Annotated in this window: 57 protein-coding genes, 1 pseudogene and 1 riboswitch (1 of these 59 running past the window's edge); of the genes and pseudogenes, 22 read left to right on the top strand and 36 right to left on the bottom strand. The window is 68.2% G+C overall.

Annotation, left to right across the window (positions count from 1 at the left end; translation table 11 throughout):
- From C3E87_RS12545 to rplI, 5 genes are all read left to right on the top strand, one after another.
- On the top strand, window positions 1-368 hold the 3' end of the coding sequence (locus tag C3E87_RS12545) for an SGNH/GDSL hydrolase family protein (protein WP_076063427.1). It extends 379 nt beyond the left edge of the window; only the last 368 of its 747 coding nucleotides appear in the window; the start codon falls outside the window, past its left edge; its stop codon occupies window positions 366-368.
- Window positions 369-512: 144 nt separating this feature from the next.
- Window positions 513-800: a 30S ribosomal protein S6 gene (gene rpsF / locus C3E87_RS12540; RefSeq protein ID WP_076063424.1), complete on the top strand. Its 288-nt coding sequence runs from the start codon at window positions 513-515 to the stop codon at window positions 798-800.
- A gap of 143 nt (window positions 801-943) precedes the next feature.
- Window positions 944-1483 (top strand): single-stranded DNA-binding protein, encoded by a 540-nt coding sequence (locus tag C3E87_RS12535; protein WP_076063422.1) that lies wholly within the window; start codon window positions 944-946, stop codon window positions 1481-1483.
- An 83-nt stretch (window positions 1484-1566) separates the two neighbouring features.
- Window positions 1567-1806 carry a 30S ribosomal protein S18 gene (gene rpsR, locus C3E87_RS12530; RefSeq protein ID WP_076063420.1) on the top strand — a complete coding sequence of 80 codons (240 nt, stop codon included), beginning with the start codon at window positions 1567-1569 and terminating at the stop codon, window positions 1804-1806.
- Between the two features lie 23 nt (window positions 1807-1829).
- Window positions 1830-2276 carry a 50S ribosomal protein L9 gene (gene rplI, locus C3E87_RS12525; RefSeq protein ID WP_076063453.1) on the top strand — a complete coding sequence of 149 codons (447 nt, stop codon included), beginning with the start codon at window positions 1830-1832 and terminating at the stop codon, window positions 2274-2276.
- Window positions 2277-2340: 64 nt separating this feature from the next.
- Here rplI and C3E87_RS12520 read toward each other — a convergent pair whose 3' ends face one another.
- Complete coding sequence (locus C3E87_RS12520) at window positions 2341-3387, bottom strand: adenosine deaminase (protein ID WP_076063419.1); 1047 nt, start codon at window positions 3385-3387, stop codon at window positions 2341-2343.
- A gap of 65 nt (window positions 3388-3452) precedes the next feature.
- Here C3E87_RS12520 and C3E87_RS12515 point away from each other — a divergent pair, with 65 nt between their 5' ends.
- On the top strand, window positions 3453-3641 hold the full coding sequence (locus C3E87_RS12515; protein ID WP_076063416.1) for a hypothetical protein: 189 nt from the start codon (window positions 3453-3455) through the stop codon (window positions 3639-3641).
- A gap of 72 nt (window positions 3642-3713) precedes the next feature.
- Here the strand turns inward: C3E87_RS12515 and C3E87_RS12510 are convergent, their stop codons facing one another.
- Window positions 3714-4724: a LacI family DNA-binding transcriptional regulator gene (locus tag C3E87_RS12510; RefSeq protein ID WP_076063414.1), complete on the bottom strand. Its 1011-nt coding sequence runs from the start codon at window positions 4722-4724 to the stop codon at window positions 3714-3716.
- 125 nt (window positions 4725-4849) lie between these two features.
- Here C3E87_RS12510 and C3E87_RS12505 point away from each other — a divergent pair, with 125 nt between their 5' ends.
- Window positions 4850-5719 (top strand): hypothetical protein, encoded by an 870-nt coding sequence (locus C3E87_RS12505; RefSeq protein ID WP_076063412.1) that lies wholly within the window; start codon window positions 4850-4852, stop codon window positions 5717-5719.
- Between the two features lie 69 nt (window positions 5720-5788).
- On the opposite strand, the gene galE is transcribed toward C3E87_RS12505, so the two are convergent.
- From galE to C3E87_RS12480, 5 genes are all read right to left on the bottom strand, one after another.
- Window positions 5789-6805, bottom strand: a complete 1017-nt coding sequence (galE, locus tag C3E87_RS12500; protein ID WP_076063409.1) for a UDP-glucose 4-epimerase GalE — start codon at window positions 6803-6805, stop codon at window positions 5789-5791.
- Between the two features lie 97 nt (window positions 6806-6902).
- Complete coding sequence (locus C3E87_RS12495) at window positions 6903-8282, bottom strand: L-serine ammonia-lyase (protein ID WP_076063407.1); 1380 nt, start codon at window positions 8280-8282, stop codon at window positions 6903-6905.
- A 15-nt stretch (window positions 8283-8297) separates the two neighbouring features.
- Window positions 8298-9596 (bottom strand): MFS transporter, encoded by a 1299-nt coding sequence (locus C3E87_RS12490; RefSeq protein ID WP_076063405.1) that lies wholly within the window; start codon window positions 9594-9596, stop codon window positions 8298-8300.
- Window positions 9589-10050 (bottom strand): MarR family winged helix-turn-helix transcriptional regulator, encoded by a 462-nt coding sequence (locus C3E87_RS12485; protein WP_076063403.1) that lies wholly within the window; start codon window positions 10048-10050, stop codon window positions 9589-9591. The genes C3E87_RS12490 and C3E87_RS12485 overlap by 8 nt, the downstream gene beginning before the upstream one ends.
- A 154-nt stretch (window positions 10051-10204) precedes the next feature.
- On the bottom strand, window positions 10205-10681 hold the full coding sequence (locus tag C3E87_RS12480; RefSeq protein WP_076063400.1) for a cupin domain-containing protein: 477 nt from the start codon (window positions 10679-10681) through the stop codon (window positions 10205-10207).
- 125 nt (window positions 10682-10806) lie between these two features.
- Between C3E87_RS12480 and C3E87_RS12475 the strand changes: the two genes are divergently transcribed.
- Entirely contained in the window at window positions 10807-11700 is an 894-nt protein-coding gene (locus tag C3E87_RS12475) for an oxygenase MpaB family protein (protein WP_076063398.1), read from the top strand.
- A gap of 5 nt (window positions 11701-11705) precedes the next feature.
- Here C3E87_RS12475 and C3E87_RS12470 read toward each other — a convergent pair whose 3' ends face one another.
- From C3E87_RS12470 to C3E87_RS12460, 3 genes are all read right to left on the bottom strand, one after another.
- Window positions 11706-12362 carry a thiamine phosphate synthase gene (locus C3E87_RS12470; RefSeq protein WP_076063396.1) on the bottom strand — a complete coding sequence of 219 codons (657 nt, stop codon included), beginning with the start codon at window positions 12360-12362 and terminating at the stop codon, window positions 11706-11708.
- A complete protein-coding gene (gene thiM, locus C3E87_RS12465) occupies window positions 12359-13132 on the bottom strand; it encodes a hydroxyethylthiazole kinase (RefSeq protein WP_076063394.1) in 774 nt (257 codons plus the stop codon). The genes C3E87_RS12470 and thiM overlap by 4 nt, the downstream gene beginning before the upstream one ends.
- On the bottom strand, window positions 13129-14469 hold the full coding sequence (locus C3E87_RS12460; protein ID WP_076063391.1) for an MFS transporter: 1341 nt from the start codon (window positions 14467-14469) through the stop codon (window positions 13129-13131). Before C3E87_RS12460 ends, thiM begins: the two co-directional genes overlap by 4 nt.
- Window positions 14460-14569, bottom strand: a riboswitch (TPP riboswitch). (Overlaps the previous gene by 10 nt.)
- A gap of 90 nt (window positions 14570-14659) precedes the next feature.
- Here C3E87_RS12460 and C3E87_RS12455 point away from each other — a divergent pair.
- The gene (locus C3E87_RS12455; RefSeq protein WP_076063388.1) at window positions 14660-14989 is read left to right on the top strand and encodes a plasmid stabilization protein; all 330 of its coding nucleotides are present in this window, start codon (window positions 14660-14662) and stop codon (window positions 14987-14989) included.
- Window position 14990: 1 nt separating this feature from the next.
- Here the strand turns inward: C3E87_RS12455 and C3E87_RS12450 are convergent, their stop codons facing one another.
- The gene (locus C3E87_RS12450) at window positions 14991-15680 is read right to left on the bottom strand and encodes an SDR family NAD(P)-dependent oxidoreductase (protein WP_076063386.1); all 690 of its coding nucleotides are present in this window, start codon (window positions 15678-15680) and stop codon (window positions 14991-14993) included.
- 82 nt (window positions 15681-15762) lie between these two features.
- Here C3E87_RS12450 and C3E87_RS12445 point away from each other — a divergent pair, with 82 nt between their 5' ends.
- Window positions 15763-16128 (top strand): RNA-binding S4 domain-containing protein, encoded by a 366-nt coding sequence (locus C3E87_RS12445; protein ID WP_076063383.1) that lies wholly within the window; start codon window positions 15763-15765, stop codon window positions 16126-16128.
- 6 nt (window positions 16129-16134) lie between these two features.
- Here C3E87_RS12445 and C3E87_RS12440 read toward each other — a convergent pair whose 3' ends face one another.
- Window positions 16135-17745: an alcohol dehydrogenase catalytic domain-containing protein gene (locus tag C3E87_RS12440; RefSeq protein WP_076063381.1), complete on the bottom strand. Its 1611-nt coding sequence runs from the start codon at window positions 17743-17745 to the stop codon at window positions 16135-16137.
- An 84-nt stretch (window positions 17746-17829) separates the two neighbouring features.
- On the opposite strand from C3E87_RS12440, the gene C3E87_RS12435 reads away from it, so the two are divergent.
- Window positions 17830-18777, top strand: a complete 948-nt coding sequence (locus C3E87_RS12435; RefSeq protein ID WP_076063379.1) for a sugar-binding transcriptional regulator — start codon at window positions 17830-17832, stop codon at window positions 18775-18777.
- A 12-nt stretch (window positions 18778-18789) separates the two neighbouring features.
- Here C3E87_RS12435 and C3E87_RS12430 read toward each other — a convergent pair whose 3' ends face one another.
- Complete coding sequence (locus tag C3E87_RS12430) at window positions 18790-19350, bottom strand: protein-L-isoaspartate O-methyltransferase (protein ID WP_076063376.1); 561 nt, start codon at window positions 19348-19350, stop codon at window positions 18790-18792.
- A 92-nt stretch (window positions 19351-19442) separates the two neighbouring features.
- The gene (locus C3E87_RS12425) at window positions 19443-19883 is read right to left on the bottom strand and encodes an Hsp20/alpha crystallin family protein (RefSeq protein ID WP_076063374.1); all 441 of its coding nucleotides are present in this window, start codon (window positions 19881-19883) and stop codon (window positions 19443-19445) included.
- Window positions 19884-20062: 179 nt separating this feature from the next.
- On the opposite strand from C3E87_RS12425, the gene C3E87_RS12420 reads away from it, so the two are divergent.
- From C3E87_RS12420 to C3E87_RS12405, 3 genes are all read left to right on the top strand, one after another.
- A complete protein-coding gene (locus tag C3E87_RS12420) occupies window positions 20063-20809 on the top strand; it encodes a class F sortase (protein WP_143571038.1) in 747 nt (248 codons plus the stop codon).
- A 402-nt stretch (window positions 20810-21211) separates the two neighbouring features.
- Window positions 21212-25624 (top strand): DUF11 domain-containing protein, encoded by a 4413-nt coding sequence (locus C3E87_RS14975; RefSeq protein WP_076063370.1) that lies wholly within the window; start codon window positions 21212-21214, stop codon window positions 25622-25624.
- Between the two features lie 677 nt (window positions 25625-26301).
- Complete coding sequence (locus tag C3E87_RS12405) at window positions 26302-35340, top strand: SpaA isopeptide-forming pilin-related protein (protein WP_158069086.1); 9039 nt, start codon at window positions 26302-26304, stop codon at window positions 35338-35340.
- Window positions 35341-35478: 138 nt separating this feature from the next.
- Here C3E87_RS12405 and C3E87_RS12400 read toward each other — a convergent pair whose 3' ends face one another.
- Together C3E87_RS12400 and C3E87_RS12395 are read right to left on the bottom strand one after the other, a co-directional pair.
- Window positions 35479-35754: a hypothetical protein gene (locus C3E87_RS12400; RefSeq protein WP_076063364.1), complete on the bottom strand. Its 276-nt coding sequence runs from the start codon at window positions 35752-35754 to the stop codon at window positions 35479-35481.
- Window positions 35755-35790: 36 nt separating this feature from the next.
- Window positions 35791-36288: a hypothetical protein gene (locus C3E87_RS12395; protein ID WP_076063362.1), complete on the bottom strand. Its 498-nt coding sequence runs from the start codon at window positions 36286-36288 to the stop codon at window positions 35791-35793.
- A gap of 124 nt (window positions 36289-36412) precedes the next feature.
- Between C3E87_RS12395 and C3E87_RS12390 the strand changes: the two genes are divergently transcribed.
- Window positions 36413-37690 (top strand): MFS transporter, encoded by a 1278-nt coding sequence (locus C3E87_RS12390; RefSeq protein WP_233120806.1) that lies wholly within the window; start codon window positions 36413-36415, stop codon window positions 37688-37690.
- 39 nt (window positions 37691-37729) lie between these two features.
- Here C3E87_RS12390 and C3E87_RS12385 read toward each other — a convergent pair whose 3' ends face one another.
- Window positions 37730-39508, bottom strand: coding sequence for a bifunctional UDP-sugar hydrolase/5'-nucleotidase (locus C3E87_RS12385; protein WP_076063360.1), 1779 nt, complete (start codon window positions 39506-39508; stop codon window positions 37730-37732).
- 92 nt (window positions 39509-39600) lie between these two features.
- Window positions 39601-40302, bottom strand: a complete 702-nt coding sequence (locus tag C3E87_RS12380) for an MOSC domain-containing protein (protein WP_076063358.1) — start codon at window positions 40300-40302, stop codon at window positions 39601-39603.
- A 215-nt stretch (window positions 40303-40517) separates the two neighbouring features.
- Between C3E87_RS12380 and C3E87_RS12375 the strand changes: the two genes are divergently transcribed.
- Window positions 40518-41000: a DUF4395 domain-containing protein gene (locus tag C3E87_RS12375; RefSeq protein ID WP_076063356.1), complete on the top strand. Its 483-nt coding sequence runs from the start codon at window positions 40518-40520 to the stop codon at window positions 40998-41000.
- Here the strand turns inward: C3E87_RS12375 and C3E87_RS12370 are convergent, their stop codons facing one another.
- The 10 genes from C3E87_RS12370 to C3E87_RS12325 form a co-directional block, all read right to left on the bottom strand.
- The gene (locus C3E87_RS12370) at window positions 41001-42743 is read right to left on the bottom strand and encodes a SulP family inorganic anion transporter (protein ID WP_076063354.1); all 1743 of its coding nucleotides are present in this window, start codon (window positions 42741-42743) and stop codon (window positions 41001-41003) included.
- 9 nt (window positions 42744-42752) lie between these two features.
- Entirely contained in the window at window positions 42753-43325 is a 573-nt protein-coding gene (locus C3E87_RS12365) for a DUF664 domain-containing protein (RefSeq protein ID WP_076063352.1), read from the bottom strand.
- Between the two features lie 84 nt (window positions 43326-43409).
- Window positions 43410-43883 (bottom strand): SRPBCC domain-containing protein, encoded by a 474-nt coding sequence (locus C3E87_RS12360; protein ID WP_076063350.1) that lies wholly within the window; start codon window positions 43881-43883, stop codon window positions 43410-43412.
- Complete coding sequence (locus tag C3E87_RS12355; protein ID WP_076063348.1) at window positions 43880-44221, bottom strand: helix-turn-helix transcriptional regulator; 342 nt, start codon at window positions 44219-44221, stop codon at window positions 43880-43882. The genes C3E87_RS12360 and C3E87_RS12355 overlap by 4 nt, the downstream gene beginning before the upstream one ends.
- Before the next feature lie 25 nt (window positions 44222-44246).
- Complete coding sequence (locus tag C3E87_RS12350; protein ID WP_076063346.1) at window positions 44247-44873, bottom strand: YdcF family protein; 627 nt, start codon at window positions 44871-44873, stop codon at window positions 44247-44249.
- Window positions 44870-45028, bottom strand: coding sequence for a hypothetical protein (locus tag C3E87_RS12345; protein ID WP_158069085.1), 159 nt, complete (start codon window positions 45026-45028; stop codon window positions 44870-44872). The genes C3E87_RS12350 and C3E87_RS12345 overlap by 4 nt, the downstream gene beginning before the upstream one ends.
- A gap of 10 nt (window positions 45029-45038) precedes the next feature.
- The gene (locus tag C3E87_RS12340) at window positions 45039-45677 is read right to left on the bottom strand and encodes an NUDIX hydrolase N-terminal domain-containing protein (protein ID WP_076063344.1); all 639 of its coding nucleotides are present in this window, start codon (window positions 45675-45677) and stop codon (window positions 45039-45041) included.
- A 94-nt stretch (window positions 45678-45771) separates the two neighbouring features.
- Entirely contained in the window at window positions 45772-46041 is a 270-nt protein-coding gene (locus C3E87_RS12335) for a hypothetical protein (RefSeq protein ID WP_076063342.1), read from the bottom strand.
- Window positions 46042-46191: 150 nt separating this feature from the next.
- Window positions 46192-46677 (bottom strand): SRPBCC domain-containing protein, encoded by a 486-nt coding sequence (locus tag C3E87_RS12330; protein WP_076063340.1) that lies wholly within the window; start codon window positions 46675-46677, stop codon window positions 46192-46194.
- A gap of 20 nt (window positions 46678-46697) precedes the next feature.
- Window positions 46698-47036, bottom strand: coding sequence for a helix-turn-helix transcriptional regulator (locus C3E87_RS12325; RefSeq protein ID WP_076063338.1), 339 nt, complete (start codon window positions 47034-47036; stop codon window positions 46698-46700).
- 106 nt (window positions 47037-47142) lie between these two features.
- On the opposite strand from C3E87_RS12325, the gene C3E87_RS12320 reads away from it, so the two are divergent.
- Entirely contained in the window at window positions 47143-47550 is a 408-nt protein-coding gene (locus C3E87_RS12320; protein WP_076063335.1) for an SRPBCC family protein, read from the top strand.
- Between the two features lie 3 nt (window positions 47551-47553).
- On the opposite strand, the gene C3E87_RS12315 is transcribed toward C3E87_RS12320, so the two are convergent.
- Window positions 47554-48258, bottom strand: coding sequence for a class I SAM-dependent methyltransferase (locus tag C3E87_RS12315; RefSeq protein ID WP_233120804.1), 705 nt, complete (start codon window positions 48256-48258; stop codon window positions 47554-47556).
- Between the two features lie 184 nt (window positions 48259-48442).
- On the opposite strand from C3E87_RS12315, the gene C3E87_RS12310 reads away from it, so the two are divergent.
- The 3 genes from C3E87_RS12310 (at window position 48443) to C3E87_RS12300 (ending at window position 50528) form a co-directional block, all read left to right on the top strand.
- Complete coding sequence (locus C3E87_RS12310; RefSeq protein ID WP_083665644.1) at window positions 48443-48787, top strand: metalloregulator ArsR/SmtB family transcription factor; 345 nt, start codon at window positions 48443-48445, stop codon at window positions 48785-48787.
- Window positions 48788-48790: 3 nt separating this feature from the next.
- A complete protein-coding gene (locus C3E87_RS12305; RefSeq protein WP_076063333.1) occupies window positions 48791-49990 on the top strand; it encodes an MFS transporter in 1200 nt (399 codons plus the stop codon).
- Between the two features lie 76 nt (window positions 49991-50066).
- Window positions 50067-50528 (top strand): ATP-binding protein, encoded by a 462-nt coding sequence (locus C3E87_RS12300; RefSeq protein WP_076063330.1) that lies wholly within the window; start codon window positions 50067-50069, stop codon window positions 50526-50528.
- 10 nt (window positions 50529-50538) lie between these two features.
- On the opposite strand, the gene C3E87_RS12295 is transcribed toward C3E87_RS12300, so the two are convergent.
- From C3E87_RS12295 to C3E87_RS14970, 5 genes are all read right to left on the bottom strand, one after another.
- Entirely contained in the window at window positions 50539-51828 is a 1290-nt protein-coding gene (locus C3E87_RS12295) for an MFS transporter (RefSeq protein ID WP_233120803.1), read from the bottom strand.
- Window positions 51829-51919: 91 nt separating this feature from the next.
- Window positions 51920-52399 carry an ASCH domain-containing protein gene (locus C3E87_RS12290; RefSeq protein WP_076063326.1) on the bottom strand — a complete coding sequence of 160 codons (480 nt, stop codon included), beginning with the start codon at window positions 52397-52399 and terminating at the stop codon, window positions 51920-51922.
- 65 nt (window positions 52400-52464) lie between these two features.
- Window positions 52465-52911 carry a VOC family protein gene (locus tag C3E87_RS12285; protein WP_076063324.1) on the bottom strand — a complete coding sequence of 149 codons (447 nt, stop codon included), beginning with the start codon at window positions 52909-52911 and terminating at the stop codon, window positions 52465-52467.
- 4 nt (window positions 52912-52915) lie between these two features.
- Entirely contained in the window at window positions 52916-53224 is a 309-nt protein-coding gene (locus C3E87_RS12280) for an N-acetyltransferase (RefSeq protein ID WP_233120802.1), read from the bottom strand.
- Window positions 53182-53469, bottom strand: coding sequence for a hypothetical protein (locus C3E87_RS14970; protein WP_233120801.1), 288 nt, complete (start codon window positions 53467-53469; stop codon window positions 53182-53184). Before C3E87_RS14970 ends, C3E87_RS12280 begins: the two co-directional genes overlap by 43 nt.
- A gap of 42 nt (window positions 53470-53511) precedes the next feature.
- On the opposite strand from C3E87_RS14970, the gene C3E87_RS12270 reads away from it, so the two are divergent.
- Complete coding sequence (locus C3E87_RS12270; RefSeq protein ID WP_143571035.1) at window positions 53512-53739, top strand: hypothetical protein; 228 nt, start codon at window positions 53512-53514, stop codon at window positions 53737-53739.
- Window positions 53740-53850: 111 nt separating this feature from the next.
- Here the strand turns inward: C3E87_RS12270 and C3E87_RS14965 are convergent.
- Window positions 53851-53949, bottom strand: a pseudogene (locus tag C3E87_RS14965) (YtoQ family protein); the annotation flags it as partial.
- A 36-nt stretch (window positions 53950-53985) separates the two neighbouring features.
- Window positions 53986-54486 (bottom strand): NUDIX hydrolase, encoded by a 501-nt coding sequence (locus C3E87_RS12265; protein WP_076063322.1) that lies wholly within the window; start codon window positions 54484-54486, stop codon window positions 53986-53988.
- Window positions 54487-54652: 166 nt separating this feature from the next.
- On the opposite strand from C3E87_RS12265, the gene C3E87_RS12260 reads away from it, so the two are divergent.
- Window positions 54653-55084 (top strand): arsenate reductase ArsC, encoded by a 432-nt coding sequence (locus tag C3E87_RS12260; protein WP_076063320.1) that lies wholly within the window; start codon window positions 54653-54655, stop codon window positions 55082-55084.
- The last annotated feature ends 436 nt before the right edge of the window (window positions 55085-55520 follow it).

The following is a 55520-nucleotide window of genomic DNA, read 5'->3' as shown; positions in this document are numbered from 1 at the left end:
ACATCGGCGGCAACGACGTCGTGTTCCCCGGCCATTCGCCCGCGTCCTTCGAGGCGAACATGGACGTGGTCCTCGCGGCGCTGCCGGAGGGTTCCTTCGTCGCCGACGTGCCGTGGTTCATGGTTCCGGTGTTGGGCCGCCAGTCGCAGAAGATGGCCGCCGTCGCGTCGATCCTCATCGAGCGCCACAAGCACCACCTGGTGCCGCTGCACCGCGCCACCCGCGAGGCGGGAACCTGGCGCTACCACCGCTACACCGCGGGGGACTGGTTCCACCCCAACGACCTCGGCTACGAGGGGTGGGCCGACGCCTACTGGACCGCCATCGAGGCCAGCGGGGTCGTCGAGAAGCTGCAGTCGACGGATTGAGCGGCCCTTCCCGCCGCGTCGGGCGGTTTGGGATCGGCAGCCCGCAGCCGGTAGTCTGGCTCCTTGGCTGACCCCAGGTCAGTTTTGCCCTCCTGCCGCGGGACAGACTCGCGGCCGTTAGTCCGAAGGAGGTGGGGCTGAAGCATGCGCAAGTACGAGGTTATGGTGCTCATCGACTCAGATGTCGACGAGCGTCAGGTCCCCGCGCTGGTCGAGAAGCATCTCGAAGTCATCACCAAGGGTGGTGGCACCGTCGACAACCAGGACATCTGGGGACGTCGTCGGCTCGCATACGACATCAACAAGAAGTCCGAGGCTATTTACGCCGTCCTGCAGGTTACTGCGGATCCGGCGACCGTTGCTGAGATGGATCGCCTGATGACCATCGACGAGCGGGTTGTGCGCACCAAGGTGCTGCGCCGCGAGGACTGAGTTTTCCACAGCAAAAAAACTGAGTGGAAAATTGTCGGCGCCACCGGCCAAAGTGGTAGACAGATAGATTTTCACTCAGACCTCGACGGCAAGGCCCAGGCTGCGTCGTCACCAAGTCCGAACTTATCGGAGGCATCAGAATCATGGCAGGCGAAACCCAGATCACGGTGATCGGAAACCTCACCGCAGATCCCGAGCTCCGCTTCACGCCCAACGGCGCAGCGGTGGCCAACTTCAGGATTGCGTCGACACCCCGTGTGCTCGACCGTCAGTCCAACGAGTGGCGGGACGGCGAGGCGTTGTTCCTCAGCTGCTCCGTGTGGCGCCAGTACGCCGAGAATGTGGCCGAAACCCTTCGCAAGGGTATGCAGGTCATCATTCAGGGCCGTCTGAAGTCGCGTACGTATGACGACCGTGAGGGAGTCAAGCGCACCGTCTTCGAGATCGATGTCGACGAGGTCGGACCCACCCTCCGCTTCTCAACTGCAACCGTCACCCGCTCCGGCAGTGGTGGCGGCGGCGGTGGTGGCCAGTGGCAGGGTAACCAGGGTGGTGGCAACACCGGTGGTGGTCAGGGTAGCCCGCAGGGCGATCCGTGGGCCAGCTCCGGCAACGCCGGAGGCGGCAACCGCGGCGGGAATGACCCGTGGGCGCAGTCGCAGCCGGAAGAGCCCCCGTTCTGATCCATCGCTTATCTAGCTCCCATGGGCTAGCTGGCACATTCCGTCGCAAGACGGGCTTTCAGTAATAGAAGGAGAGCACCACAATGGCCGGTCCACAGCGCAAGTCTGTGAACAAGAAGAAGATCATGCCGGTGAAGACGACCCGCGTCGCCAACATCGACTACAAGGACATCAACACGCTCAAGAAGTTCATCTCTGAGCGTGGCAAGATCCGTGCCCGTCGCGTCACTGGCCTTTCGGTCCAGGACCAGCGCAAGATCGCCATCGCCGTGAAGAACGCGCGCGAAGTCGCTCTGCTGCCGTACGCGTCGACCGCCCGCTGATCGGAAGGGATGAAGACATTATGATGAAGCTCATTCTGACCAGCACCGTTGACAAGCTCGGCATCGCCGGCGACGTCGTCGAGGTCAAGGACGGCTACGGCCGTAACTTCCTCCTGCCTCAGGGCAGGGCCATCCGCTGGACCCGCGGAACCGAGAAGCAGATCGATGGCATCAAGCGGGCGCGCGACGCCCGTGAGGTGCGCGGCGTCGAGCACGCTCAGCAACTGCGCACGCAGCTCGAGGACCTCAAGGTCACCGTCGCTGCCCGCGCTTCGGAGGCGGGCCACCTGTTCGGTTCCGTCACCGCTGCTGACCTGGTTCAGGCCGTCAAGAAGGCCGGTGGCCCCACCGTCGACAAGCGCACCGCTTCGTTCCCGAAGCCGGTGAAGTCGGTCGGCAGCCACACCGCAGCCATCAAGCTGCACCAGGCCGTCACCGCGTACGTCCCGTTCGAGGTCGTCGCCCAGTGATCGTCTGATCGCAACCTGCAAGAGCCCCGGCTTCGGCCGGGGCTCTTGTCATTTCTTGGCTGAGTCAGTCGACGGGTGACTGGAGCCAGTCGTCAATCTCCGCCAGCCAGCGGCGCTTGTCGTCGGCCGGGGCGAAGCTGGCGTTGACCGACGAGCGCGCCAGCCCGGCCAGGGCCGCGTCGTCGAGTCCGTGGACCTCGCGCGCTGTGACGTACTGGTCCGTGAGCCTGGACAGGAACAGCAGCGGGTCGTCGGCACCCAGAGCGATATCGGCCCCGGCGTCGAGGAGCGCGCGGAGGGGCACCTCATCCGGCTCGCGGTAGACGCCCAGCTGCACGTTCGACGCCGGACACACTTCGAAGGTGATGCCCCGGTCGATCATCCGGCTCAGCAGATCGGGGTTCTCGACGGCGCGGACGCCGTGCCCGATGCGGGCGGGCTGCAGGTGCGCGACGACCTGCTCGAGGTGGTCCGCCCCCCGCAGCTCGCCGCCGTGCGGCACCCCCGGCAGGCCGGCGCGCCGGGCGATCCGGAACGCGCCCTCCCACTCGTGGGTGCGGCCCTCGCGCTCGTTGTTGTTGAGCCCGAACGCGCACACCTCCCCGGCGCCCTGGCCGGCGTGCCGCGCGGCGATCCGCGCGAGGGTGCGGGCGTCCAGCGGGTGCCGGATGCGCGAGGCGGCCACCACCACCCCGATCTGCACGCCGGAGCTGGCGGAGGCGACCCGGGCCTCGTCGCACACGATCTCCAGCGCCTCCTGCAGCCCTCCGACGGAGGAGGCGTACGACGTGGGGTCCACCTGCAACTCCAGCCGGCGCGAGCCCTCGGCGGCGTCCTCAGCTGCGGCGTTGCGGACCACCGCGCGGAGCGCCTCCTCGCCCCGGACGGCGGCGCGGGCCACGTCGTAGAGGTGTTGGAAGCGGTTCCAGCCCCGCCTGTCGTAGGGCACGTCCAGGGGTACGCCGTCGATGAGGGTGGGAGGCAGGTCCATGTCGCGGGCCTCCGCCAACTGCCGGAGGGCGGGCACACTCAGGGACCCGGTGAAGTGGAGATGCAGATGTGCCTTGGGCAGCGCGGCCAGATCCCGCGTCGGTTTCGGCTCCTGCAACATGTGCCGATGGTAGTGAATCAATCCCGTGGGGCAAAGACGCATCTCCGCCTGTAGCCTTGACGCTCATGAGCGCCCGATTCCTCACCACATGGCCGTGCCAGGACGCCTGCGGCACGATCAAGACCGACGAGCTGGTCGAAGGCGCGCCGGTCTACCGGTGCCCGGGGTGCGACACCACGTGGATCGAACTCAACGAGCGGACCGAGGTCGCCGCCCAGCCGGGGGCAGGGCTCCGTCCCGAGCAACACCGCTGACGGCGACGGACCCCAGCACGACCGGGTTGGCCTGATCAGAAGACGCCACTGACCGCCCCCGGGACGGGTAGCTTATGACCGGGTCTGGGTCGAACCCCTGACCTGGATCGTCGGCGCGGCCACTACTACCTCCCGTGGCTCTTCACCGCCGAGGAGGTCGAGCAGCAGAGTGGTGGCTTCCGCGCCCAGACCGGCCGGATCGTAGGCCAGCGAAGTGATCGGTGGGGAGGTCACCCGGCACAACGCGGAGTCCTCGAACGACACGATGGCCACGTCGTCCGGGATCCGCACGCCCATGGCATTGATCGCGCCAAGGCCGCCCAGCATCAGGCCCTCGTTGTCATAGATGATGGCCGTGGGTGGATTGTCGGCCATGAGTAACTGGTGCGTGATGGCCTGGCCGGCGTTGATGGTGCCCGGGTTGGTCTCGCTCCGCAAGGTCTCGATGCCCAGTTCCCGGCACGACTCGGCAAAGGCGGCGGACCGTTTGAGGGTGTGGATCAGGTTCGTGGGAGCCGGGATGTGCGTGACGCGCCGGTGCCCCTGAGCTGCGAGGTGGCCCACGATGAAGCGCATGGCCGCGGCGTCGTCGACACGTACGTTGGGCAGTTCGTTGCCAGGAAGCGAGCCGATCAACACGGCGGGCATCGTCAATTCTTCCAGGATGGCCGGCCGGGGGTCGTCCATCACGGGGTCTGTGAGGATCACACCGTCGACACGGCGCTCGAAGTGCCAACGGCGGTAGGTTTCGAGTTCCTCCTCGGGGGAAACGATGAACTGGAGCACCAAGGCCAACCCGTGCGCGGTCAGCACTTCCTCGATCCCGGCTATGAGGTGCATCAGGAACCGCTCGCCCGTGGACTCACCAGTGGGTCGTGGCAGCACCATGCCAACTGCCTGCGCTCGCCCCGCGGAAAGCGCGGCGGCGGCGACGCTCCGGTGCCAGCCGATCTCCTGGGCGACCTGCAGCACGCGGGCCCGCGTCGACTCGGAGACACCTGGGCGGTTGTTCAGCGCAAACGAGACCGCGGTGGGCGAGACGCCCGCGATGCGTGAGATGTCCTTGATGGTCGGGCGGGGCATGCACTCATCCTTCCATCGTTCACCCCCCGGAATGCGCACCGGCCGGTGGGAACGAAGAGACACGCAGCCGGAACGCGCATTATCGGCACCCCCGGTACGGTGAGGGTGACGAAGGGGGCTCGCCTGTGAGCGCAACCACTGGAAACCAGGACCCGGTCCAGCCGGACGGCGCGGATGCCACCGCGCCGTGGCGCTCGCTGGTCATCGGTGCCGCAGCGTTGCTGCTGGCGCTCCTGCCGCACCTGGCCATGGCGGTGAGTGAGGCCTTCCGTGGCGCCTCTGCGGGCGGGCCGTTCCGGCTGGCCTTGAACCTGTTCAGCTACTACAACTCGGTCTCGGTCGTCGTCATGGCCGCTGCCTTCACCGCGCTCGGCCTGAGGATCTGGCGCGCCAAGCGAGGGCCGGTCGCGGCTGGCCCGGCGGCGTTCGTCGCGACGGTGGGCATGGCCCTGCTCGTGGTGGTCAGCTTCGTCGACCTCTCCGGGAATGCCCTCAGCCCCAGCCCGCCAGCCATGCTCGTGATGACCATGGCCGTCGTCGCCGCCTACTCCGGCTACGCGGTGCTGGCCTACTGGCTGCTCATGCGAGGCCCCATCGCCTTGACCGTCGGATTGGGTCTGCTCTACCTCCCGACGGTCTACTGGCTCACGGGGCTGATGTACGCGGTGGTTGGCCAGACGGGTTCAGCGGCCATCCTCTACGTGCCCTATGTGGTGGCCGCCGGCCTCGGCCTCGCGCTCGGCCGCCTCGGGTGGGACACGCCACGCCGGATCCTCGCCTGGCTCGCGGTGCTACTCATCGTCACCGTGGGCGTGGCCGGTCATGTGGTCCTCGACGCGGCGCTCACCGTGGGGGGCTTCGAGCAGACGTGGGCGACGTTCTGGATTGTGCTGCAGGGCTCGCTCATTTCCGCGGGGATCGCCCTGATCGTGGGCGTCCTCGTGCGCCTCATCGACACCCGCCGCGGAGCCAGGTCCGCAGCTTCCGCCGGCTGAAGGCCACCGTCGACAAATTCGGGGGCCGGTGTGGATCATCCACACCGGCCCCCGTTCAGTTGCATTGCGTCAGACGGCAGCGAACCCGTTGGGGTTGTCGTGCTGCCAGCGGTAGGTGTCGGCGCAGGCGTCGGCCACGGTCTTCTCCGCGTGCCAGCCCAGTTCGTTGTGCGCCTTGTCGACGTTGGCGTAGCTCTCGGCGACATCGCCCGGGCGGCGGGCCACGATCTCGTACGGGATCTCCTGGCCGGCTGCGGCCTCGAACGCGTGCACGATCTCCAGGACCGAGGACGGCTGGCCGGTGCCCAGGTTCCAGACGTGGTAGCCGGTGTGGTCGCCGAGGTAGTTCAGCGCGGCGAGGTGACCGGCGGCCAGGTCGACCACGTGGATGTAGTCCCGGCGACCGGTGCCGTCCGGGGTGGCGTAGTCGTCGCCGAAGATCATCAGCTTCTCGCGGCGACCGGCGGCCACCTGCGCCACGAACGGCAGCAGGTTGTTCGGGATGCCCTTGGGGTCTTCGCCGATGCGGCCGGATTCGTGGGCACCGATGGGGTTGAAGTACCGCAGGATCGCCACCGAGAGCTCGGGGTTGGCCGCCGAGGCGTCCTCGAGGATCTGCTCGAGCATGTGCTTGGTGCGGCCGTACGGGTTGGTGGCGCCGGTGGGCGCGTCCTCGGTGAACGGGGGCTCCGACTCCTCGCCGTAGACGGTGGCGGAGCTGGAGAAGACGATGCGGTTGCAGCCGTGCTTGGCCATGGTCTCCACCAGCGTGATCGTGGAGCCGATGTTCTCGCGGTAGTACGTCAACGGGATCTGTGTGGATTCGCCCACGGCCTTCCAGCCGGCGAAGTGGATCACGGAATCGGGTCGGAAATCGGCGAAGGCCTTGTCGAGAGCCGCCGCGTCGCGCACATTGGCCTCGACGAACTGGGCTTCGCGCCCGGCGAGGTCTGCGACGCGGCGCAGCGACTCCTCGGAGCTGTTGGACAGGTCGTCGACGACCAGGACGTCGTGACCATCCTGAAGAAGGGCAAGTGTGGTGTGGGAGCCGATGTAGCCGGCGCCACCGGTGACGAGCACGCGCATGGGTGGGGTTCCTCCTCGGGTTCAGCCCCAACTCTAGACCTGTGCAGCGGACGCTGAGCGGTGCGGGTCGCTGCTTGAGCGAATCGCTCAGCGCTCGTCAGCACTCGATGAAGGCGACCGCGAGGCCGCCCTCTGAGGTCTCCTTGTACTTGCTGAGCATGTCGCGCCCGGTATCGCGCATGGTGCGGATGGCCTGGTCGAGCGTCACGCGGTGCCGCCCGTCCCCGTTGAGCGCCAGCTGCGCCGCGTTGATGGCCTTGACCGACGCCATGGCGTTGCGTTCGATGCAGGGCACCTGCACCAGCCCGCCGATGGGGTCACAGGTCAGCCCGAGGTTGTGTTCGAGCCCGATTTCCGCTGCGTTCTCCACCTGGGCAGGCGAGCCGCCCATCACCTGGGCCAGGCCGGCGGCTGCCATCGCGCAGGCGGATCCAACCTCACCCTGGCACCCCACTTCGGCGCCGGAGATGGAGGCGTTCATCTTCAGCAGCACCCCGACGGCGGTGGCCGCCAGCAGAAAATCCACCACGTCCTCGTCCCGGGCGCCGGTCTGGAACTTCATGTAGTACTGCAGCACCGCGGGGATGATGCCGGCGGCACCGTTCGTCGGTGCCGTCACGACGCAGCCGCCGGCCGCGTTCTCCTCGTTGACGGCCAGCGCGTAGAGGTTGACCCAGTCCATGGCTGAGAAGGTGCGGGTGATCAGGTTGGGGGCGTCGTCGCGGGAGACGAGGTGGCGGTACAGGTCCGGCGCCCGCCGCGGGACGCGCAGCCCGCCCGGGAGGAAGCCCTCCTGCAGCACGCCGCGCTCGATGCAGCCGCGCATGACGGACCAGATCTCCAGCAGCGCGGCCCTGGTCTCCTCCTCCGGACGCCAGGCCAGTTCGTTGCGGGCCACCAGCTCGGCGACGTTCAGGTCGTGCAGCGAGCACAACGCCAGCAGCTCCTCAGAAGTGCTGAACGGGAACTCGACGGTGACGTCCGCCACCCCGGTCTCACCGGCCTCGGCCTGCGCCTCGTCGACGACGAACCCGCCGCCGATGGAGTAGAACGTGTTGGTCATCAGTTCCGCACCGTCGACGCCGAGGGCGGTGACCGTCAGGGCGTTGGGGTGCCATGGCTTGGATTCGCGGTGGAACAGCAGATCGGTGGACCAGTCGAACGGCAGCTGGCGCTCCTTGAACATCAGTCCGTCGCCGTGCACCACGGCGTCCACGGCCGCCTTCATCTCGTCCGGATCAACCCGCTGGGGCTGGAATCCGAGCAGCCCGGCGACGACGGCGCGGTCCGTCCCGTGCCCCAGCCCCGTGGCCGCGAGTGAGCCGTAGAGGTCGACGCGGACCCTGGCCACGTCGTCGACCACGGGGCTTGCGAGGAGTTGGGTGCGGAAGAGCGCGCCGGCTCGCATGGGGCCCATCGTGTGGGACGACGAGGGACCCACCCCGATCTTGAACAGGTCAAGCGCGCTGATCGCCATGTACCGACGATACCCTCAGCGCGCGCCTCCGTAGGCGGGGCGGGACGGCAGGGTGGCGCGGATCCGGAGGGGACGACCCCGCTCGATGTGCAGCCGCAGCCCGTCGTGCACCATGAACCAGGCCAGCACCCCGATGACGGCCATGCCCGTGGCCAGGGAGGCCGCCAGCACCGACGCCCGGGGACCGAGCACCTCGCCGAGCCAGCCGATCAGCGGCGCACCCAGCGGGGTGCCGCCGGCGAAGATCGCGACGTAGACCGCCATGACGCGCCCGCGGTACTCAGGCGCGGTGGACAACTGGACCGCCGCGTTCGCCGTCGTCATCACCGTGAGGGCGAAGAAGCCCGAGGGGATCAGGAGCAGCGCGTAGACGGTGTAGTTGGGCGCGAACGTCAGGGCAAAGGTGCTCACCGCGAAGCCGGTCAGGGCCATCAGCACGGTGCGCAGCGACGGGTTCGCCCGCCGCGTGGCGCCGAGTGCCCCGGCGAGCGTGCCGATGGCCATGATCGTGCCGAGCAGGCCGAACTCGCGGGCTCCCGCGTGGAACACCTCTGTGGCCATGGTGGCGTTGAAGATCTGGAAGTTCATGCCGAACGTGCCCAGCATGAAGACCACCACCAGTAGCACGATGATGTCCGGCCGGCCGCCCAGGTACCGCAGGCCGTCCATGGCGGCGCCACGCGCCTTCACCATGGGCGCGGGGTGCAGTTCGTCTGCGCGCATCAACCCCAGCGAGGCGATGAAGGCGAAGAAGCTGAGCCCGTTGATCAGCAGCGTGGGACCCACGCCGACGGCGGCCACCAGGACGCCGGCCAGGCCGGGGCCGATGAGCCGCGCCCCGTTGAACGAGGTCGAGTTGAGCCCCACCGCATTGGGTAGCAGTGTGAGCGGCACCATCTCCGACACGAACGACTGCCGCGCGGGGTTGTCGAACGCGGTGATGGCACCGGTGATCAGCGCGAAGACGTAGACGTGCCAGAGCTGCACCGTGCCCGTCGCCACCAGGCCCCACAGGGCCAGCGCGGTGGCCGCGAGCGCCAGCTGTGAGATGACGAGCACCTTGCGCTTGTCGAAGCGGTCCACCACCGCCCCTGCGTAGGGGGCGAGCAGCGGGATGGCGAGGAACTGCAGCGCCGTGACGATGCCCAGCGCGGTGCTGGAGTTGTCCGTCAGCTCGGTGAGCACCAACCAGTCCTGGCCGATGCGCTGGATCCAGGTGCCCAGGTTGCTGACCAGGGCGCCGACGAAGAAGAAGCGGTAGTTGCGCACCGCGAACGAGGCGAACGTGCGCCAGCGTGTGGTGATCTCAGGCATGCGACACCTCCAGAAGGAGGTCGGCGGCCTTCCTCAAGAGCGCCAGCTTGTCGTCGTCGAGGGAATCGATGTGGGTGAGCATCCAGAGGTCGCGGTGCGCGATCGTCTCCTGGACCACCTCGTCACCGGCCTTCGTCGAATGGATAAGGACTTGGCGCCCGTCGTGTGGGTGCGGCCGCTTCTCCACGAGGCCGCGCTCGCAGAGGGCGTTCAGCGTGCGGGTCATCGACGGCGTGCTGACGCGGTCGTCCTCTGCCAGCTGGGTGGGGGTCTGGGGGCCGACGCGATTGACGCGTGCCAACACCGAGAAGAGGTGAGGCGGGAGCTCGCTGGTGGACTCGAACCGGACACGGCGCGCGATGCGCTGGCAGGCGAGTCGGAGGTCGTTGGCGAGGGCGGGCTTATCGAGGGGCGCGGTCGCGGTGCCGGCCGAAGTGGAGGAGGTATTCGTCACGGGTTCCTTTCGTGGACCGGAAGTTACCCTAGCTCATTACCTCAGCTAATCAAAATATCGAGGATGGGGAGTCCACAGAATGAACGAACTGGCGGTCCCGCGCTCTTTTCGAGCGCGGAACCGCCAGCTGATGGTGCGGTGGAAGTGGCCGGCGTCAGGCCGACTTGTCCTCAGCATCCGGCGCGGGCTGGTGTGACCAGCTCGGCGGCTCGTCGCCGCCCGCCTCCTCGTCTGCCTCCGCCAAGGCGGCCGTCTCGTGGACGGTTCCCTGCGCATGGTGCGTGGGGGCGTAGACGACATAGAGCTGCAGGGGCTCCTGGCCGGTGTTCAGGACGTCGTGCCACGTTCCGGCGGGCACCTGGATGGACCAGCCGTCCTCCACCTCCTGCTCAAAGTCCAGGTTGTCCTTGGACGGGCCCATCACGCACTTGCCTTCACCCGCGTCGATGCGCAGGAACTGGTCTGTCTCGGGGTGCATCTCCAGGCCGATGGATTCCCCCACGGGGATGGACATGAGGGTCACCTGGAAGTACTTCCCCGTCCAGGCGACCGTGCGGTAGTTGGTGTTTTCCCGCGTGGCGGTTTCGATGTCGAACGCGTTGGGCTGAGGCCCGTTGTCGGTGATCTTCATGATTTCCTCCTACTGGCACACAGTAGTGGCGCCGGGCGACAACCGACGGAGGTGCGGGTGAAGACCATCCCTGGGGCTGGGGTCCACCCGCCCGTGCGCCGCCGTCAGCCACGTAGGCTGGGGCGATGAACCCGATCGCCAGCTTCCGGTCACTCCTGGGGCGCACCCTGCGCTCACGGGTCGCGGGAGAGGACGCCGACGCCAAGGCCGCGCTCATCTGGGGCGCGGAGGGCGATCGGTGGCACAGCCGCGAGGACGTCATCTGGCACGTCAACGGCGACGCCGCGATGTACGCCGGTGGCATCCGGGCGCTGCTGCTCCAGGCGCTGCACCCGGCCGCCATGGCCGGCGTCGCCGGGCATTCCGGCTACCGGTCGGATCCGTGGGGTCGCCTCCAGCGCACCTCCGAGTTCATCGCGATGACAACGTACGGGCCCATCCCGTCCGCGGAGGCGCTGATCGCCAGGATCCGTGACGTGCACGAACGGGTCCGCGGCAAGACCGACGACGGCACGCCCTACCGGGCCTCGGACCCCCACCTGCTCGCGTGGGTCCACATCGCGGAGACCCAGAGCTTCCTCGCCAGCTTCCAGCACTTCGGCGACCGGCGGCTCACCCAGCAGGAGACCGACGAGTACGTCGCGCAGGCGGCCCCCGTCGGCGAGCTGCTCGGCGCCGTCGACCTGCCACGAACGGAAGCTGAGCTGCTTGCCGCCATCGAGAAGTACCGGCCCGAACTACGCGCCTCGCCGCCGGCCCTCGACACCGTGGACTTCCTGCTCAAGAACCCACCCGTGCCCTGGCCCGCCCGCCCCGGCTACTGGATGCTGGCCGCTGGCGCCATCTCGACCCTGCCCCCATGGGCGCGCCGCGAACTGCGGCTCCCCGCGGGCCGGTGGTTCGACGTGCTGTTCGGTCAGCCCCTCGGCCGCTTCTCGGCGACGATCGTGCGCTGGGCGCTCACTCCCGAAGCCCGTCGCGACCGGTTGGGGGCGCCGCCCCGCGCTTCAGCCTCCTGAGCCCCCTAGGAGCGAGCGAAGCTAGCGAAGGGCGCGGCCAGGATCTCCCGGACCACGGCCGCCGGGTCGTCAGCACCCATCACGGCGCGCACCACGGCGACCCCCGCCACCCCCGCCTCGGCGAGTGCCGGCGCGTCCGCCGCCTGCACATCGCCGATCGCGACGACTGGTAGCCGGGTCGCGGAGACCATCGCCGGGTAGCCAGCGAGACCCAGGGGCTCGCGCCCCGAGTCCTTCGTCGGGGTGCGCCTGAACGGCCCGGACCCGACGTAGTCGATCACCCCCGCGAGCTTGTCCGCAGCGCGCACGAGTTCCAGCGTGCCGGTCGTCAGGCCGATGACCGCGTCCGGCCCGAGCAGTTCACGCGCGGCCACCGCCGGCAGGTCGTCCTGCCCCAGGTGCACCCCTTGCACCCACTCAGGCGACTCCCTCAGCGCGGCCAGGGCCACGTCGACCCTGTCGTTGACCACCACCTTCGACGACGGGTTGGCCTCGTGCACCGCCCGCCCCACGTCGAGCGTCAGGCGCAGCAGCTCCCGCGCGGAGAGGTGCTTCTCCCGCACCTGGATCACGCCGGCGCCGGCCCCGGCCGCCGCGGCGGCCTTCGCCACCACGTCCGGTCCGTTCCCGGAGGTGATCACATAGCAACGAAGGTCGATCATTCTGCTGCCCTTTCATCCGCTGCCGACGCTTCCAGGGTGGCGAGCGCGTCCACCAGCGCCACCTTGAACGACCCCGGCCCCGAAGCGACGGCCGCCGCGTCCTCGGCGGCCAGACACAGCCAGGCCGTCGCCGCGTGGGCCGCGTCGAACGGGTCAGCCACCGCGGTGCACGCCGCGATGAGCGCGCCCAGCGTGCAGCCGGTTCCGGTGACCCGGGTCAACAGCGCGTGCCCGGCGGTGACGCCGATCCTGCGCTCACCGTCGGTGATGAGGTCGCGCGCTCCCGACACCGCGACGACGGCGTGGGAGGCCCGAGCCAACAGGGTCGCCGCTTGCGCAGCCTGCTCAGGCGTGTGCGCGGTGTCGGCGCCCCGCCCCGTCACCCCGGTGCCCGCGATGTTCAGGATCTCCGAGGCGTTGCCGCGGACCACGGCCGGCGCCTCGGACAGCAACCGGCGGGCCAGCGGCGTGCGGACCGGCGCGATCCCCACCGCCGTCGGGTCCAATACCCAGGGAGTGCCCAGCGAGTGGGCCCTGGCGACGGTGGCGGGGATGCCCGCCATACCGTCGGAGGAGAGGGTGCCGAGGTTGATCAGCAGCGCGTCGGCCACCTCCACCATCGACGGCGCCTCCTCCAACGTCTCGGTCATCATGGGCCGCGCGCCCGCGGCGAGCAGGGCGTCGGCGACGAAGTTCATCGACACCGCCGCACTCAGGCAGTGCACCAGCGGTGCCCGTTCGCGCACGGCCGTGATGACGTCGGCGATCATGCGGCCACCTGACGGGAGGCGACAGCCTCGAGGTCGTCTGTGAGTTCCCGCGGCCGCAGGGCCGGGCCCACCGCGCCGCACACCGCGACGAGAGCGCCGCCCAACACCATGAGGCCCACGACGGCGGTGTCGCGCCCGAACCAGCCCTCCAGCGTGGGCAGGTAGAAGGGGTACAGGGCCGGGATGACGATGGACACGCTGTAGGCCGTGCCGTAACCCGTGGCCCGCACGGCCGTGGGGAAGCGCTCCGACAGGTACGCGCCCACTGGGCCGTAGGCAGTGACGGTCAGCACCTGCAGGGCGACGGCGCACACGGCGATCAGCCACACGGCCGGGCCGCTCATGATCGCCAGCCACAACAGCGGCGCCGACACCGCCGCGAGCACTCCCCAGATGACGAAGAACCGCCGGCGGCCCAGCACGGTGGAAAGGTGCCCCGTGACACCCATCACGATGGCCTGACCGACGGCGGCGCACCCCATCACCAGGCTCACGCTCGTGGGCGCCAGCCCCACGTCGGTGCCCAGCCGGGGCGTCAGCATGATCACGGTGGTGTTGGTCAGGAACCACAAACCGCTCATCAGGCCGAACATCTGCCAGAACGCGGGTGCGTAGGCGCCGGTCAGCACTTCCAGCAGCCCGAGCCTGCGCCCCGTGGCGCGGCTGCGGTGGAACACCGGCGCGTCCGTGACGTGTCGCCCGTAGTAGATCAGCATCCCCACCGACGCCAGGCCGCCCGCCGCGAAGGAGGCCCGCCAGCCCCAGGCCGCGTAGTCCTCGGCCCCGAGCGCCACCAGCAGGATGCCCGTGGCGAACGCGATGGTGGCCTGCGCCCACGGCGCCATCGACATGATCAGGCCGGAGAACAGGCCGCGGCGCCTCGGCTTCGACCACTCCATCGCGAGCGGGATCGCCGCTGAGTACTCCCCGGCGATGAAGATGCCGCCGAGGAAGCGCAGGGCGATGACGATCATGATCGCCGCGCCTCCGATCGACTCGTGTGTGGGGACGGCCGCGATGCCGAACGTGCACGCCGCGGTGCCGGCGATGGCGACCTTCGTCGTCGTGGTGCGGCCGAGGCGGTCGGCGATCTGGCCGAAGACCATGCCCCCGATGGGGCGGCCGAGCAGCATCGCCATCACGACGATGGCGCCGGTGGTGGCCGCGGCATGCGGCCCCGCGAGCACGGTCAGGGCCGGGGCCAGCGCGACGAGTGGCAGGAAGATGTGCAGTTGGTCGACGTAGTTGCCCAGGACGCCGCCGCGGAGCGCAGCCTTTCCCTCAGGAGGCAGCGTCCGCGGGGGCGCGGTGGTGGGCATTGCAAGGGTGTGTGACATGGTTCACTTCCTTCGCCGGCATGACCCGGACAGGTTCGGACGGTCCGGGCCGCATCAGCCCCATCTCAGCCCTCTGCCGAGGGCACCCGCGTGGATGGCAGCACCCTAGCCCACCGTCGGCCCGCGCTAAAGGGGGTAGCCGGACGTGGAACGCCGCCGTAGCGTTGAAGGACCCGAGCAGGAGGTGGAGATGAGCCCCAAGGCATGGAGCGCCAAGCGCGAACGGCAGTACGAGCACATCAAGGAGGGCCTCGAGGAGCGCGGCGAGGACGAGGACACGGCTGAGGAGATCGCCGCCCGCACAGTGAACAAGGAGCGCGCTCGGGCAGGCGAGGCGAAGGAATCCAGCAGGTTGTCCCGGGAGGACATCTCGTCAGGCCGACGCGGTGGCCTCCGCTCCCACAAGGGGCCGGGTGGCCGTACCCGGGACCAGCTCTATGAAGAGGCCAAGCGCAAGAACATTGAGGGCCGCTCGAAGATGAACAAGGCGGAGCTGGAGAAGGCAGTCGACAAGAAGTGAATCAGCCGGCGTCGCGGACGTCCGCGATGACCTTCTCGCCGAAGTCTGCGCGGTTGAGCAGCGTGATGATCCTGCGGGCCGCCTCGTCTGGCGATGACAGACGGCCCTCGTCCTTCAGTGCCTGGAACTGGTCTCGCGCCGGGAAGTCCGTGCCGCGGATGGCTTCCTGCATCTGGGTGTCCACCACGCCCGGGGCGATGGAGGCCACGCGCACGCCCTCGAGGTTCTCCTCGGCGAGCGCCACGGCGTGCATGTCGACGGCGGCCTTGCCCGCGCAGTAGGTGCTCCACGTGGCGTGGGGGCGGCGCGCCGCCCCGCTGCTGATGTGCACCACGCGCAGAGGCGCCCCAGCGGTACGCAGCCGCACCACGGCGTCGGTCAGGATGATGGGAGCGGTCACGTTGACGTTGACCGACCGCTCGATCTCCGCCGGGTCCAGCGTGCCCACGAAGCCGATGGGCGACACCGCCCCCGCGTTGTTGATCAGGATGATGTCCGAGGCGCCCGCCAGGAACTCCGCGAGTGCGCCGGATTCCAGCCACGCTTCCAGTTCCGACGCCGACCCCAGGTCCACCTGGGCGCCGGCAGAGCGCGACACGCCGAGGACGGCCCAGCCGTCGGCCTCCAACTGCGAGGCGAGCGCGGCACCGAGGCCCTTGCTGTGGCCGGTGACGATGGCTTTTCTGGTCATGGGGTTCCTTTCTGGCAGGTCTCTCGTCGCCACCGTACCGGGCCTCCCCGAGGCCCATTGACCGGGCGATTAGGATCAGCGCATGACCCGACTGGATGCCTGGCTGTGGGCGGTGCGCGTATACAAGACCCGCTCGCTGGCCACGACGGCCGTGCGCGGCGGGCATGTCAGGGTGAACGACCTGCTGCCCAAGGCGTCACAGCATGTGGTGGCGGGCCAGGTCATCCGGGTGCGTAAGGACCAGGACGAGAAGATCCTCGAGGTGGTGGACCCCGGTCTGGCCAAGCGGGTCAGCGCGCCGCTGGCGCAGGCCGCCTACATCGACCGGACGCCCGAGAAGCCGCCACCCATCCCGGAGATGGTGGGCCGCGTGGCGGTGCGCGACCGCGGAGCCGGCCGCCCGACCAAGCGTGAACGCCGGGCGATCGAGCAGCTCCGCGGCCACTAGAGTCGGCTAGGCGCCGGCCAGCAACGCCTCCTCGGCCTGCTTGGTCCAGACGCCGTTGTTCAGCTTCGCGGCGACATGCGGGAGCTTCTCAGGCATGTCCACCAGACGCGTCAGCTCGAGGTCGTGCAGCATCGGGTACACCATGATCTTGCCGCCGCTGGTGCGGTTCATCACCGAGTCGATCGCGTCCTGGAAACCCTTCATGCCGGTCACGGCGTCCAGGCTGATGTGGGTGTCGATGATGCCTTCCTCGATCTTGCGCAGCACTGTGCGCATGTCCGAGACATCCGAGCCTGAGGTGCCCAGCATGAAGATGCGGCGCTCGACGATGCCCTGGAGGTCGAAGTCGCCCAGGGTGCCGGCGGGGATGCCCGCGAAGGCGTTGAGGATCGCCCCTTCGCCGGCGAGGTCCACGGCCTGGCTGACCAGGGCCGGGACGGGCACCATGCACGCGATGTGCGTGAAACCGTGCTGCAGTTCCTCGTCGCCGGTGTTCACGTAGGTGATCGGCACGCTACGGCCGGCGGCGATGGGATCGACGGTGCGCGACAGGTGCGTCAGCCGGTCGTCGCTGAGGTCTGTGCCGGTGACGCGGATGCCCTCCACCCCGGAGGTGACGGCGCGGATGGTGTGCATCATGCCCATGGGGCCCGCTGCGCCGATGATGGCGACGTTGTCGCCGGCGCGCAGTTCGCCGTTGGCCGGCACCCAGGCGTAGCCGTCGGCCGGGTCGTCGCCGGTGGTGCCGACGAAGCGGATGAAGTCGTAGTGGACGCGGCCGATGTCGAGGGCCACCTTGCGGCCGATCGTCCCGCCGCTGAGGACCAGGCAGTAGGTGGCGCGCGTGCCGAGCAGCGGCGCCGTGGCCTCGATGACCTCAGGGTCTGAGCCGTAGTAGATGATGTCGTCGAACACCTGGCCCTCGAGCGAGGCGACCTCGCCCGGAGTCACGGAGACGGTCTCTGCCGGCACGTGTGCCGAGGTGAGCGCGTCCAGCCCGGTGGGCTCGCCGTCGCTCACGACCAGGAGGCGACCGCCGTCCTTGAGATGGTCGCGCTCTGCCCACGCGTAGGAGCCTTCGACGGTGGCCCAGGGCTCGATGAGACCCACCGCGGCCGCGGACGGGCCGTCGGAGACGTGGATCAGGAACTCCTCACCGTTGGGCGCCACGACGCAGCGCTCGTCGATGAGGGCGTACTCCTGCAGGGCGCCGTCGAAGTTGTACCCGAAGGCGCCGTTCGACTTGGCGGTGCGCAGGTGCTTCCAGTCGGCCTGCACGAGGACTCGGTCGCCCACTGCGAAGTGGGTCACCTGGTCGCCGACCTTGACGATGCGGCCCACGGGCTCGTGCCCCGGGACCACCGGAGCGGCGCCGGGGTGGTACGACGGGATCTCCGGCAGCGCGTCGAGGTCGATGCCCTTGACCACCTCGGCCTTGCGGGGGTGGGAGTCGAAGGCGTGGAGCAGTTTGGTGTCGGAGAAGCAGATGCCGCACGCCTCCACCTGGAGGAGCATCTGATGCGGGCCGACCTCGTCGACGGGCTTCTCGGTGTTCAGCACGATCTCGTCGACGCCGACGAACTGGATGGCATGCTGCAGGGCGGGAATCTGGGTCACGAGGGACACCCTTTCTCTGAGTGCTACGGATCAAATCTAGGCGCGTTGCCGTCCGAAGGAAGGCTGTCCGCGCGAACTGGGCATATGCTCACCAAGGTGCTGACCCCCACGCCCAACGACCTCGACCTCGTCGTGCGTGCCGCCTGGCTCTACTACGAGGACGACCTCACACAGGCGCAGGTGGCCAAGCGGCTGTTCGTTTCGCGCCAGACCGTCGGCCGGCTACTCGAAGCGGCCCGCCAGCACGGGATCGTGCGCATCGAGATGGACTCGCAGTACCTCGCCGCCATGCAGCTGGCCACCAGGCTGAAAGAGGCCTCTGGGCTGACCGACGTCATCGTGGTCCCCACCGCTGAGGGCAGGCTCTCGCGCGAGCGCACCAACGAGCGCGTCGCCGCCGCGCTGGCCGCCTACGCCAGGCGACACCTGCACCCCGGCGCCGTCGTCGGCGTCTCCTGGGGCGATTCGGTGGCCCGTGCACTGGTCGAGCTGTCCGAGGAGTCGCTCGACGGTGTGCAGTTCGTCGCCTGCGCCGGTGAGCTGAGCGGGATCGACGACGTGCTCACCCGCTCCCCGGGGGTGCTGCGCCGGCTGCGCACCGTGCCCGCACCGCTGCTGGTCTCGAGCGCCGAGATGGCCAGCGCGCTGGCCGACGAGCAGGCTGTCCGCGAGGTGTTGGACCTGGCCCGGTCCGCCGTCGTGACGCTGACGGGGATGGGGTCGGCGACCCCCGGCGGATCAGCTGTCCTGGCGGGGGTGACCACCGACGAGGAGGTGGCCGGGTTCGCCGCGCGTGGAGCGGTGGGCGACATGCTGGGGGAGTGGTACGACGCGGAGGGCCGGGTGGTCGCCACCCCGTGGTCCGAGCGGCGCATCGGACTGGGGCTGGACGAGTTGCGGGAGATGAGCAACGTCGTCGGGGTCGCCGGCGGTGTGGAGAAGGTGGGCGCCATCCGCGGCGCGATCCGCGGCCGGCTCATCACGGCCCTGGTCACCGACGAGCCCACCGCGCAGGCGCTCCTCGCCGGCTGAGTACCGAGCCGGTTACCGCAACTCCACGAAGCTGAACATCCCGGCGGCGGCGTTGCGCGTCAGCTTCCCGTCGGCGTCCTTCGCCACGATGATGATGCGCTGCGACGCGGGCAGCACCATCCGGCCGCCGGGGGCGAGCTGCGCCTCCAGGTCCTCCGGAACGCTCCCGCCGTCGGCCGAGACCAGGATCCGGTCGTAGGGCGCAGATTCGGGCCAGCCCAACACACCCTCCTCCGCCTCCTCGAAGCGCGCCCACGGAAACCGGTTGTCCATGTGCAGGCGACCCATCTGCACCAGCTCAGGCACGATGTCCACGCCGACGACCGAGCCGCTCTCACCCACCAGGTAGGCGAGCAGGGCGGTGGTCCAGCCCGAGCCGCTGCCCACGTCGAGCACCTTGTCTCCGGGTTGCGGGTCCAGATGCTCCAGCATGTAGCGCACCGTCCAGGGTTGCGAGTTGGTCGCGTCGTGACCGATCGCCAGCGCCCTGTCCAGATCAGCGAAGGGCTTGACCTTCGGCGGCAGGAAGTCGGCGCGCGCCACCACGTCGAATGCGTCGTCGAGCTTCGTCATGTCTCCAGTCTGCCCCGTCGCGCTGCGCAGGGGGTGACAAAGAGGCGCCGCACGTGGTGTGCGGCGCCCCGTGGCAACTCCAGCAGGAGGGATCAGCCCTCGCTGCCCTCCTCGACAACTTCCGAGCGGATCTCGCGCTGACCGCCGGAATGGGCGACGGACACCTTGCGCGGCTTCGACTCCTCAGCCACCGGCAGCATGACGGTGAGGACGCCGTCGGTGTAGTCGGCCTCGATCTTGCCGGCGTCGATGCCGCGTCCCAACATCAACTGGCGGGCGAACGTCCCGGTGGCGCGCTCCCGCGTCAGCCACTGGGTGTCCTCCGCGGCCTTGCTCTGGCGCTCGGCGCGGATGGTGAGCGTGCGGTCGTCGATGTCGATGTCGATGCTCGACGGGTCAACGCCAGGCAGGTCGATCTCGGCCACGAAGTGATCGGCCGAACGATAGACATCCATGTTCATGCCCGGCTGGGAGGTGGAGCGCTGCTCGAACAGGCGCTCCATGTCGCGGAACGGATCAAACGTGCGTGCCATGGTTTCCCTTTCTCTGTGTGCAGCTCTGGGTTGAGCCTCTTGGACTCAAGTTTAATCCGTGCGTGTCGGTAGTCAAGTCCGAGTTGAGTCAACCGCGCTCAACTTCGTTCCCTCCGTCTGACTTCGTTCCCTCCGTCTGGGCGACTGTCGCGCTTCGCTCCCCGCGTTAGGCTGGGTTGGTGACTGGAGCGACGCGCCGCAGGGGGTGGCGGGCAGGCCTGTGGGTGCTGCTCGCCGTGGCACTGACCATGGGCGGTGGGTACCTCGTCTGGTCCGGGCTCCAGGAACGTCCGCCGGAGGAGACCCCGGAACCCAGCCGGCAGTTCTCCATGAGCGCCGAGGAGGCCATCGCGGCCAGGCCGTCGGCGGCCCCCGACGTCGAGCCGCTCGTGATCGAGGAAGAGGCCAAGGCTGAACTGGGGCCGTTCGTGCGTACCGAGCCGGTCGAGGAACCTCCGGCCGATGGTGACGGTGGCGGAAGCTTCGTCAGTCGACTCCAGATCCCGTCGATCTACGTGGATGCCGGCATTGTGAACCAGGGAGTCTCCGCGGACAACGCCATGACGTTGCCGCGCAACCTCTCGAAGGTGGGCCTTCTCAACACCGTCCAGCCGCTGCGGGCCGGCACCGGGTCCACTCTCCTCGCCGGCCATGTCGTCTACAGCGGGGACCGCGGCGCTCTCTACTACCTGGGGGAGGTCGAACCGGGCGCCAGCATCAGCACCTGGGACGACCGGGGCCGACGCCAGGAGTGGGTGGTCAGCGGCGTGCACCTGTACCGCCAGACCGAACTCCCGGACAGGCTCTTCGCAACAGACGGCGAACGCCGGCTCCACCTGGTGACCTGCGGTGGGGATTTCATCCGGACGAGCCGCGGCTGGATCTACTCCGACAACATCGTCGTGACCGCCGTTCCGGTGTCGTAGCCAGGCGTAACTCCGTGAAGTAGCGGCAGTGAGCGCGATGTCTGTTTCCGGCCATGGCTCATCTGCGTCCGCCAAGCCCCTGATCAATGCGCTGACCAGCCGCTCAATACTTCGCAGGCACGTAAGGAATTGCCTGAAAGTTCATTACTAAAAGGTGGCGACAAACGCCCCCGGCGTGGCATATGGTGCTGAACAAGGGTTTAAAGGGGGGCACCGTCCATCGTGGGGGACATCTACTGACACAACGGTCATTCCCCGACGTTCGACACACGCCTCCCGGGCCGATCCCGGGGCAGCTGCGGCGCCGATTGCCGCGGCCCCCGCAGACCGAAGTGGGGAAGATTGATGTCTGGGCAGTCGCACACATTAGGCCATGTTCCATGGCGAAGCCGCACGTGGAGAGTGGTCTCCACCTGGTCCGCGTTCATCCTCGTACTCCCGCTGATGGGAATGCTCGGAGCGCAGGCCGATACTGACGCAACGGGGGAGGTGACCTCCGCCGTCGCTGCGATGGCCGAGGAATCCCCCACCGTGACCCTGACGGAGGCTGCGCCGGAGGAGACTCCAGCCGCGCCGGAACCGTCAGTGAGTGAAGAGGCGCCGCCGCTCGAAGAGCCAGCGCCACCGCAGGCAGAGGAGCCGGTGCCCGTTGAGGTGGTTGAGGAGACCGCGCCCGAACCAGAGCCGGCTCCCGCACCGGCGCCGGAACCGGTGAGCGAAGAGCCGGCCCCCGTGGTCGAGGAAGCGGCGCCCGTTGAAGAAGCGCCGGCTCCCGCCGAAGAGGCCGCACCGGAAGAGCCCGTGAAGGAAGAGGCGGCCCCGTCGGTCGCCGTTGCTCCTGAGGGCGATCTTCCCGCGCTCGACGAAACCGCACCGCTCGCCGCCCCGGAAGCCGAGATCGGCGTCCTGGCCACCGACGACTGCAACAGGGACGCTGTGACGCCCATCGATTGGAGCGGTTCGCCGTCGTTCGTCTACGACGCCTGTGGCAACGACACCGACGACGTGTTCGTGCAGGGTTCCCAGGAGCCGGATCCCCCGTCGACCTGGACCCAGGACAACGCCGGTGTGGGTCAGAGCACGGACCTCGTCAGCGCAGCGGTGGACATCGCCTATGTCGACGGTGATCCCATCCTGTACTTCGGATTCAATCGCTACTCGCCCCAGGGCGATGGTGCCTTCTACCTCGAGCTGAACCAGGAGCCGAACATCGTCAACGATCAGGGCGCAGTGGTGCCTGATCGCACGGTGGGCGACCTGCGGTTCGCGTTCACCACGTCCACCGGCGGCGGCTTCTCGAGCGTCACCGTCTACGAGTGGGACGGCGACAGCTGGGTGCAGGTCTCCGTCCCTGATTCGGCCTTCACCTACGAAACCAGTGGCGACACCGCCGAGTTCACGTTCGACCTGACGGCGCTCGTTCCCGACGGCGGCGAGGTCGAGTGTGGCCGCTTGTCGTTCAACTCCCTCTTCCTGCGTTCTACGGCTTCGTCGTCGGCGAACTCCGCGCTGAAGGACTTCCTCACCGGGCCTGTCGATGTCGACGCCTGCCCTGGCCTGGACATCGAGAAGCGTGACATGGACGGCGACCTCGTCGGAGGCGCGACCTTCCGCATCTCGCCTGACCCGCGTGACCGCAGCATCGCCTCGGTGACCGTCACCGACAACGGCGCGGGCGACGACTCCGACACGCTCGGCATCATCCGGTTCGACGAGGCCAAGAACGGCGTGTACACGATCGAAGAGATCACGCCGCCCACCGGCTTCCTGCTGCCCGCCCTGGCGGACCGCACACAGCAGGTCACCGTCGGGTTGACCGACGACGTGAGCGTCGTGTTCGTCGACCCGCAGGTCCCCACCATGACCAAGACCGCCGTCGCCACCTTCCACGAGACCTACGTGTGGGCCATCGAGAAGACCGTCGACGGTGAGACGGAAGTGACCTACCACGTGGGAGGCGAGGCCCCGGTCGTCGCCAACTACGAGGTTGAGGTGTCGCTCGTCGAGGTGCAGCGCTCGGCGTACTCACTGACCGGTGTCATCACCGTCAGCAACCCGGATGTCGCACTGAAAGCCTCGTTGACCGACCAGCTGGCTCCGGGCATGGACTGCACCGTCACCGGCGTGGCCGCCGGCACCGGAAATGTCGAGCTGCCCATCGGAACCAGCACCTTCAACTACTCGTGCATCAGCAACGGGCAGCTGGGTGATGTTCCGCTGAGCGGCACCAACACCGCCACGCTGAAGGTCAGCAAGGCGAACTGGGCCACCGCGTTCCCGACCGGCGCAGATGATGCCACGGTCACCGCCACGGCCGACTACATGTTCGCCTCGTCGACCAAGACCAACCAGAGCGTGACCGTCACCGACACCTTCAACGGCTCGACCACCACGCTCGGCACCGTCACGGCCAATGACGCCGGCACCGCGGTCACCGCAGTGGGCACCACGGCCACCGCCACGGTGTCCGGGACGACGGCGACGTTCACCTACACCAGGAACCTCGCGCCCGACACCCAGGGCGACGAGTGCGCGGTGTACGACAACACGGCAACCATCACCCAGACCCAGCAGACCTCGGAAACCGAGGCCACGGTCTGTGTGCCGGACATCACGCTGACCAAGACCGCTTCGCCCACCACGTACGACTCGGTCGGCGACGTGATCACCTACACCTTCCTGGCCACCAACACCGGCCAGTCCGTCCTCACGAACGTGACGATCTCTGATCCGCTACCCGGCCTGTCCGCCCTCGTCTGCGTTCCCGCGCAGCCGACGACGCTGGATCCGGGAGAGTCGATGCAGTGCACCGCCACGTACGCGGTAACGCAGGCGGATCTCGACTCGGGCTCGGTCTACAACGTGGCCACCACCGTCGGCACCCCGCCGAGCGGCCCGCCGGTGACCGACACCGATGACGAGACGATCACCGGCGACAAGCTCCCGTTGATCGACCTGGTCAAGACGGCCGATGTGGAGAGCTACGACGAGGTGGGCGACGTGATCACCTACACGTTCGTCTCCACCAACACGGGCAACGTGACGCTCACCGGTGTGACGATCACGGACCCGCTGCCGGACCTCTCCGACCTGACGTGTGATCCGGCCCAGCCGGCCACGTTGGCTCCGGGGGAGTCGATGGAATGCACCGCCACCTACGAGGTGACCCAGGCAGACCTCGACAACGGTTCCGTTGACAACACCGCCACCACCGTCGGCACGCCGCCGGAGGGTGAGGATGTGACCGACACCGATGACGAGACCGTGCCTGCAGAGCAGATGCCGGCGATCAGCCTGGTCAAGACTGTGGACGTCGCGACCTATGACGCAGTGGGTGACCTCGTCACCTACACGTTCCTGGCCACCAACACCGGCAACGTGACCCTCACAGATGTGACGATCACCGACCCGCTGCCGGGCATGTCCACGCTCGTCTGCGATCCCGCGCAGCCGACCACGCTTGACCCCGGGGAGTCGATGGAATGCACCGCCACCTACACGGTGACGCAGGCGGATCTCGACGCCGGCTCGGTCTACAACATGGCCACCACCGTCGGCACGCCGCCGGAGGGTGAGGATGTCACCGACACCGATGACGAGACCATCACCGGCGACCAGTTCCCGGCGATCGACCTGGTCAAGACGGCCGACGTGGAGAGCTACGACGCGGTGGGTGACCTCATCACCTACACGTTCGTCTCCACCAACACGGGCAACGTGACGCTCACCGATGTGACGATCACCGACCCGCTGCCGGGCCTTTCGGACCTGACGTGTGATCCGGCGCAGCCGGGCACGTTGGCTCCGGGGGAGTCGATGGAATGCACGGCCACCTATGAGGTGACCCAGGCAGACCTCGACAACGGTTCCGTTGACAACACCGCCACCACCGTCGGCACGCCGCCGGAGGGTGAGGATGTGACCGACACCGATGACGAGACGGTTCCGGGTGACCAGAATCCGGCGATCTCGCTGGTGAAGACGGCTGACCGCGAGGAATACGCCGAAGTTGGCGAGATCATCACCTACACCCTGCTGGCCACCAACACCGGCAACGTCACGCTGACCAACGTGGTCATCGACGACGAGATGTTCGGCGTCGAAGACGCGTTGTGCGCCGAGTCGTTGGCTCCGGGGGAGGAATGCGTCATCGAGTTGAAGCACGAAGTGACGCAGGCGGATCTCGATGCCGAGTTCATCCACAACATCGCCGTGGTCGAGGGAACGGCGCCGGATGACGAGATCGTGACCGACGAGGACGACGCCCTGGTCGAGGCTCCGACCCCGTCCGAGCCCGTCCTGACGCCTGGGATCGACCTGGTGAAGCATGCCGACAAGGCTGGCCCCGTCCGCTTCGGCGACCGGATCATGTACAGCTTCACGGTGACCAACACCGGTGAGACGCTGTTGACCGACGTCCGCGTCGATGATCCCAAGCTGATGGCTGCGGGTATCTCCGTCACCTGCCCGGTGACAGAGCTGGATCCGGGTGAATCCACCACCTGCGCCGCAACTGCGGCCTACGTGGTCACGGCCGCCGACGTGGCGGCGGGCAAGGTTCTCAACCTGGCGACGACGACAGGCCTCACGCCTGACGACAAGCCCGTGACGGATCAGGACGATCACCAGGTGCCGGCAGAGCCCACCCCTGCACCGGCCCCGCGCCCCATGGCCCCGGCTCCGAAGCCGATGGTCAGGAGTGGTGATCCCACAGGTACCGGTCCCGATTCCGGGCTGGTCCTCACCGGCGTGGCGCTCCTCGCGCTGGCCGGCGGTGCCGCGGCGATGGCAGGCAGGAAGCGTCGCCGTAGCTGAGGCGTGAAACCTCCCGGGTAGGGTCCGTCCCCCCCGTCCCTCCAGGGAGGACTGCCGGGTCCGGCCTCGACTGGATCGAACAGGGCCGCCCCTGCGTCTATTGACGCAGGGGCGGTTCACTGTGACAAGAGTCACGGCGGGAGGCTCAGTGACAAAAGTAACTTACGGGACGTAAATGCGTTGCGTAATTCGGAGGTACGTGTCGGCTAAACGGGTGACAGCCTTCGCGGGGCTCGACCGCGTGTCTTTCTCCGGTTTTGGCGCCCGGGTGTGTTCTACGCCTGAATGCGAGGGTTTGGGGCCGGGCGGCGGATGCATTGCGGATCCTGTGAAAGTCCTGAGTGGTCTGAAAAATAGAAACTTCCTTACGTTTTTTCCGAGACAGAAACGCAAAGGTGCCCTACAGTGCCTCCTAAGGGGTAACAAGGGGGGAACCTTTCGACCTCGGGGGACGGTTGTGTGGAACTGGTTGTCACCAGATCCGTGGCCGCTTTCCTCCTGAATTCGAAGTGACCTCCCTCGGCCATCCCCGGGGAAGCAGAAGGCGCGCAGAGCCGCTGCTCCCCAGGAGATCCGAAAGAGGAAGTCACATGCCTGGGCAGTCGCACACCACAAGTCATCATTCGTGGCGGAACCGTACGTGGAGGCTTCTCTCCACCTGGTCCGCATTCATCCTGGTGCTCCCACTGATGGGGGTCCTGGGTGCCCAGGCCGATACCGAGAGCACCCAACCCGAATCGCCGGCGGCAATCGCGCTGGCGGAGGGCTCCGTGACCCTCAGCGAAGTGGCGGCGGAGAGCCCGACAACAGTCCAGGTAACGGCGGAGGAGACACCAGCGTCTTCTTCTGCGCCGGAAGCCGCGACGTCGGAGGAGCCGGCCAGCGCCGAACCGGTCCCCGTCGAGGTGGTCGAGGAGACCACGCCGGAGCCCGTGGTGACGGAGGAGCCTGCCCCGGCCACTGAACCCTCTGCTCCCGCTGCGGAGACGGCCGAGCCCGTGACGCAGAAGCCGGCCCAGACGGCCCCCACGAAGGCCGATCCCACGACGGCGCAGCCCGCGGCCTCCGAGCCCGCGGCGCCCGAGGCCCCCCTCCTGCAGGAGGCGCAGGTGGCGCCTGCAGCCGAGATCGGCGTGCTCGCCACCGCGACCTGCATCCGCGACCGGTTCACGCCCATCGCCTGGTCCGGCACTCCCGAGTACGTCGACGACGCCTGTGGCAGTTCGCCGGACAACATGTTCACCCAGGGCTCCAAGGAGGACGGCGCGCTGAGCAGTTGGCAGCAGGAGTTCGGCGGCACCGGTCAGAGCACCGACCTCGTGAGCGCCGGCGTCGACGTGGCGTACGTCAACGGCGACCCCATCCTCTACTTCGGCTTCAACCGCTTCTCCGGCCAGGGCGACGGCGGCTTCTACCTGGAGCTCAACCAGGCGCCCAACACCGTCAACGGCAACGGTACGCCCATCCCCAACCGCACTGTCGGCGACCTGCGCTTCGCGTTCACCACGTCCACCAACGGAGGCTTCTCCCAGCCCGTCGTCTACGAGTGGAACGGCTCCTCGTGGGTCCAGATCACCGTCCCGAGCAGCGCCTTCACATACAAGACCTCGGGCGACACTGCCGAGTTCACCTTCAACCTGAGCGCGCTGGTCCCAGGCGGTGGCGAGGTCGAGTGCGGACGCCTGGCGTTCAACTCGATGTACCTGCGTTCCACGGCGGCTGCCACCCTCGGCTCCGCTCTGAAGGACTTCCTGACCGGCCCCATCGACGTCAACCCGTGCCCCAGCTTCCAGATCGAGAAGCGCGACATGGACGGTGACCTCATCGGGGGCGCCACCTTCCGGATCTCGCCGGATCCGCGCAACCGCAGCGTGGCGTCCGTGACCATCACCGACAACGGTGCGGGCGACGACTCCGCCACCGCCGGCATCATCAAGTTCAACGAGGCCAAGAACGGTCAGTACACCGTCGAGGAGATCACGCCGCCCACCGGTTACCTGCTCCCCGCAGCCGCAGACCGCACCAAGACCGCAACGGTCACGCTCAGCGCCGGTGCCACCCTGCAGTTCGCAGATCCGCAGGTGCCGACGGTGTCCAAGACCGCCGTCGCCACGTTCACCGAAACCTACGTGTGGGCCATCGAGAAGACCATCGACGGCGTCAAGGAGGTCACCTATCACGTCGACGGCACCGCTCCAGTGGTCGCCGGCTACGACGTCGACGTCTCGCTGGCCGGAGTGCAACGCTCCAACTACTCGCTGAGCGGTGTCATCACCGTCAACAACCCGGATGTCGCCATGAAGGTCGCCCTGACCGATCAGCTGGCCCCGGGGATGGACTGCACCGTCGCCGGCGTGGCCGAAGGCACCGGCAACCTCGACCTGCCCGTTGGTACCACCACGTACAACTACACGTGCACCAGTGACGGGCAGTTGGGCGACATCCCGCTCAGCGGCACCAACACCGCCACCCTCAGGGTGAGCAAGGCCAACTGGGCAACCGCCTACCCCACCGGCTCGGATGACGCCACGACCACCGGCACCGCGAACTATGCGTTCTCGGCCGGCGCCCGCGTCAACCAGTCCATCACCGTCACCGACACCTTCGGCGGAGCGACCAGCCCGCTCGGCACCGTCTCCGCGGCAGCCGGCGGCGGCTCGATCACCGCTCCCGACGCCACTGTGGATGGCCTGACGGCCACGTTCAGCTACACCCGCAACCTCGCGGCCGACGCTGAGGCCGACGCGTGCAAGGTGTACACCAACACCGCCACCATCACGGAGACGCAGCAGACGTCCAGCGCGAAGGCCACCCTCTGCGTGCCGGACATCACCCTCACGAAGACGGCGTTGCCGACAACCTACGACGCTGTCGGGGACGTCATCACCTACACGCTCGTCGCGACCAACACCGGCCAGTCGACCCTCACGGACGTGACGATCGATGACGCCATGCTCGGCCTCGTGGACGAGCCCTGCGCCGCAACGCTGGCTCCGGGCGCATCCTGCACGGTGACCGATACACACACCGTCACCCAGCTCGATCTCGACGCGGGCAGCATCTACAACTCCGCGACCACCACCGGCACCGATCCCTCGGACAACCCGGTGTCGGACGATGACGACGAGACGGTGACCGGAGAACGCTTCCCGGCGATCTCGCTCACCAAGGAAGCCGACCTGGAGAGCTACGACGCGGTGGGTGATGTGATCACCTACACCTTCGTGGCCACCAACACCGGCAACGTGACCCTCACGGACGTGACGATCGAGGATCCGCTGCCCGGCCTGTCGGACCTCACCTGTACGCCTGCCCAGCCCACCACCTTGGCTCCCCAAGCGTCCATGACCTGCGCGGCCACCTACTCGGTGACCCAGGACGATCTGGACAACGGTTCGGTGGACAACACCGCCACCACCACCGGCACGCCGCCGGTGGGCGACGATGTGACCGACACCGCCGACGAGACCGTCCCGGCCGATGTATCTCCTGCGATCACGCTGGTCAAGTCGGCTGATCCTGCCACCTACGACGCGGTGGGTGACGAGATCACCTACACCTTCGTGGCGACGAACACCGGCAACGTGACCCTGAGCAACGTGACGATCGCTGATCCGCTGCCGGGCCTTTCGGCGCTGGTCTGCGCCCCGGTCCAGGGTTCCACCCTGGCGCCGGATGCCACCATGACCTGCACTGCGACCTACACCATCGGTCAGAGCGACCTTGACCGTGGTTCCATCTACAACCTCGCCACCACCACCGGCACGCCGCCGGCGGGTGAGGATGTGACGGCCACGGACGACGAGACGGTCACCGGCGACAAGTTCCCGGCCATCTCGCTCACCAAGGACGCCGATGTGGCGAGCTATGACGCGGTGGGTGATGTGATCACCTACACGTTCGTGGCCACCAACACGGGCAACGTGACCCTCACGAACGTGACGATCTCTGATCCGCTCCCGGGCCTGTCGGACCTCACCTGTACGCCTGCCCAGCCCACCACGTTGGCTCCGCAAGCCTCGATGGAGTGCTCGGCCACCTACGTGGTGACCCAGGCCGATCTGGACGCGGGTTCTGTGGACAACACCGCCACCACCGAGGGCACCCCGCCTGCCGGTGAGCCGGTGACCGACTCCGACGACGAGACGGTGCCGGCCAGCCAACTGCCCGACATCGATCTGGTCAAGACGGCGAATGTGGAGACCTACGACGCGGTGGGTGACGTGATCACCTACACGTTCGTGGCCACCAACACCGGCAACGTGACGCTCACAGACGTGATCATCACGGATCCGCTCCCGGGCCTCTCGGCACTGACCTGTGATCCGGCCCAGCCCGCGACGTTGGCTCCGCAAGCCTCGATGACCTGCACTGCCACCTACGTGGTGACCCAGGCCGACCTGGACAACGGTTCGGTGGACAACACCGCCACCACCACCGGCACCCCGCCGGTCGGCGACGATGTCACCGACTCCGACGACGAGACGGTGCCGGCCAGCCAACTGCCCGACATCGATCTGGTCAAGACGGCGAATGTGGAGACCTACGACGCGGTGGGTGACGTGATCACCTACACGTTCGTGGCCACCAACACCGGCAACGTGACGCTCACAGACGTGATCATCACGGATCCGCTCCCGGGCCTCTCGGCACTGACCTGTGATCCGGCCCAGCCCGCGACGTTGGCTCCGCAAGCCTCGATGACCTGCACTGCCACCTACGTGGTGACCCAGGCCGACCTGGACAACGGTTCGGTGGACAACACCGCCACCACCACCGGCACCCCGCCGGTCGGCGACGATGTCACCGACTCCGACGACGAGACCGTCCCCGGCACCCAGTCGCCTGCGATCGAGCTGACCAAGGACGCCGATGTGGCGAGCTATGACGCGGTGGGTGACGTGATCACCTACACGTTCGTGGCCACCAACACCGGCAACGTGACGCTGACCAATGTCACCATCGTCGATCCGCTTCCCGGCATGTCCGGGCTCACCTGCGTCCCGGCCCAGCCGACGACGTTGGCTCCGGGTGCCGCCATGGAGTGCTCGGCCACCTACGCGGTGACCCAGGCCGACCTCGACGGCGGCTCGGTGTACAACCTCGCCACCACCACCGGCACCCCGCCGGTGGGCGACGAGGTCACCGACACGGACGACGAGACCGTGACCGCGGCCACCGAGCCGGCGATCATGATCGTCAAGACCGCCGACGTGGCCACCTATGACGCGGTGGGTGATGTGATCACCTACACGTTCGAGGTGACCAACACCGGCAACGTGACGCTCGACGATGTCACCGTCACAGACCCCCTGCCAGGCCTCTCCGCGCTGGTCTGCACTCCGGTCCAGGGCTCGTCCCTCGCGCCGAACGCGACTATGGAATGCAGCGCCACCTATGCCGTGACCCAGGCCGACCTGGACAACGGTTCCGTCGACAACACGGCTACCACCACCGGCGCCCCGCCGGTTGGTGACGAGGTGACCGACTCGGACGACGAGACGGTGCCGGCGACGCAGTCGCCCGCGATCGAGCTGACCAAAGATGCCGATGTGGCGAGCTACGACGCGGTGGGTGACGTGATCACCTACAGCTTCGTGGCCACCAACACCGGCAACGTGACGCTCACAGACGTGGTCATCACGGATCCGCTCCCGGGCCTGTCGGGCCTCACGTGTGATCCCGCGCAGCCCACCACGCTGGCGCCCGGGGCCTCGATCGAGTGCTCGGCCACCTACACGGTGACCCAGGCCGATCTCGACGCGGGTTCTGTGGACAACACCGCCACCACCGTCGGCACGCCGCCGGAGGGTGAGAATGTCACGGACTCGGATGACGAGACGGTGCCGGCGACGCAGTCGCCTGCGATCGAGCTGACCAAGGACGCCGACGTCGCGACCTACGACGCGGTCGGTGACGTGATCACCTACACGTTCGTGGCCACCAACACCGGCAACGTGACGCTCACAGACGTGAAGATCTCTGATCCGCTGCCGGGGCTTTCGGACCTGACGTGTGTTCCGGCCCAGCCGACGACGTTGGCTCCGGGTGCCTCGATCTCCTGCACGGCGACCTACTCGGTGACCCAGGCTGATCTGGACAACGGTTCGGTGGACAACACCGCCACCACCACCGGCACCCCGCCGGTTGGGGACGACGTGACCGACTCGGATGACGAGACGGTGCCGGCGGCCCAGCTGCCCGACATCGACCTGGTCAAGACGGCGGATGTGGCGACCTACGTCGCCGTGGGTGATGTGATCACCTACACCTTCGTCGCCACCAACACCGGCAACGTGACGCTCACTGATGTGACGATCACCGATCCGCTGCCGGGCCTCTCGGCGCTGGTCTGTGCGCCGGTCCAGGGCTCCACCCTGACACCGGATGCCACCATGACCTGCACCGCGACCTACGCGGCGACGCAGGCGGATCTCGACGCCGGCTCGGTCTACAACCTGGCCACCACCGAGGGCACCCCGCCCGTGGGTGAGCCGGTGACCGACACGGACGATGAGACAGTCACGGCTGCCGTCGAGCCGGCGATCCTGCTGGTCAAGACGGCTGATGTTGAGAGCTACGACGCGGTGGGTGATGTGATCACCTACACGTTCGTGGCCACCAACACCGGCAACGTGACGCTCACGGACGTGGTCATCACGGATCCGCTGCCGAACCTCTCGGCACTGACCTGTGATCCCGCGCAGCCCACCACGCTGGTGCCCGGGGCCTCGATCGAGTGCTCGGTCACCTACACGGTGACCCAGGCTGACCTGGACGCCGGTTCTGTGGACAACACCGCCACCACCGTCGGTACGCCGCCGGAGGGCGAGAATGTCACGGACTCGGATGACGAGACGGTGCCGGCCACCCAGTCGCCTGCGATCGAGCTGACCAAGGACGCCGACGTGGCGACCTACGACGCGGTGGGTGATGTGATCACCTACACGTTCGTGGCCACCAACACCGGCAACGTGACGCTCACGGACGTGGTCATCACGGATCCGCTGCCGAACCTCTCGGCACTGACCTGTGATCCCGCGCAGCCCACCACGCTGGTGCCCGGGGCCTCGATCGAGTGCTCGGTCACCTACACGGTGACCCAGGCTGACCTGGACGCCGGTTCTGTGGACAACACCGCCACCACCGTCGGTACGCCGCCGGAGGGCGAGAATGTCACGGACTCGGATGACGAGACGGTGCCGGCCACCCAGTCGCCTGCGATCGAGCTGACCAAGGACGCCGACGTGGCGACCTACGACGCGGTCGGTGACGTGATCACCTACACGTTCGTGGCCACCAACACCGGCAACGTGACGCTCACCGACGTGGTCATCACGGATCCGCTGCCGAACCTCTCGGCACTGACCTGTGATCCCGCGCAGCCCACCACGCTGGCGCCCGGGGCCTCGATCGAGTGCTCGGCCACCTACACGGTGACCCAGGCTGACCTGGACGCCGGTTCTGTGGACAACACCGCCACCACCGTCGGCACGCCGCCGGAGGGCGAGAATGTCACCGACACCGACGACGAGACCGTCCCGGCCACCCAGTCGCCTGCGATCGAGCTGACCAAGGACGCCGACGTGGCGACCTACGACGCGGTCGGTGACGTGATCACCTACACGTTCGTGGCCACCAACACCGGCAACGTGACGCTCACGGACGTGGTCATCACGGATCCGCTGCCGAACCTCTCGGCACTGACCTGTGATCCCGCGCAGCCGACGACGTTGGCTCCGGGCGCCTCGATGGAGTGCTCGGCCACCTACACGGTGACCCAGGCCGATCTCGACAACGGTTCCGTGGACAACACCGCCACCACCGAGGGCACGCCGCCCGCCGGTGAGCCGGTGACCGACACCGACGACGAGACCGTCCCTGCCACCCAGTCGCCCGCGATCTCCATCGTCAAGACGGCCGACGTGGCCACCTATGACGCGGTCGATGACGTGATCAGGTACACGTTCCTGGTGACCAACACCGGCAACGTCACCCTGACTGATGTCCAGGTGACGGATCCGCTCGAGGGCCTTTCCGCGCTGGAGTGCACGCCGGCGATGGGCGCCACCCTGGCTCCGCAGGAGACCATGGAGTGCTCGGCCACCTTCAGCGTCACCCAGGCAGACCTCGACGCCGGTTCGGTCGACAACACCGCCACCACCACCGGCACCCCGCCGGCCGGCGACGATGTCACCGACACCGACGACGAGACGGTGCCCGCCACCCAGACCCCCGCCATCCAGATCGTCAAGTCTGCGGACCTGACGAGCTACGATGCGGCCGGCGACGTGGTCACCTACACGCTGACGGTGACCAACACCGGCAACGTGACGCTGACCAATGTGACCGTGTCCGACGAGATGCTCGCCGTGGATGCCGCGGCCTGTGCGGCGACCCTGGTTCCGGGAGCGAGCTGTGAACTCAGCTTCGAGTACACCGTGACCCAGGCCGACGTGGATGCGGGCAGCATCTACAACCTGGCGTCGACCACGGGTACGCCTCCCGGCGAGAACCCGCCGGTCACCGATGACGATGACGAGACCGTGCCCGGGGACCAATTCCCGGCCATCGAGATCATCAAGACCGCTGACGTCGAGTCGGTGGACGCTGTCGGTGACGTGGTCACCTACACGCTGACGGTGACCAACACCGGCAACGTGACGCTGACCGACGTGGTCGTCTCCGACGAGATGCTGGACATCGAGAACGCGCTGTGCGCCGAATCCCTGGCCCCTTCCGAGCAGTGCTCGATGGAGCTGGAGCACACGGTGACGCAGGCAGACCTCGACGCCGGCGAGATCGTCAACGTCGCGACGACGACGGGTACGCCTCCTGGCGACAACCCGCCGCCCACCGACGAGGACGACGAGACCGTCGTGGTTGACCAGCTGCCGGCGATCTCGCTCGACAAGTCGGCGGACAAGGTGCAGTACGTGGTCGTGGGTGAGGTCATCACCTACAACCTCCTCGCCACCAACACCGGCAACGTCACGTTGACCGACGTGGTGATCAGCGACGAGATGTTCGACCTGACAGACGTGCTGTGCGCCGAGTCGCTGGCTCCGGGGGAGCAGTGCCTGATCGAGCTCAAGCACACCGTCAGCCAGGGCGACATCGACGCGCGGTTCGTGCACAACATCGCGGTCGTCGAGGGCACCGCCCCCAACGGTGACATCGTCACCGACGAGGACGACGTCCTGGTTGAGTCTCCGGAGGTCGTTCCCCCGACGACCGGCATCGAGATCGTGAAGAGCGCCGACGTTGCCGGCCCGGTCCGGCTCGGCGACAAGATCGTCTACAGCTTCAAGGTGACCAACACCGGTGAGGCGACGCTGACCGACGTCAGGGTCGATGATCCGAAGCTGAAGGCGGCGGGCATCTCGGTGACCTGCCCGGTGACCGAGCTCGCGGCCGGCCAGTCGACGACCTGCACCGCCTCGGCGGCGTATGTGGTCACCGCGGCAGACGTGGCGGCGGGCAAGGTGCTCAACGTCGCGACTGTCACGGGGCTGACACCGAACGACACGCCGGTCACGGACCAGAGTGACCACCAGGTGCCGGCGCGGCCCGCTCCGGCCCCGAAGCCGATCGTCAAGAGTGGCGACCCGACGGGCATGGGGACCGATACCGGTCTCATCCTGACCGGTGTCGCGCTGCTCCTGATGGCCGGTGGAGCTACCGCGATGGCGACGAGGAGCCGTCGGCGTAGCTGAGTTGTGAGTCTCCGGGGCGGGTATCGTCCCCCCATCCCGCCCCGGAGGCCCGCCTGGTTCGCTCACCACGGATCAGAAGGACCGCCCCCGCGCCTGATGGCGCGGGGGCGGTTCTGTTGACGGGTCGAATTCGGTGGGTCAGGTGTCGAGGTGCGTCATCGACACGTTGGTCAGCCGCACCTGGGGCATCGTCTCCGCGCCCCGGCGCAACAGCTCTGCGACGGCCATCGACGCCACCACATTGGGCGACTGGGCCAACAGGGCGTCGAGATCCGCCCCGGGCGTCTGCTCGCCCTGGTAGCCGATGTCCTCGCCGCGCATCGTGGCGGCGTCCACGCGGTCTGCGAGGTGTTGCCTACCGATCGCCTTCGCGCCTTCCGGGTCCACCACGTCGATGGTGAACTCGAGCCTCATGTGGTGTTTCGTCATGGCGTCCCTCCGGTGCCCGGCTCAGCCGAGCGTGCCGGCCGGTGCCGAGCGTGCGTTGAGGACGCAGCGGCTGGCGGCGTCGGGGATCTCGGTCTCGAGCGTGAAGTCGAGGGTCTCCCCGGCAGGAACAGCCGCTTCCTGGAACACCTTGACCGACAGCGAGCTGCCGCTGCCGTCCTTGCCGAGCCAGATGACGGCCACGACGAGGTCTCGGGCCTCGTCGGCGGTGTTGGTGACGGTGCCGGTTGCCTCCACCGGGCCAGCCTCGAGGCCGCATTCCTCGAGCTTGACGTCTGCGGCGATGCCCGCCTCCTCGGCGCCGAGGGCGGGGATCTCCTCGCGCTCACCGTGCGCAATGGGCGACGGTTCCACCGCGGGGGTGGAGCTCTCCATGGGTTCTGCCGACGGCGACTGGCCGTCTGCGGTGACCGCCGTCGTGCTGGTCGCCGACGAATCGGGCGTCGGGCCCTCTTCTCCGGCCCCGGTGCAGCCGGTGAGGATCACACCGGAAAGTGCCACGGCAGCGAGTGTTCTGCGGAAATCCATGTCAGTAGCCCCATCTCATCTTGGTTCCGTTTCGGCTTCAGACTACTGCACCTTGTACCCTCGCCGTCGTGGAGAGAACGGTGGCCGTACGGTGAGCATGGTGGCAGGGTTGCGCCGCCTGTTCGCGGACACCAGACCCTTGCGGACGCCGGATTTCCGGCGGTTGTGGACGGCGAACATCGTGACCGTCATCGGCGCCCAGCTCACCGTCGTGGCGGTCCCCGCGCAGATCTACTCGATCACCGGATCCTCCGGCATGGTGGGGCTCACGGGCCTGTTCGGGCTCGTGCCGCTGGTGGTGTTCGGGCTCTGGGGTGGTGCCTTGGCGGATCACCTGGACCGGCGGCTCCTGCTGGAGGTCACCACGCTGGGCATGGTCGTCACCTCGGCGCTGTTCTGGCTCCAGGCCTTCCTCGGCATGGGCAACGTCTGGTTGCTGCTGGTGCTGTTCGCCGTGCAACAGGCGTTCTTCGCGATCAACCAGCCCACCCGCACGGCGATCCTCCCGAAGCTCCTGTCCGAGGACCAGCTACCCGCCGCCAACGCGCTCAACATGACGGTGATGTCGGCCGGCGCGATCGCGGGGCCGCTCGTGGGCGGGGCCCTCATCCCGGTGCTGGGCTACTCCTGGCTGTACTTCGCGGACACCCTCACGCTCTTCGCGACGCTCTATGCGGTGTGGAAGTTGCCCCCGCTGCCCGTCGACAACCCCCAGGGCGCCCCCGGGCTGCGCTCCGTCTGGGAGGGCCTGGCCTACCTCACCGGCCACAAGATCCTGTTGCTGAGTTTCCTGGTGGACCTCATCGCGATGGTGTTCGGCATGCCGCGCGCGCTGTTCCCGGAGATCGCGCACGTGGCGTTCGGGGGCCCAACCGAGGGCGGGACGGAGTTCGCGCTGCTGTTCGCCGCCATCCCCGCCGGAGCGGTGCTGGGCGGGGTGTTCGGCGGATGGGTGTCGCGCGTCCAGCGCCAGGGCGCCGCTGTGCTGTGGGCGGTGGCAGTGTGGGGAGTCGCGATGACCGTTGCCGGGCTGGCGGTGGGGCTGGCGCCGTGGGCACCGAACGCGATGCTGGCCTTCATGTTGGGGGCCCTCGTCGTCGGGGGCGCGGCCGACATGGCCTCGGCCGCCTTCCGGCAGACCATCCTCCTCGCGGCCACGGACGACGCCCGTCGCGGGCGGCTCCAGGGTGTCTTCATCGTGGTGGTGGCCGGTGGGCCCCGCATCGCCGACGTGGTGCACGGTGGCGCCGCGGAGGCCGTCGGCCCGGCCTGGGCCACGGGCGGCGGTGGGCTTCTGGTGCTGGTCGGCCTCGCCGTCGCCGCGCTGCTGTTCCCGGCCTTCCGGCGCTACCGCGCAGGAACGACGACGGGGTGAGACCGGCCACCTCGGCCGGCCCCACCCCGCGGGTCATGCTCAGACGGGGGCGCCGTCGATCACGAGGCGCCAGTTGTCCTGGAAGAACTGGCTCTGGTCGATGACCTGGTTGGCCACCGCCCAGTCGATCAGCAGTTGACGGATCTCCTGCATCTCGTTGTAGACGACCGGGGCCGAAGCGATGTGCGGGAAGTTGCCGCCGCCGCTCCGGCGGTAGTTGTTCACCGCGACGACGAACTGCTGGTCGTCCGCGACCGACACGCCGTCGAGGGTGACGTCCGAGATGCGCGATCCCACCGGCTGGGTGAGGTCGATCTCGTAGTCGACGCCCGAGAGGATGTCGTAGTTGTAGTCCCACACCTGCTGGCCGTCGTGGACGACGGAGGTGTGGAGCTTGGGATCGAACGTGGCGCCGGAGGGCAGCTGCGCGAAGTACTTGGCGGAGAACTCCAGGTAGTCACGGATCTCGGCGCCGGTCATCACGACGGCCTCCAGCGTGTTGTCGTAGATGTAGAGGCCGGCCATGTCGCGGATGGTGACGTCACCTTCAGGGAACACCGCGGTGCGGCTGAACGGGGCCGCGATGCTCAGCACGGGAAGGTCGCCGTGCTCGGTGCCGGCCAGCGCCTGCTGCACGGTCTGCGTCTGCACCATCTGGATGTAGTCGATGATCGCGGTGTCGCGGTAGCGGCTCTCGGTGGCGGGCAGCTCGGCCAGCGAGGTGGCGATCATGGTGTTCACGTAGTCGACGGTGGTGGTGTGGGCGTCCTCGAGTTCGGCGAGGAATTCCTCGTCCGGGGCGAAGTCGCGGGAGTAGATGGGAGCCGCGTCGGCAGAGACGACGGTCCACTGACCGCGGACCTTCTGCAGGTCGAAGGTCAGGTCGCTGACGCCGGAGGCCCACCAGCGAGGCTGGGTGAGCAGCACGTCGCGGCCGGTGACCTCGTTGGTGATGCGCTGGACCGGGGCGTCGCGGTGCGTGTGCCCGAGCACCATGGCGTCGATGCCCGGCACCTCGCGGGCGATGTCGGCGGCCGGGTTCTCGTCGCCCAGGCCGGTGGCCTCGGTGTCGTAGCTGGACAGCCCGACGCCGGCGTGGCTGAGCACCACGACGATGTCGGCGCCGGCCTCGCGGACCTTCGGCACCCAGTACTGCGCGGCGTCCACCATGTCGGTGATGCGCACCTCGCCCTCGAGGATGGCCTTGTCCCAGATCATCGAGCCGGGAGTGGTCAGGCCGAGGAAGCCGATGGTGACGGGCTTGTTGTCGCTCACCTTGCGCGTGACCAGCTCGAACGGCTGGTAGGCGGGCTCGCCGGTCTCGGCGTCGACGACGTTGGCGCCCAGCACCGGGTGGGCCGCCTCGTCGATGTAGGCGTCGAGCAGGTCGAGGCCGTAGTTGAACTCGTGGTTGCCCAGGTTTTGCGCGTCGTAGCCGATGTGGTTGAACGCGTCCGCCATGGGGTGCGTGTCGCCCGTGACGGTGATGGGCTCCTGCTTGGCGTAGTACGTGGTCAGCGGGGTGCCCTGGAGGAAGTCTCCGTTGTCGACGACGAACACGGAGTCCGCACCGCGCTCCTCGCGCACAGACTCCACGATGCTCGAGACCTGCGCGAGGCCGATCTCGTGGCCCGCCCGCTCGCTGTAGGGCTGGTTCGAGAAGTAGTTCCAGTTCTGCACGTTGCCGTGCACGTCCGAGGTGGCGAGGACGGTGACCTGGGTGGTCTGCTCGCTGCGCGGATTGGGTGCGGCCGTGGCGGGCGTCACGAGCGTGACGCCGAGCGCGACGGCGGCCGCGAGCGCGATGGGAGTGCGCATGTTTCTCCTTGTGAGACAGGGGTCGGGACCCTCGCAGCGTAAGCTCGCCCAGGCTCACTTCCCGGCCTCGTCAGCGGGAATTCATCCAACCTTCACGCCCTCGTTCCCTGGGTGCGGGCGGTGTCGTCCTCCGGGTGCCCGGCGAGCCTCTTCTCCAGCCGCTCGCGCCACCGTGGGGGCAGCAGTTCGGAGCGCAGGAGGCGGCGGGCGCCGTCGAGATCCTTCTTGTCGCGGTTCATGACGCGGGCCACCTCGGCGACGGTGGGCTCCGCGGGGCGTTCCAGGAGTTCGACGGCATCGCCGGCGGCCACGATCCCGGGCTCCAGGACCCGGATGTACCACCCGGACCAGCCGGTTTCCTGCACCTGCAGCACGAGGTCCTTGACGCCCCAGCGTTGCGCCAGTTTCCAGCAGGGGGAGCGCGGCTGGCTCACCTGCACGACGGCGCCGCCGAGACGCCACGTCTCGCCCAGCACGACGGTGGTCTCGTCGGGGCCTGAGCCGGTGAGGTCGCCGAGGGTGACGTTCTCGAAGAAGCCGCCGTCGGGCAGGGTGAGGCCCTGTTCGGCGGCCCAGCGGGGATAGTGGTGGCCGGCGTAGAGGAGCGCGGCCTTCTCCGGGCCGCCGTGCACCGCGGTGTCCGCCTGCGCGTCGCCGTCGAAGCCCAGCGGGCCGAGGCGAACCGGGCCGTCGACCGGGCGCTTCACGGCGGCGCTGCGCACCTCGCGGCCGTCCCAGACGTGGGTCTGCGCGCGGCCCACCCGGACGGCGTTGACTCGGGCGAGGAGATCCATGCCCTCACGATAGGCGCGGGGTGGCTTTCTGGTCATGTTGTCTGCAGGGGATCGACGCTTCCTGGGCCGCGCCGTCGAACTGGCGGAGGCCGCGCTCGTGCGGGCGCTGCACCAGCGCCGGGTGCGTTCCTGAGTTTTATTCCGCGGGCGGGGGTTTTCCGCCCTCAGCAGACGGGCTAGGACAGGCGCGGTCCGTCCGCTTAGGCTCCACGTCCATGAGCATCATCGGATTCCCTGACCCGGTCAATGAGAAGGCGGCGCGCGTCGTCGCCGCCGGTGTCTGTGCGTCGGCCGTGCTGGTGCTCGCCACCGGTTGGCAGTGGCTCGTCCCGTTCATGGCCGTGGGCTTCCTGCTCCGCGTGCTGTCCGGTCCGCGCTTCAGCCCCCTCGGGCTCCTCGCCACCAAGGTGGTCGCGCCGAGGCTGGGGGAGCCGGTGCTGGTGTCTGGGCCGCCGAAGCGCTTCGCGCAGGGCATCGGGCTGGCCGTCACCACCGTCGCCTCCCTGCTCGGCCCCGCGCTCGGATTGGCGCCGGCCGCGTCGGTGCTCATCGGGGTGCTGGTGCTGTTCGCCTTCCTGGAATCCGTCCTCGGCTTCTGCGCCGGCTGCTGGCTGTACGGCCAGCTGATCCGGGCCGGCGTGGTGCGCCAGGACAGCTGCACGAGTTGCGCCGACATCTGGGCGCCGCGTCAGGCCTGATCACACGGGCGCAGCCGGGGGAAGCCCCTCGGGCGCGGCCCCGAAAGTCGCCTGGTACCACCGCACATAGGCCTGCACCGCCGTCGGGAGCGTGGCGAAGATGCGGTCGTCGCCCACCCTGTCGATGAAGCCCGTGCGCTCCAGCTGATCCCGCGTCTCCTGCTTCACGCGCGCCATCGCGAACGAGATGCCCCGGGCCTCGAGGTTCTCGCGGAGGAGCTCGAGGGTGTCGACGGCGGTGAGATCCCATTCGGTGTTGGCCTCCGCGTTGAGCAGGAACCAGTGCACCGGCTGTTCCGCCGTCTCGACCGCGTTCTCCGCGCGGGCGAGGAAATTGTCGGCGTTGGCGAAGAACAGCGGCGAGTCGTAGCGGTAGACCACCAGGCCGGGCACCTGCCGGGCGTCGGGGTAGTCGTCCACGTCGTGCATCCCGGGCAGCTTGGGCACGTAGCCCAGCACGCCGTCGTGGGGACGCGAGATGCGGCGGATCAGGTCGAGGATCGACAACCCGATGGCGATGCCGATGCCGATCAGGATGCCGGTGACCAGCACGGCCGCGATGGTGACCAGCATCAGGATGAGCTCGCTGGTGCGGAAGCGGGCGATGCGGCGCATCTCCGGGAGGTCGACGAGGCGGGTGGCGGCGTACATGACCAGCGCGCCCAGCCCCGCCGTCGGGAAGGAGGCGAGCACCGAGCCGGCGAACAGGAGCACCGCCACCACGCTGGCGAGCGCGACGAGCGAGTGGAGTTGGGTGCGCGAGCCGGCGGCGTCGCCGAGGACCGTGCGCGAGTTGCTCGACGAGACGGGGAAGCCCTGGAGGAATCCGGTCAGCACGTTGGCGGTGCCGAGGGCGAGGAGTTCCTGGGAGGCGTCGACGCGCTCCCGGCGCTTCACCGCGAAGGCCCGGGCGGTGAGCACGTTGTCGGTGTAGCCCACCACGGCGATGCCCAGAGCGAAGGGGAAGAGCGCCCAGACGGAGAGGTCGCCGAGCGCGGGCACCCGGGGAGCGGGCAGGCCGCTGGGGACCGGGCCGATGGTCTCGAGGCCGAAGCGCTGCAGGTTGAAGAACGCGACGGCGGCCGCGCCGAGGAGCAACGCGATGAGGGGGCCGGGGGCGGTGGGGAAGAACCTGCGGGCGAGGAACAGCAGCACGAGCAGGACGAGGGCCAGGGCCGCCGTCGGGAGATGGGCCTGCGGCAGTTGGGTGAGGAAGGACCAGGCCTCGTCGACGGGCCGCTCGCCGGAGACGTCCAGCTTGGTGACCTTGCCGAGTTGGCTGAGGATCATCAACACGCCGATGCCGGCCATGTAGCCCACCAGAACCGGCCGGGAGAGGAGGTCGGCGAGGAAGCCCAGCCTCAGCAGCCAGCCCGCGAGGCAGACCAGACCGACCGCGATGGCGAGGATCGCGGCCACGTCCGCGTGTCGTTCAGGGCCCACCGCACCCACGAGGGCGGCGATCCCGGCGGCCGTCATCAACGCCGTCGACGCTTCCGGGCCGATGGACAGTTGGCGGGAGGTACCCAGGGCAGCGTAGACCGCCAGCGGGATGAGGATCGCCCAGAGCCCCGCGACGGTGGGGAGGCCCACGATGGCTGCATAGGCCATCACCTGGGGGACCAGGTAGGCGGCCACTGTGATGCCGGCGACGAGGTCGCCTCTCAGCCACGGACGCTCGTAGCGGCGCAGCACCGCGATACCGGGGAGGAACCTCTCCCAGCCACGCCGCGTGTCGCCCATGGCCGGAATCTACCGCTCAGGACGCCAGCCTTCGGGCGGATCCTCGCCGACGACACCGTCGACGGCTTCGCGGAGGAGATCGGCGTGCCCCGTGTGGCGGGAGTACTCCTCGACGAGGTCGTGCAGCATGCGGCGCAGTGTCATCTCCACGCCCCAGACCCGGCCGAGGTGGACGGTCTGGTCGAGGTCGCCGTCGAGGAGGAGGTCCGCGATCTTCTGGCGGGAACGGGCGACGGCGGCGTCATAGTTGGCGTAGAGCTCCTCGGGGGAGTCATCGGCGGCGGAGGTGAACGGCCAGTTGCGCTCATCCTCGCTGGACAAGTCCAGCGACGCCCACGGCTCACCCGGGTGGCTGCCGTCGATCGCCCAGGTGAACTTGGTGGCCTCCACCTGGGTGAGGTGCTTGATCAGGCCGCCCAGCGTGAGGATGGAGGCGCCGATCCTGGTGTTGAGGGCCGCGGAATCCAGGCCGTCGACCTTCCACCGGAACGTCCAGCGCATGCGGTCGAGCGAGCCGAGGAGCTGCTCGACATCGGTGCCCGCCAGCGGCGGTTCCCAGGGGGTGAGGTCTTCGTCGGCCATGACAGCAGCCTAAGCCGCACGCGGTGCCGGCGGTAGGCCCTGAGGGGTATCCCCGGGCAGGAAAGGCCTGCCCGGGGACGGGGATCAAGCGGACATGTTGCTTCCGGATTCCAGCAGGCTCTTGAGGTCCGAGAGCACCCACGGCCAGCCGCCTCCACCCTGCGCGGGGTCGTGCCCGCCGGCGAACTCGGCGCCGGTGCCGGGTGCCGCGCTCAGGTCGTGCGTGAGGACCACCTTGGTGAGGCCGCCCGGGTACTCGGTGAGTTCCCAGGTGAGGCGGGTGGGCTCCAGGTCCTGGTGCCAGGTGGGCTGCCAGGTGAGTTCGAGGCGGTTCGGCGCGTCGACGCTGATGACCTCACCCTCGACGGCGACCTCGCCCATGCCCATGGCCTTCATCTCGTCGGTGGAGAGGTTGCGGTAGCGGCCGCCGGTTGTGAGATCGACGTCGACGTCGCCGCCGTAGCCCCATTTGCGCGTGTACTCCGGAGTGGTGATGGCCTCCCAGACGGTGGCCTTCGGGGCCTTGATGTAGATGGTGTAGACCTGCAGGTCGCTCATGATTCGTCCTCTGGTTCGAGTCGGTGCTTGAGGTGGAGGAGGCCCGCGGCGATCTCCGCGCGGCCGGTGTACTTGCCGATCCACCGGTTGTGGATCTGCTGGATGGGCACGGGGTTGAGGAAGTGCAGCTTCTGGCGTCCCCGCCGGACGGGGGTGACGAGATTGGCGGCTTCGAGGACGCGGAGATGCTTGGCGACTCCGAAGCGCGTCATCTCGACGTGCTCGTTGACGACTTCTTCGAGCTCACCGAGCGGGCGGCCGTCCCGCTCGAAGAGGGCGTCAAGGAGGAGCCGGCGGATGGGATCCGCCAACGCCTTGAACACCAGGTCGTCGTCCATACCGGAACATTAGGTGACTAGTTGGTCACCTGTCAATGGTCCTCCAGGACGTGGCGGGGAGGCGCGGGTTGCGCCACTCGCGGTAGCGGGCGACCACCTCGTAGACCATGGTGCGGAGCTTCCACCGCCAGCGCTCGAGGGGCCGGAAGTCGTCGGCCGGGGCGAGCCTCGCGGCCATCGCCGGGTCCTGGCGCAGCAGGAACTGGCGGGCGCGCCAGGCGTGCATGGGGTCCGACACCAGACGGATCACGTCGTGGTGGCCCACCAGGGGTGCGGAGAACTGCAGGTTCTGCCACGTGCTCAGGGCTTCCTCCTCCAGCACGATGAGGCTGCCGGGGATGCCCTGGGACTGTGCGTAGGCCGCCATGGCCGAGGCTTCGCTGGTCCCCGTCTTCGCCGTCGTGCCGGTGAAGACCACCATCGTGACGCGGGGATTCATGGTGCGCACGGCGATGTCGACGCGCCACCGTTGCAGCGGGTGGAGGGAGCCGTCGGGGTGGGTGGGGCAACCGAGCACGATGAGGGCCTCGGTGGTCTTCGGGCCGGTGCGTGGCCGGCCGTAGTTGCGGGTGCTGGCCCAGCAGTGGGCCACCTCGGGTAGCGCCACCAGGGCTGTGCCCATGCCAACTGCCACCGACACCCATCGCTTCATGCGGCAAGCCTAGGCCGGTGCAGCCTGGCCCAGCGGACGGAGCGGCCGTGGGCCCGCGCCCAGCCGAGGGGGCTGCCGTCGAGGGCGGTCTCGGTGGCGAACCACTCGTAGAGCCGGTCGATCGGCTCCGATTCCAGGAATCGGCTGCCCCTCATGTCGCCCTGCTCAATCCAGCGTCGCCGGGCCGGGGTTCTGCCAGTGGCGGTGCAGCAGGGCGATCTGTTCCGGCAGGATGCGGGAGACCGAGAGCTCGGGCAGCGCGTCGACGGCGAACCAGCCGATCTCGCTGGTCTCGTCGCTGGTGTAGGCCAGGTCGACGGGGGCGAGGGCCTCACAGACGAACAGCATCTTGTAGCAGTGGTGGTCCAGCGGCGGCTGGTGCCCCCAGACCTCGCGGTCCAGGACGGCGGCCAGGTGCCCGGCCCGCACGGCGACGCCGGCCTCTTCGAAGACCTCGCGCTCGATGGAACCGCGCGGCGTCTCACCCACGTCGCACCACCCGCCGGGGAGCGTCCAGAGGTCGTCGTCGAGGATCTCGCGGACCAGCAGGACGCGGCCCTCGTCGTCGAACACCGCGCCGCGCACGTCGATCTTCGGCGTGGTGTAGCCGGCCGTCGAAGCCACTTCCCGGTCGAACGGCGGGAGTTCATCCCGCGACACCATCTGCAGGAGGTCGCGGCCGATCTCCGCCACCCGATGGAACCGCTCGATGTCGAACTCGTCCGTGCAGTAGGCCAGTGCGCTCTCCGAGATGGCGGTGAGCTCCATAGCGATGCGGTGCAGGTCCTGGGACGCCGTGTTCATGCCTCCGACCGTAGCGGGTTGTGTGTCCGCCTCGGCGCGGGGCTACAGGCAAAGGTCGATGGCCTGGCTGATCCTGTCGTGAGTCAGCGAATGATCAGAGATCGGGCTCCTCCTGGGCGATGCGGTCCTCGATGGTCTCCTCACCGGGCTCATCCAGGTGCAGGGCGTCGTCGACAGGACGCTCCAGGTTGTCGGGAGTCATGTCGGCCGCGTCCTCACCTTCGTCGATGAGATCCTGGGTGCTGAGATCCTCACGGATCACCTCGCGGTGCTCGCGCGCCGCGTCGTCGATCCGCTGCGCGAGCAGTTCGTTGTCCTGATCGGGGTCTACGAAGTTCTCTGGGGCCATGTCATCAGTGCTCATGCTCCACCCTGACAAGGGGCGTTGACTGGTCGCCTCCCCCTTGGGGGTAGAGGTCGACCGGCGGGCTGGGCCCGAGTGCCGAAATATCGAGGGAGGTTCCTGCCACATCGAGCGCATTTAGCGGGATGTGGCAGGAACCTCCCTCCAGTTTCAGGCAGCAACCAGCTCGTCGATCTGGTTGACCGCCTGAGTGGCGCCCTCCTCCATGCCCATGTCCAGCACGGTCTGCAGATCCTCGGCCGACTGGTAGACGGTGGTGGCCACCAGCCTCGACCCTCCGTCGGTGGACTCGAAGCGGAAGGTGTTCTCGCCCACGGGGAGGTTCTCTTGCGGGGTGAAGTCGTCGTTGGCGAAGCCGTCCAGGAAGCGGAAGCTCTGGCCGTCGTTGACTTCCTTGATGTCCCAGTAGCCGTGGAAACGCTCGCCCTCGGGGCTGGTCATGTAGTAGTTCATGCGGCCGCCGGGCGTGAGGCTGTGATCGACGAACGTGGCGGGGTATCCGGGCGGGCCCCAGACCCGCTCGAGCTGGCGAGGATCTGCGTAGATCTGCCAGAGTCGTTCGACGGGTGCGGCGAACTCGGCGGTGAGCGTCAGGCTGTGTTCGTCGAGATTACGGGAGATGTCGGTGACAGGCATGGTGTCCTCCTCGGGGACGGTCAGTGGGTGCCTGGGGATTCACGCAGGAGGTCGTCGATCCGCGCCACGCGTCCGCGCCAGATGTCCTCCAGCTCGTCGAGCATGGAGGCGACTGATCTCACTGCCTCGAAGTCGCCGCTTGCGAGGGCCTCGCGCCCTTGGCGGCGCTTGGTGATGAGGCCCGCGCGTTCAAGCACGGCGACATGTTTCTGGACGGCCGCGAAGCTCATGTCGTACTTCGCTGCCAGGACGGAGACGGAGTGCTCACCGGCGAGGACGCGGCGCAGGATGTCGCGCCGGGTCCTATCCGAGAGCGCGTGGAACAGCGCATCTGCGCGATCCTCGTCCGTCTCAGCCATGACACCAATCTACAACCATCTGGTTGTATGTCAAGGGGCGAAATGGACGAGGACTGATTTTCGGTGCCGCTGCATCCGAACCCTCAGCAGGTGACAGGCTGGGCCCATGGAGAGTCGCCACCTCAGCCGCGTCATCAAGGCTTCGCCGGAGAGCGTCTACGAGTTCGCCTCAGACCTGGACAAGCTGCCGCTCTGGGCGGCGGGCCTGGCCGAGGCGGAGGTCGAGCGGCACGCAGGCACCGTCGTCGTCGATTCACCCATGGGCCGCGTCGAGGTGCAGTTCGTGGCTAGGAACGAGTACGGCGTGCTGGACCACGACGTGACGCTGCCGTCAGGGGAGGTGGTCCACAACCCGCTGAGGGTGCTGGCCCACCCGGATGGGGCGGAGGTCGTCTTCACCGTGCGGCAACTGGATCTCAGCGACGAGGAGTTCGAGCGCGACTGCCAGATGGTGGCCGATGACCTCACCAGGCTGAAGGAGATCGTCGAGGGCCCGGCGGCTCGTCGGGGCTAGGGCTCACGGCTGATCGGCGACCCTCTCGAGGGCGAAGAAGAGGAACGAGACGAAGCGACGGGGAATCGGCCTGCCGTCCGGCTGACGCAGGAGTTCCTCCGGCGTGTCGTCGGAGACGGGCGGTTCGCTGATGGAGGTGATGCGGAAACCTGCCGTCGTGAAGTCCTCGACCATGGCGTGCAGCGGCCGGTGCCAGGTCATGAGCGTGGCCGGCGTCCCGGCCAGTTCCACCTCCATCGGCCATTCGACGATCGGGAAATACCTGCCCTCGTCGAGGGCGTACGCCAGGGGGTGGTTGACCGACAGCAGGAGCCGCCCTCCGGGCTCGAGGACCCGTCGGAATTCTTGGAGGGGCTCGGCCCAGTCGCGCAGATAGTGCAGCGCCAAGGAGCAGACGATGTCGTCGAACTCCTCGTCCTGGTACGGCAGGGGTTCGCCCAGATCCGCCTGCCGGAGGTCCGCATTCGGCCCGAGCCGACGGCACGCGAGTTCAAGCATGCCGGCGCTCGCGTCGAAACCCGCGACCTCGGCCCCGCGCTCGCGCAGCGCCGCGAAGAGCGGGCCGGCGCCGCAGCCCGCGTCGAGGATGCGGCGGCCGCGCACGTCGCCGGCGAGGCCCAACATCGCGGGGCGCTCGTAGTACGCGTTGAGCAGGCTGGCCTCGTTCTCTTCGGCGTAGGCGGCGGCGAAGTCGTCGTAGCCGCTCACTGTTCTCCCCTGAGGACGTGTTGGGCGCAGGTGGGGGCCCAGCGGGCGAGGAGGCGTCTGTCCCCTTCGCTGAGCGTCTGGATGGAAGGCATGGGACCACCCTGCCATTGCGTCGGGTCTCTACGCTGCGGGACCATCCGCTCCGCGTATCTGGATATCCGGATGTGTGAATATGATGTGTCCCGTGAAACGTCACGAGATTGCCTTCCCCCCGGCCGCCAACCAACTCGACGTCGCCGCGGGACTCTTCCGCGCGATGGCGGACCCGACGCGGCTGCTGCTGATGGTGGCGCTCCTCCGGGCTGAGTTGAGTGTCGGCGAACTGGTGGAGAGGTGCGGTCGACCCCAGAGCACGGTGAGCCGGCAGCTGGCGGTGCTCCGACAGGCCGGCCTGCTGACGGCGCGCCGGGACGGCGCCCACGTCCACTACCGCCTCACCAATATCCACGTCGCGGACATGCTGACCCAGGCGCTGGGGCACGCCGAGCACCTCGCCGGCAACCTTCCGCACGACCACGCGAGTGAGTGACGCATGAGCTCCAGCATGGTGACGGTGCTCCGCAATCCGCGGTTCGCGAGGTTCTACGGGGCGCAGTCGGTGAGTCAGCTGGGCGACGCCATCCTGTGGGTGGCCCTGGCCCTGGTCGCGGTGGAACTCGAGGGTCCGGCGCAGGCGCCGGTGGTGGTGGCCATCGCGTTGACGCTGCGCGTGGCGGCCTTCGTCGCGCTCGGCCCGGTGGCTGGAGTGGTCGCCGACCGGGTCGACCGACGACTCCTGCTGGCCGGCTGCCACGTGGGCCGGATGGTGGCGGTCGGCCTCATGTTCTGGGTCACGGCGCCGTGGCAGGTCTACGTCCTGATGGTGGTGGCCAACGGGTTCACCGCCTTCTTCACGCCGGCGAACCAGGCGACGGTGCCTCTCGTCGCCGGACCCCTGCATGCGCGTGCGGCCTTCGCCCTCTCGGCGGCGACCACAGAGGTGTTCGGCATCGTCGGTCCGGGCCTCGGCGGTCTGGCGGCGCTGGGCCTGGGTGGGCGCTCGCTGTTCCTGGTCATCGGTGGCCTCTTCGGGCTCGCGGCCTTCCTCGTCCTCACGTTGGGGCCGATCAGGGTCAAGCACCACGAGGTGTCAACAACCACGTGGACCGATGTCCGCGACGGCACCTCCCGGCTGTGGCGCGACGGCCATATCCGGTTCGCGCTGCTCGCGGAGCTGGTCGCGGCGATCTCCGGTGCCCTCGTTCTGACCGTCACGGTCGCCCGCGTCCAGGACGGTCTGGGCCTCACCGACGCGCACTTCGGATGGGTCATGGCGGCCTACGGGCTTGGAGCGACGCTTGCCTCGCTGGCCGTCGCGCACCTCGTCGGGGTTTCGCTGGTGCGCTGGATCGCCGTCGGCGCCGTGCTGACCTCCGTCGCGGTGCTGCCCGCCGACCTGACGCCCTACGCGGGGCTGGTCGCGCTCTGGGCGATGGCCGGCGTCGGCCAGAACTGGGTGAACCTGCCCACCGAGACCCTCATCGCCGAGCGCACGCCGGCGTCGGCCCAGGGACGGGTCTATGGCGCCCACTTCGCCTGGAGCCACCTGTGGTGGGGGCTCACCTACCCCCTCGCGGGAGCGCTGGCCGCCCTGTTCGTCGGCCGCACCTTCCTCGCCGGTGGTCTGATCGCGGTGGCCGTTGCCGCGGTTGTCCTGCTGGCTCACCGGCGGATCCTGCGACGAGACTCCTGACGCATCCCGACCCCGCGGTGGAGGTGGCTGGCGTCCTCGTGGCGCTGCTGGAAAAGTGACCGGTTAAGGTGTCGGCATGTCTCGCGTCGTGTCCATGTGTGGGCCCGCCGGGTCCGGTAAGTCCACCGTCGCGCGCGAGCTCGAGGCCGAGGGCATGGCGCGGCTCTCGTTCGACCAGGAAGCCTGGGACCGCGGGCTGCGAACGATGCCGCTGCCTGCGGACGACCACGCCGACATCGACGCCCATCTCCGACGGCGACTGCTGGAGCTCGTCGCCCAGGGGCGCGACGTCGTGTTGGACTTCTCGTTCTGGTCCAGGGCCATGCGCGACGACTGGCGGCGACTGCTGGCTCCCCACGGGGTCGTGCCGGAGGTCATCTACCTGGCCACGGACAGGCAGACTTGCCTCGACCGCATCCGGGCGAGGGCGCTGGCCCACGGCGACGATTTCGCGTTGGCACCTGACGTCGCGGCGCAGTATTTCGATCACTTCCAACCGCCGACCGCAGACGAAGGTCCGTTGACCATCCGACGCTGAGCGGGTGCGGCTAGGGCTGTGCCGGGGCGGTTTCCTCGTGGGTGGTGACCCAGAAACGGCCCGCGACGACCAGGCCCAGCACCAACAGCGCCGAGGTCAGCAGGAACGGCCAGTCGCGGTCCATGCTCGACAGCCAACCGCTGATCCAACCGAACGGCGCGGTGACCAGCATCACGGCGGTGCGCTGGATCGCCATCACGCGGGAGCGTTCGTGCCGGTCGACGTGCAGCGCGACCAGCGACTCCGCCAGCATGAACAGGATCCCGGCGCCGAACGCGTCGAGCAGCAGGCACACGGCCAGCAGCGCATACGTGGACGCGACGGCCGCCCCGTCCGGGGAAGGGATGCCCACGAGCAGGAACTGGCCCGCGAGGTACACCACGAAGCCGATGAGGGTGGGCGACCTGAGGTGCTTGGCGTGCGTGAGCCGCGGGATGATCGTGAAGAAGAACAGCACCGACAGCAGCGAGCGGACCATCGGGAAGAAGGGCAGCAGCGCGTCGGGGACGCCCAGTTCCTTGTTGATGACCACCTGCCAGAACGTGCCGTTGACCAGCGTGACCGCACCCACGATGGCCGCCACGCACAGCGAGAAGATGGTGCCCTTGGAGCGCAGGATCAGGCCGAGCACGCCGCGGTATTCGGAGAGCAGCCTCCACATGCTGACGCCCCGGGTCTGCTGCATGCGGACGCGGCCCGTCGCGGTCTCCGTCGTGTAGCGGTAGAGGAGCCACACCTTGAGGGCCATGATCACAAACGCGTTGAGGTAGAGGATCCGCACGGCGTATTCCATGCCCAGGTTCGCCACGAGGAGGGCGGCGATGGGCGCGAAGAGCGCGGAGAACTCGGCGGCGACCTTGACGAGCGAGTAGACCTTGGGGATCTCGGCGCGATCCACGTCCTCGACGAGCAGGCAGTCCCACGAGTTCTGGGTGACCTGCCAGGCGCCGTTGATGATGGATGCGATCAGGAACCACCAGAAGTTCTGCGCGAGCGCCCACACCAGGCAGGGGATCACCCAGGCGATGATGTCGAAGACGGCGGTGGTCATGCGACGGCCCAGCTTGTCGGTGATGACGCCGCTGAGGAGGCCGAACACCACCTGGGAGAGCATGGAGATCGTGGCGAGCAGGCCGATCTGCGCGTCGTGCACGCCCAGCGCCAGCATGTACACCGACGCGTAGGGCAGCACCAGCATCATCGACAGGCCCCACATGGGCTCGGTGTAGACGGAGGCGCGGCCGTTGCCGCGGAGCCCGAGGAGGGTCGCGATCATGGGGTTGCGGGGGCGGCGATGCACCGCCCAAGTCAACTCCAGCGTCGGGGGAATGTCCAACCTTGGGCCCGGCGTCGTGCCGCCGCTCGCTCGGGCCCGGCGGCGCCCCGTGCGATCAGTCGGCGCGGAGCGCGTAGAGCACTTCGAAGCGCTCGAGCACCACCGGCATGTCCGGCGCGAACGGGTGGCTGCCGTCGTCTGCCGCCCGGGCGAGGTCCTCGTGGGTCTGGCGCCAGCCGGCCAACGGCGCCTCGTCGGGCAGCAGCCCCTCGTCGACCTGGTCGAACGGCAGCACCTGTACGTCGGTCGTCATGATGAGCGCGCGGGGCTGCTCGCTGCCGTCCAGGATGATGCTGAGGTCGCCCTTCTCCGGGAGTTGCGCTCCCTCGGCCTCGTACTGCCACAGGAGGCTGGTGTTCGTCGTCTTCGCGCCGACGGCGACCTCGTGGGCCATCCGGTCTGCGGTCTCGGCGTCCTCGCCGAAGGCCCAGGCCGCGGGCGGCACCGTGCCGGAGACCCGTGGGCCGATCCATTCCTGAATGGGGTTGAGTTGGGCCCCCTGGCGCGCCCGTTCCCAGAACTCGTTGACGTCCATGAGGCCAGGGTACGTGCCTGTTGCGCCTGGGGGCAGCCGTCGGCGGAGGCGTGGGCGGTCTACGGCTACACGAGGCAGAACTCATTGCCCTCGGGGTCGTTGATCCCGCAGGCGAAGTGCTCCGCCTCGGTGGAGGGGATGGGGGTGCGGATCGTGCCGCCCAGGGCGGTCAGCCGCGCGACCACGTCCTCCAACTGCTCTCGACGTTCGGCCCAGGGAAGCGAGCCGTCCGTCACGAACAGGTCGAGGTGGAGGCGGTTCTTGACCGACTTCGACTCGGGCACCACCTGGAACCAGACGGCAGGCCCCCGTTCGGTGGGGTCGACGAGGCGGTCACAGCAGTCGCCATCCCCGAGGGACTCCTCGGGTTCGCCGATGGCGAGGTAGTAGTCCCGCCAGCTGTCGTGGCCCTCAGGAGGTGTTGCCGGCACGTAGTCCAGCGCGGCCGCCCAGAAGGGGAGCAGAAGGGTGGGGGAGTGACAGTCGACTACCAGCTGCGTCTTGGTGGACATGCGGTCATGTTCGCATGTCCGGGGCGTGTGTGGCGTCCCAGCGGCTCAGCACGCCTTCCCCGCCGTCGAAACTCACGCCTGAGATCGAGAACTCGCGCGTCACGTCGCGGAAACCGAGCCGACGGTGGAGGTCGAGCGAGACGGTGTTCCTCGCCGTGGCGAAGTACCAGACCGTCTCGGTTCCCCTCACCCTGAGCGCCTCGAGGCGAGCTTCGGTCAGTCGAAGGCCGACGCCGCCGCGTCGAACGGTTGGGTCGACCACGACGCCCGTCAGGTACCAGCCGTCCGGCGCCCCCCGGCCGCCAGCGCGCACGGGTTCCAGGTGTGAGGCCTTGCCGTATCCGACGAAACTCCCGCCCGCTGCGCCACGAGAACCAGCTGGCCCGATGCGTCCAGGCTGCGTTGGAAGCTCTCCCGCCAGCGGGCCATGTCCGTTCGTTCTCTGGCGGCCGCGAGTTGTGCGCATTGCTCGATGTCGTCTGCCGTCATGGGCCCAATCTCCACGTCGATGTCCAGCAGGTCCGCAGGGCGGCGCTGATACTCGGCGAATTCAGGCACCCGGTCAGGATAACGAGGGAGGTCGCCCGCCAATCGACGGCGATGGTCGCGTCGGAGGTGTACCAGGCCCCCGCCGCGATGTGGTGGCTCCCCGCCCTGCTGATGTTGGGCGGGTTGGCGGCGGTGGGTATATCGCAGCGCCGCGGCACCAGCACTGACAACGACGGTGCCGCCCCGCAGGTGTGCAGCGCCACCCCCCTGACTGCACGAGCCGCCGTCGAAGCACATCTGACTGAACGGGTTCGCGCCGCTGGATGGTGGCGGATCTGACACCGTCTGCGGTGTCACTCTTGACACAACGACGATGGCTCGAGCGTTGTGCCAGAAACGGCCCGTCTCACATCGACCGCTGACCGCTGGCTCTGCGACGGTGGTCGTGCACCAGGCCTGGGCCTCGGAGTCGACCTCCTTGAGCGGATGGATGATGTCGGCGTCATGGAGGGTCACGTAGGGCTTCCCCAGGGCGGCGCAATAGCCGGCGTCGAGCCCGGCGGCCCCAAGATCGCCACGCGTGCCTTAATCGCGGCTCGTGATCCACTTCGGGTCGGGACCGATGGCCGCCAACTCGTCAGCGAAGAAGGGCGGGTACATGACCGCCTTCACCCCGTACTGGCTGATCGGGATCCACTCATGCCACTCGATGTCGCCGAGCCTGGTCAGGCTCGGTTCAGTGCTGAGCTTCATGCTCGCGTCGTACTTCATGAGGAAGTAGAACGCCAACTCATGACATTGACGCCCGTCGAGGGCGGCGGTCTCGGTGTCGCGGAAGAAGTTCTCGTGGATGAACGCCAAACGGTCCACTTCCATGCGGACCCCGGTCTCTTCGAGGACTTCCCGCTGCACCGCTTCCACGGCGCTCTCCCCGTGGTGGACCCCGCCGCCGATGGAGTAGTAGTAGGAGTTGCTCTGGTTGCGTGCCATCAGCACATGACCGTCGTGCAGGATGACGGCTGCCGCGCGGTAGCGGAACCAGAGCCCGTCGTCGTCGTAACCGCAGTCACGGATGTCCTCGCTCACGATCGGAACCTACCATCCGCCTCGACGACGGGGCCCCGTGCGTGCGCTCGACGATGGCCGGGGAAGCCCATGAGTGCTGGATCATCATCGACGACCCTCTTGGCGGTACTTTGACAGTGCTCACAGCATCTCGACGACCAGTTGAGCCATCCCGAGAGGAACCCTCGTGACCAAGAAGCCTTCCGTCATCTTCGTCTGCGTCCACAACGCAGGCCGCTCCCAGATGGGCGCGGCGTACGCCCAGCACCTCTCCCGCGGCGCCGTCGAGGTCCGCTCCGCCGGATCCGCCCCCGCAGACTCCATCAACCCGGCCGTGCGCGATGCCATGCTGGAGGAGGGGATCGACATCTCGCAGGAGAAGCCCAAGATCCTCACCGACGAGGCCGTGGAGGCTTCGGACGTCGTGATCACCATGGGCTGTGGCGACGCGTGCCCGTTCTATCCGGGCAAGACGTACCTGGACTGGACGCTCGATGACCCGGCCGGCCAGGGCGTCGACTCCGTGCGCCCCATCCGCGACGACATCCGCCGCCGCATCACTGAGTTGCTCACCGAGTTGGGCGTCGAAGTGCATCCCACACCGGCCGAAGTCGCCTGACTTCTGGGCCGCACACCTGCGATGCGGACGACCGGATGAGGAGTGGACCCTCGGGCCGTGCTTCACCCTGGACTTCTGCGCTCGGCAATTTGTAGATCGGGACGCTCCGGGGGTGATTGGTCAAAAGTAGGGAGTGGCTCTTGCGGCGCTGTGTTGGCGGCGCCAGGTTCCCACATGCTTGGGTCCCGGATGGAGTTCAGGGATGGCCGTGATGTTTCGCGCTCATGCCGAGTCGAGACGTCCGCACATGCCGATGAGCGAGCTAGCAATCTGTCTGATTCATGCCGTGCTAATTGACTGATTCAGATCCTGCTTCTTGTATGGTTCGGGCATGGAGTATGCGCGCCGGATTCTGGATGACGAGTTGGATGAGCTGTTCGGGCAGGTTCCGGCGATCGCGGTTGACGGGCCCAAAGGGGTGGGGAAGACCACGACC

It is taken from the genome of Tessaracoccus sp. ZS01, from assembly GCF_022342445.1.
In the GTDB taxonomy this organism is placed as follows: domain Bacteria; phylum Actinomycetota; class Actinomycetes; order Propionibacteriales; family Propionibacteriaceae; genus Arachnia.
The sequence above is the reverse complement of the archived record's forward strand: the minus strand, read 5'-3'. Positions and strand labels throughout refer to the sequence as shown.

Coding starts and splice junctions, on each gene's coding strand:
- C3E87_RS12330 (WP_076063340.1), bottom strand. CDS start 46,677: ATGCCTGTCACCGACATCTCCCGTAATCTCGACGAACACAGCCTGACG.
- C3E87_RS12360 (WP_076063350.1), bottom strand. CDS start 43,883: ATGAGCGACCTGCAGGTCTACACCATCTACATCAAGGCCCCGAAGGCC.
- C3E87_RS12335 (WP_076063342.1), bottom strand. CDS start 46,041: ATGAGCACTGATGACATGGCCCCAGAGAACTTCGTAGACCCCGATCAG.
- C3E87_RS12390 (WP_233120806.1), top strand. CDS start 36,413: ATGGTGGCAGGGTTGCGCCGCCTGTTCGCGGACACCAGACCCTTGCGG.
- C3E87_RS12425 (WP_076063374.1), bottom strand. CDS start 19,883: ATGGCACGCACGTTTGATCCGTTCCGCGACATGGAGCGCCTGTTCGAG.
- rplI (WP_076063453.1), top strand. CDS start 1,830: ATGAAGCTCATTCTGACCAGCACCGTTGACAAGCTCGGCATCGCCGGC.
- C3E87_RS12380 (WP_076063358.1), bottom strand. CDS start 40,302: ATGGATCTCCTCGCCCGAGTCAACGCCGTCCGGGTGGGCCGCGCGCAG.
- C3E87_RS12490 (WP_076063405.1), bottom strand. CDS start 9,596: ATGCCTGAGATCACCACACGCTGGCGCACGTTCGCCTCGTTCGCGGTG.
- C3E87_RS12270 (WP_143571035.1), top strand. CDS start 53,512: ATGGTCGCGTCGGAGGTGTACCAGGCCCCCGCCGCGATGTGGTGGCTC.
- C3E87_RS12340 (WP_076063344.1), bottom strand. CDS start 45,677: ATGAACACGGCGTCCCAGGACCTGCACCGCATCGCTATGGAGCTCACC.
- C3E87_RS12345 (WP_158069085.1), bottom strand. CDS start 45,028: ATGAGGGGCAGCCGATTCCTGGAATCGGAGCCGATCGACCGGCTCTAC.
- C3E87_RS12445 (WP_076063383.1), top strand. CDS start 15,763: ATGACCCGACTGGATGCCTGGCTGTGGGCGGTGCGCGTATACAAGACC.
- thiM (WP_076063394.1), bottom strand. CDS start 13,132: ATGATCGCCGACGTCATCACGGCCGTGCGCGAACGGGCACCGCTGGTG.
- C3E87_RS12365 (WP_076063352.1), bottom strand. CDS start 43,325: ATGGCCGACGAAGACCTCACCCCCTGGGAACCGCCGCTGGCGGGCACC.
- C3E87_RS12515 (WP_076063416.1), top strand. CDS start 3,453: ATGAGCGCCCGATTCCTCACCACATGGCCGTGCCAGGACGCCTGCGGC.
- C3E87_RS12495 (WP_076063407.1), bottom strand. CDS start 8,282: ATGGCGATCAGCGCGCTTGACCTGTTCAAGATCGGGGTGGGTCCCTCG.
- rpsR (WP_076063420.1), top strand. CDS start 1,567: ATGGCCGGTCCACAGCGCAAGTCTGTGAACAAGAAGAAGATCATGCCG.
- C3E87_RS12480 (WP_076063400.1), bottom strand. CDS start 10,681: ATGAAGATCACCGACAACGGGCCTCAGCCCAACGCGTTCGACATCGAA.
- C3E87_RS12305 (WP_076063333.1), top strand. CDS start 48,791: ATGAGCTCCAGCATGGTGACGGTGCTCCGCAATCCGCGGTTCGCGAGG.
- C3E87_RS12290 (WP_076063326.1), bottom strand. CDS start 52,399: ATGGACGTCAACGAGTTCTGGGAACGGGCGCGCCAGGGGGCCCAACTC.
- C3E87_RS12325 (WP_076063338.1), bottom strand. CDS start 47,036: ATGGCTGAGACGGACGAGGATCGCGCAGATGCGCTGTTCCACGCGCTC.
- galE (WP_076063409.1), bottom strand. CDS start 6,805: ATGCGCGTGCTCGTCACCGGTGGCGCCGGCTACATCGGCTCCCACACC.
- C3E87_RS12355 (WP_076063348.1), bottom strand. CDS start 44,221: ATGGACGACGACCTGGTGTTCAAGGCGTTGGCGGATCCCATCCGCCGG.
- C3E87_RS12470 (WP_076063396.1), bottom strand. CDS start 12,362: ATGATCGACCTTCGTTGCTATGTGATCACCTCCGGGAACGGACCGGAC.
- C3E87_RS12370 (WP_076063354.1), bottom strand. CDS start 42,743: ATGGGCGACACGCGGCGTGGCTGGGAGAGGTTCCTCCCCGGTATCGCG.
- C3E87_RS12475 (WP_076063398.1), top strand. CDS start 10,807: ATGAACCCGATCGCCAGCTTCCGGTCACTCCTGGGGCGCACCCTGCGC.
- C3E87_RS12285 (WP_076063324.1), bottom strand. CDS start 52,911: ATGTCCACCAAGACGCAGCTGGTAGTCGACTGTCACTCCCCCACCCTT.
- C3E87_RS12455 (WP_076063388.1), top strand. CDS start 14,660: ATGAGCCCCAAGGCATGGAGCGCCAAGCGCGAACGGCAGTACGAGCAC.
- C3E87_RS12435 (WP_076063379.1), top strand. CDS start 17,830: ATGCTCACCAAGGTGCTGACCCCCACGCCCAACGACCTCGACCTCGTC.
- C3E87_RS12510 (WP_076063414.1), bottom strand. CDS start 4,724: ATGCCCCGCCCGACCATCAAGGACATCTCACGCATCGCGGGCGTCTCG.
- C3E87_RS12460 (WP_076063391.1), bottom strand. CDS start 14,469: ATGTCACACACCCTTGCAATGCCCACCACCGCGCCCCCGCGGACGCTG.
- C3E87_RS12300 (WP_076063330.1), top strand. CDS start 50,067: ATGTCTCGCGTCGTGTCCATGTGTGGGCCCGCCGGGTCCGGTAAGTCC.
- C3E87_RS12320 (WP_076063335.1), top strand. CDS start 47,143: ATGGAGAGTCGCCACCTCAGCCGCGTCATCAAGGCTTCGCCGGAGAGC.
- C3E87_RS12350 (WP_076063346.1), bottom strand. CDS start 44,873: ATGAAGCGATGGGTGTCGGTGGCAGTTGGCATGGGCACAGCCCTGGTG.
- C3E87_RS12430 (WP_076063376.1), bottom strand. CDS start 19,350: ATGACGAAGCTCGACGACGCATTCGACGTGGTGGCGCGCGCCGACTTC.
- C3E87_RS12450 (WP_076063386.1), bottom strand. CDS start 15,680: ATGACCAGAAAAGCCATCGTCACCGGCCACAGCAAGGGCCTCGGTGCC.
- C3E87_RS12520 (WP_076063419.1), bottom strand. CDS start 3,387: ATGTTGCAGGAGCCGAAACCGACGCGGGATCTGGCCGCGCTGCCCAAG.
- C3E87_RS12385 (WP_076063360.1), bottom strand. CDS start 39,508: ATGCGCACTCCCATCGCGCTCGCGGCCGCCGTCGCGCTCGGCGTCACG.
- rpsF (WP_076063424.1), top strand. CDS start 513: ATGCGCAAGTACGAGGTTATGGTGCTCATCGACTCAGATGTCGACGAG.
- C3E87_RS12535 (WP_076063422.1), top strand. CDS start 944: ATGGCAGGCGAAACCCAGATCACGGTGATCGGAAACCTCACCGCAGAT.
- C3E87_RS12400 (WP_076063364.1), bottom strand. CDS start 35,754: ATGAGGCTCGAGTTCACCATCGACGTGGTGGACCCGGAAGGCGCGAAG.
- C3E87_RS12375 (WP_076063356.1), top strand. CDS start 40,518: ATGAGCATCATCGGATTCCCTGACCCGGTCAATGAGAAGGCGGCGCGC.